This is a genomic window from Collinsella sp. CLA-ER-H2 (assembly GCF_040092405.1).
GTDB lineage: Bacteria > Actinomycetota > Coriobacteriia > Coriobacteriales > Coriobacteriaceae > Collinsella.
Window position 1 is genome coordinate 1 of record NZ_JBBNLO010000012.1, and the last position, 57,671, is coordinate 57,671.

46 protein-coding genes and 1 tRNA gene (1 of these 47 running past the window's edge) are annotated in these 57,671 nt (G+C 62.6%); 18 read left to right on the plus strand and 29 right to left on the minus strand.

The genetic code is table 11. The features are described from left to right. Positions 1–130: 130 nt before the first annotated feature. From AAAX59_RS04800 to AAAX59_RS04820, 5 genes are all read right to left on the minus strand, one after another. Positions 131–949, minus strand: a complete 819-nt coding sequence (locus tag AAAX59_RS04800; RefSeq protein ID WP_349070898.1) for a sugar transferase — start codon at positions 947–949, stop codon at positions 131–133. Positions 950–1,015: 66 nt separating this feature from the next. After that, positions 1,016–1,561, minus strand: a complete 546-nt coding sequence (gene loaP, locus AAAX59_RS04805; RefSeq protein ID WP_349070901.1) for an antiterminator LoaP — start codon at positions 1,559–1,561, stop codon at positions 1,016–1,018. A gap of 783 nt (positions 1,562–2,344) precedes the next feature. Continuing rightward, positions 2,345–2,420, minus strand: a tRNA-Ala gene (locus tag AAAX59_RS04810). A 129-nt stretch (positions 2,421–2,549) separates the two neighbouring features. Beyond that, complete coding sequence (locus AAAX59_RS04815) at positions 2,550–3,215, minus strand: thiamine diphosphokinase (protein WP_349070903.1); 666 nt, start codon at positions 3,213–3,215, stop codon at positions 2,550–2,552. Between the two features lie 9 nt (positions 3,216–3,224). After that, on the minus strand, positions 3,225–3,914 hold the full coding sequence (locus tag AAAX59_RS04820) for an HAD family phosphatase (RefSeq protein ID WP_349070904.1): 690 nt from the start codon (positions 3,912–3,914) through the stop codon (positions 3,225–3,227). 331 nt (positions 3,915–4,245) lie between these two features. On the opposite strand from AAAX59_RS04820, the gene glgB reads away from it, so the two are divergent. The 7 genes from glgB (at position 4,246) to AAAX59_RS04855 (ending at position 17,594) form a co-directional block, all read left to right on the plus strand. Then, on the plus strand, positions 4,246–6,516 hold the full coding sequence (gene glgB, locus AAAX59_RS04825; protein WP_349070962.1) for a 1,4-alpha-glucan branching protein GlgB: 2,271 nt from the start codon (positions 4,246–4,248) through the stop codon (positions 6,514–6,516). 94 nt (positions 6,517–6,610) lie between these two features. Continuing rightward, on the plus strand, positions 6,611–9,037 hold the full coding sequence (locus AAAX59_RS04830; RefSeq protein ID WP_349070907.1) for a glycogen/starch/alpha-glucan phosphorylase: 2,427 nt from the start codon (positions 6,611–6,613) through the stop codon (positions 9,035–9,037). A 105-nt stretch (positions 9,038–9,142) separates the two neighbouring features. Then, a complete protein-coding gene (locus AAAX59_RS04835; RefSeq protein ID WP_035138263.1) occupies positions 9,143–10,291 on the plus strand; it encodes a glucose-1-phosphate adenylyltransferase in 1,149 nt (382 codons plus the stop codon). A gap of 4 nt (positions 10,292–10,295) precedes the next feature. Further along, the gene (gene glgD / locus AAAX59_RS04840) at positions 10,296–11,423 is read left to right on the plus strand and encodes a glucose-1-phosphate adenylyltransferase subunit GlgD (protein ID WP_349070910.1); all 1,128 of its coding nucleotides are present in this window, start codon (positions 10,296–10,298) and stop codon (positions 11,421–11,423) included. A gap of 90 nt (positions 11,424–11,513) precedes the next feature. After that, positions 11,514–13,757 (plus strand): glycogen synthase GlgA, encoded by a 2,244-nt coding sequence (gene glgA / locus AAAX59_RS04845; protein ID WP_349070913.1) that lies wholly within the window; start codon positions 11,514–11,516, stop codon positions 13,755–13,757. Positions 13,758–13,972: 215 nt separating this feature from the next. After that, complete coding sequence (locus tag AAAX59_RS04850; RefSeq protein ID WP_349070916.1) at positions 13,973–17,269, plus strand: 4-alpha-glucanotransferase; 3,297 nt, start codon at positions 13,973–13,975, stop codon at positions 17,267–17,269. A gap of 88 nt (positions 17,270–17,357) precedes the next feature. After that, a complete protein-coding gene (locus AAAX59_RS04855) occupies positions 17,358–17,594 on the plus strand; it encodes an FmdB family zinc ribbon protein (RefSeq protein ID WP_349070918.1) in 237 nt (78 codons plus the stop codon). Positions 17,595–17,755: 161 nt separating this feature from the next. Here AAAX59_RS04855 and AAAX59_RS04860 read toward each other — a convergent pair whose 3' ends face one another. From AAAX59_RS04860 to gltX, 5 genes are all read right to left on the minus strand, one after another. After that, positions 17,756–19,156 carry a transcription antitermination factor NusB gene (locus AAAX59_RS04860; protein ID WP_349070919.1) on the minus strand — a complete coding sequence of 467 codons (1,401 nt, stop codon included), beginning with the start codon at positions 19,154–19,156 and terminating at the stop codon, positions 17,756–17,758. Continuing rightward, positions 19,153–20,073, minus strand: a complete 921-nt coding sequence (gene fmt / locus AAAX59_RS04865; protein ID WP_349070921.1) for a methionyl-tRNA formyltransferase — start codon at positions 20,071–20,073, stop codon at positions 19,153–19,155. The genes AAAX59_RS04860 and fmt overlap by 4 nt, the downstream gene beginning before the upstream one ends. Positions 20,074–20,397: 324 nt before the next feature. Next, positions 20,398–20,934, minus strand: a complete 537-nt coding sequence (gene def, locus AAAX59_RS04870) for a peptide deformylase (protein WP_117583490.1) — start codon at positions 20,932–20,934, stop codon at positions 20,398–20,400. A gap of 18 nt (positions 20,935–20,952) precedes the next feature. Next, positions 20,953–23,346, minus strand: coding sequence for a primosomal protein N' (gene priA / locus AAAX59_RS04875; protein WP_349070963.1), 2,394 nt, complete (start codon positions 23,344–23,346; stop codon positions 20,953–20,955). 149 nt (positions 23,347–23,495) lie between these two features. Continuing rightward, complete coding sequence (gene gltX, locus AAAX59_RS04880) at positions 23,496–24,971, minus strand: glutamate--tRNA ligase (RefSeq protein WP_349070922.1); 1,476 nt, start codon at positions 24,969–24,971, stop codon at positions 23,496–23,498. A 283-nt stretch (positions 24,972–25,254) separates the two neighbouring features. On the opposite strand from gltX, the gene metK reads away from it, so the two are divergent. The 6 genes from metK (at position 25,255) to AAAX59_RS04910 (ending at position 33,922) form a co-directional block, all read left to right on the plus strand. Then, positions 25,255–26,535, plus strand: coding sequence for a methionine adenosyltransferase (metK, locus tag AAAX59_RS04885; protein ID WP_117636948.1), 1,281 nt, complete (start codon positions 25,255–25,257; stop codon positions 26,533–26,535). Between the two features lie 343 nt (positions 26,536–26,878). After that, positions 26,879–28,486 (plus strand): L-serine ammonia-lyase, iron-sulfur-dependent, subunit alpha, encoded by a 1,608-nt coding sequence (gene sdaAA, locus AAAX59_RS04890; protein ID WP_343000813.1) that lies wholly within the window; start codon positions 26,879–26,881, stop codon positions 28,484–28,486. 149 nt (positions 28,487–28,635) lie between these two features. Continuing rightward, positions 28,636–30,369, plus strand: coding sequence for a L,D-transpeptidase (locus AAAX59_RS04895; protein ID WP_349070924.1), 1,734 nt, complete (start codon positions 28,636–28,638; stop codon positions 30,367–30,369). A gap of 132 nt (positions 30,370–30,501) precedes the next feature. Further along, complete coding sequence (locus AAAX59_RS04900) at positions 30,502–31,938, plus strand: efflux RND transporter periplasmic adaptor subunit (RefSeq protein WP_349070925.1); 1,437 nt, start codon at positions 30,502–30,504, stop codon at positions 31,936–31,938. Further along, positions 31,938–32,711 carry an ABC transporter ATP-binding protein gene (locus tag AAAX59_RS04905; RefSeq protein WP_138340805.1) on the plus strand — a complete coding sequence of 258 codons (774 nt, stop codon included), beginning with the start codon at positions 31,938–31,940 and terminating at the stop codon, positions 32,709–32,711. The genes AAAX59_RS04900 and AAAX59_RS04905 overlap by 1 nt, the downstream gene beginning before the upstream one ends. After that, positions 32,708–33,922: an ABC transporter permease gene (locus AAAX59_RS04910; protein WP_035138239.1), complete on the plus strand. Its 1,215-nt coding sequence runs from the start codon at positions 32,708–32,710 to the stop codon at positions 33,920–33,922. Before AAAX59_RS04905 ends, AAAX59_RS04910 begins: the two co-directional genes overlap by 4 nt. Before the next feature lie 211 nt (positions 33,923–34,133). On the opposite strand, the gene cobK is transcribed toward AAAX59_RS04910, so the two are convergent. From cobK to cobM, 17 genes are read right to left on the minus strand one after another with little or no spacing between them, the layout of a single operon-like run. Further along, a complete protein-coding gene (gene cobK, locus AAAX59_RS04915; protein ID WP_349070926.1) occupies positions 34,134–34,907 on the minus strand; it encodes a precorrin-6A reductase in 774 nt (257 codons plus the stop codon). Next, positions 34,904–35,545: a precorrin-8X methylmutase gene (locus tag AAAX59_RS04920; protein ID WP_195233206.1), complete on the minus strand. Its 642-nt coding sequence runs from the start codon at positions 35,543–35,545 to the stop codon at positions 34,904–34,906. Before AAAX59_RS04920 ends, cobK begins: the two co-directional genes overlap by 4 nt. Beyond that, complete coding sequence (locus tag AAAX59_RS04925) at positions 35,546–36,061, minus strand: cob(I)yrinic acid a,c-diamide adenosyltransferase (RefSeq protein ID WP_195233204.1); 516 nt, start codon at positions 36,059–36,061, stop codon at positions 35,546–35,548. After that, the gene (locus AAAX59_RS04930) at positions 36,058–37,557 is read right to left on the minus strand and encodes a cobyric acid synthase (protein WP_349070928.1); all 1,500 of its coding nucleotides are present in this window, start codon (positions 37,555–37,557) and stop codon (positions 36,058–36,060) included. Before AAAX59_RS04930 ends, AAAX59_RS04925 begins: the two co-directional genes overlap by 4 nt. Next, positions 37,550–38,773 carry an aminotransferase class I/II-fold pyridoxal phosphate-dependent enzyme gene (locus tag AAAX59_RS04935; RefSeq protein WP_349070929.1) on the minus strand — a complete coding sequence of 408 codons (1,224 nt, stop codon included), beginning with the start codon at positions 38,771–38,773 and terminating at the stop codon, positions 37,550–37,552. Before AAAX59_RS04935 ends, AAAX59_RS04930 begins: the two co-directional genes overlap by 8 nt. Next, positions 38,770–39,744, minus strand: coding sequence for an adenosylcobinamide-phosphate synthase CbiB (cbiB, locus tag AAAX59_RS04940; RefSeq protein WP_349070964.1), 975 nt, complete (start codon positions 39,742–39,744; stop codon positions 38,770–38,772). The genes AAAX59_RS04935 and cbiB overlap by 4 nt, the downstream gene beginning before the upstream one ends. Beyond that, positions 39,744–40,745, minus strand: coding sequence for a histidine phosphatase family protein (locus tag AAAX59_RS04945; protein WP_349070931.1), 1,002 nt, complete (start codon positions 40,743–40,745; stop codon positions 39,744–39,746). The genes cbiB and AAAX59_RS04945 overlap by 1 nt, the downstream gene beginning before the upstream one ends. Next, positions 40,742–41,503, minus strand: a complete 762-nt coding sequence (locus tag AAAX59_RS04950; protein ID WP_349070933.1) for an adenosylcobinamide-GDP ribazoletransferase — start codon at positions 41,501–41,503, stop codon at positions 40,742–40,744. Before AAAX59_RS04950 ends, AAAX59_RS04945 begins: the two co-directional genes overlap by 4 nt. A gap of 2 nt (positions 41,504–41,505) precedes the next feature. Next, positions 41,506–42,054, minus strand: coding sequence for a bifunctional adenosylcobinamide kinase/adenosylcobinamide-phosphate guanylyltransferase (locus AAAX59_RS04955; protein WP_055250409.1), 549 nt, complete (start codon positions 42,052–42,054; stop codon positions 41,506–41,508). Next, complete coding sequence (cobT, locus tag AAAX59_RS04960; RefSeq protein WP_349070935.1) at positions 42,051–43,193, minus strand: nicotinate-nucleotide--dimethylbenzimidazole phosphoribosyltransferase; 1,143 nt, start codon at positions 43,191–43,193, stop codon at positions 42,051–42,053. The genes AAAX59_RS04955 and cobT overlap by 4 nt, the downstream gene beginning before the upstream one ends. Next, the gene (locus tag AAAX59_RS04965) at positions 43,186–44,568 is read right to left on the minus strand and encodes a cobyrinate a,c-diamide synthase (RefSeq protein WP_349070938.1); all 1,383 of its coding nucleotides are present in this window, start codon (positions 44,566–44,568) and stop codon (positions 43,186–43,188) included. Before AAAX59_RS04965 ends, cobT begins: the two co-directional genes overlap by 8 nt. Further along, positions 44,565–45,821 (minus strand): precorrin-6y C5,15-methyltransferase (decarboxylating) subunit CbiE, encoded by a 1,257-nt coding sequence (gene cbiE, locus AAAX59_RS04970; protein WP_349070941.1) that lies wholly within the window; start codon positions 45,819–45,821, stop codon positions 44,565–44,567. Before cbiE ends, AAAX59_RS04965 begins: the two co-directional genes overlap by 4 nt. Continuing rightward, positions 45,809–46,552: a precorrin-3B C(17)-methyltransferase gene (gene cobJ, locus AAAX59_RS04975; protein ID WP_349070944.1), complete on the minus strand. Its 744-nt coding sequence runs from the start codon at positions 46,550–46,552 to the stop codon at positions 45,809–45,811. The genes cbiE and cobJ overlap by 13 nt, the downstream gene beginning before the upstream one ends. Beyond that, positions 46,552–47,637 carry a cobalamin biosynthesis protein gene (locus AAAX59_RS04980; protein ID WP_349070966.1) on the minus strand — a complete coding sequence of 362 codons (1,086 nt, stop codon included), beginning with the start codon at positions 47,635–47,637 and terminating at the stop codon, positions 46,552–46,554. The genes cobJ and AAAX59_RS04980 overlap by 1 nt, the downstream gene beginning before the upstream one ends. 48 nt (positions 47,638–47,685) lie before the next feature. Beyond that, positions 47,686–47,919, minus strand: a complete 234-nt coding sequence (locus tag AAAX59_RS04985) for a hypothetical protein (RefSeq protein WP_187359579.1) — start codon at positions 47,917–47,919, stop codon at positions 47,686–47,688. Further along, positions 47,912–49,096, minus strand: a complete 1,185-nt coding sequence (gene cbiD / locus AAAX59_RS04990; protein WP_349070946.1) for a cobalt-precorrin-5B (C(1))-methyltransferase CbiD — start codon at positions 49,094–49,096, stop codon at positions 47,912–47,914. Before cbiD ends, AAAX59_RS04985 begins: the two co-directional genes overlap by 8 nt. 1 nt (position 49,097) lies before the next feature. Beyond that, positions 49,098–49,889: a precorrin-4 C(11)-methyltransferase gene (cobM, locus tag AAAX59_RS04995; protein WP_347479093.1), complete on the minus strand. Its 792-nt coding sequence runs from the start codon at positions 49,887–49,889 to the stop codon at positions 49,098–49,100. 458 nt (positions 49,890–50,347) lie between these two features. Between cobM and AAAX59_RS05000 the strand changes: the two genes are divergently transcribed. The 5 genes from AAAX59_RS05000 (at position 50,348) to AAAX59_RS05020 (ending at position 55,795) form a co-directional block, all read left to right on the plus strand. Beyond that, the gene (locus AAAX59_RS05000) at positions 50,348–51,274 is read left to right on the plus strand and encodes a sirohydrochlorin cobaltochelatase (RefSeq protein WP_349070948.1); all 927 of its coding nucleotides are present in this window, start codon (positions 50,348–50,350) and stop codon (positions 51,272–51,274) included. A gap of 145 nt (positions 51,275–51,419) precedes the next feature. Then, positions 51,420–51,953, plus strand: coding sequence for a hypothetical protein (locus tag AAAX59_RS05005; protein ID WP_349070949.1), 534 nt, complete (start codon positions 51,420–51,422; stop codon positions 51,951–51,953). Positions 51,954–51,957: 4 nt separating this feature from the next. Continuing rightward, the gene (locus tag AAAX59_RS05010; RefSeq protein WP_349070950.1) at positions 51,958–53,529 is read left to right on the plus strand and encodes an ABC transporter substrate-binding protein; all 1,572 of its coding nucleotides are present in this window, start codon (positions 51,958–51,960) and stop codon (positions 53,527–53,529) included. 4 nt (positions 53,530–53,533) lie between these two features. Then, the gene (locus tag AAAX59_RS05015; protein ID WP_349070952.1) at positions 53,534–54,574 is read left to right on the plus strand and encodes an iron ABC transporter permease; all 1,041 of its coding nucleotides are present in this window, start codon (positions 53,534–53,536) and stop codon (positions 54,572–54,574) included. Next, a complete protein-coding gene (locus AAAX59_RS05020; RefSeq protein WP_349070953.1) occupies positions 54,575–55,795 on the plus strand; it encodes an ABC transporter ATP-binding protein in 1,221 nt (406 codons plus the stop codon). A 111-nt stretch (positions 55,796–55,906) separates the two neighbouring features. Here the strand turns inward: AAAX59_RS05020 and AAAX59_RS05025 are convergent, their stop codons facing one another. Beyond that, the gene (locus AAAX59_RS05025) at positions 55,907–56,518 is read right to left on the minus strand and encodes a TetR/AcrR family transcriptional regulator (protein ID WP_349070955.1); all 612 of its coding nucleotides are present in this window, start codon (positions 56,516–56,518) and stop codon (positions 55,907–55,909) included. A 116-nt stretch (positions 56,519–56,634) separates the two neighbouring features. Beyond that, positions 56,635–57,671: the 3' portion of a lysylphosphatidylglycerol synthase transmembrane domain-containing protein gene (locus AAAX59_RS05030; protein WP_349070956.1), read on the minus strand. The gene runs 271 nt beyond the window's last position; 1,037 of the gene's 1,308 nt are visible here — the last part of the coding sequence; the start codon falls outside the window, past its right edge; the stop codon is at positions 56,635–56,637.

Consider the following 57,671-nt stretch of genomic DNA (forward strand, 5'->3'; position numbering starts at 1 on the left):
TTATCAGTTTTGACCGCATTCAAACCTCCAAAATAGACTAATGCCCGGGAGCAAATTCAAATTGCCCCCGGGCATTATCGTCCCAAATCGGAAAAATGCTATATGTCAATTTTGGTCTAACAGAGCCTTATTATTTTCCCCTCCTCATCGCCTTGAACGTTTTGACGAACACGCGGGCGTCAAGTCCAAGCGACTGATGACGAACGTAGAAGAGTTCACGGGCCTGTCGCTGACCACTCCCCCAAGTCGAATCATTACGATCCGTTGCGGCCCACCAGCCAGTAATGCCCGGCTTACAAGCAAGAACTTCGTCGCGAGCGTCACCGTACTCGTAGGTTTCTTCGAGCGTCACAGGCCTTGGTCCAATAACGGATAAATCCCCTATAAGAACGTTGATGAACTGCGGCAATTCGTCGAGTGAGGTGTGACGTAGAAAACGACCAACGCGCGTAATGCGTGGGTCATCGTCAACCTTTTGTTCGCGCTGCCATTGCGCCAACTGCTCGGGAGTCATGTACTTCTCAGGGTGCTCGTGAGCGTCAGAGACCATGGTTCGGAGTTTGAAGATATAGATAGGCTTGCCGCCCTTACCGACTCGCTTTTGGCGAAAAAACGGCTTGCCGGGAGAGTCAATCTCTATGGCGATGCATGCGGCTATGACGGGGATAGCCAATACCACACAGACGCCAGCAGAGAACACGATGTCAAAGGCTCGCTTGAAGGCAAAGTAGCCTGGCCCACCTTTCTTGGGAGCAGCAGCATTGGGATCGGCAGCGGGTGCCTTATAGCTTCCTGTCGCTACGAAACCTTGCGCCGGAGCAGGGTTCTCGACGGGAGGCGGAAATTCCGTCGCCACAGGAGCATGAGAGCCATTCTGCCGATCAATGACTTGACCGATCATTGACGTATCACAAGGAACATCAGTTATATATTCAGTTTTATCCGACATGTCCTCTTCCAACACTTCGTCCCCGGGTCGGGGATCCTTCCTATTCTGTGTGGCGACCATCTGCAGCTAGGCGATCGCCTTTTTAAGGTTGCGCATGACGCGCTGCTCGTTTGAAAGAACGGCAAGGCCAACGCGGGTGGTTACGCGCCGGCCGCACAGATCGAGCTCCAGATAAGCAGTGCTTTTGCGTCTGTTAATGGTTTTGATAAGGCCTTCGTGACCCAGCAGCGGGCCTGCCGTAACTACGACCTGGTCTCCGTCTTTAAGGGCTTCGCTCATGGGCACTACGCGGTCTCCCCTATGCGTAAAGCTGCCAATAAGCTGGACCTCTTCTTTTGCCAGCGGCACAAACTGACCGTCTTGGGAAAGCACCCGGGCAAAGTCGTCCATGCGCAGCAGATACTGTTGCACGGTGCGGGGATCTGCCGTATCGCAGATAAGATAACCGGGAAAGAGCGGCTTGGTCGTATTGACCCATTCGCCGTGTACTTTGATCTCGGTTTGAAATTGGGGATAAAAGAGCTCCTGCATGGCACCAGCCGGCACCATACGCTCAATGCGCTCGCGCAATACGTCTTCGCGACCGTTAATGACCTGGATCACATACCACACGAGCACCACCCCCTTGCTGTCTTACGTGTGGCTCACGGGGTTTGGGTATGGCTTCGCCAGGGCGCTTGTGCGCGAAGGCGCTCCATATTCAAACCCTGAGCCCAGTTAGACAAGCACGTGGCTCTGCCCCACCGTGAACGGTATGTATAAGTGCAGTTGCTAGAGACGCGGACGTGTATCGCAAAATAACCGCGTCCCCAGCTGGCTGCGTGCGAGCCAGCCAAGCGGGTACAAAACTGGACCGCACGCAAACAGCTGTAGGACTGCTGTGGTTTGCCATAACAAATTATACCTTCTAATGCGAACTTATAAATAGCCGCAAAAGCAAGTGCAAAACGTGCATGGCAATCGATATTGGAGCTCGTGGTTTTTCTAACACCGCCGTTACGGCCGGATGCTGATCGACCCTGCGCTTTGTGACTTGCTGGAGCCGTGAACACAGTTGAACTCATGTAACGTTAGGTATCCTAGCACAAGCTGGTAGCGAAACTGATTTGGGCTGCGTTGGACAACATTTCGTTCATTTGACGTGCTTAAGGGGGTTGTTTTGGGATGTTGTTCACGTTGGCGCAGGTTATTTGTGGTGCTGGCAATAATTGGGAGCATTCCTGAAGCCCAACTGAAGCAGCGAGCTGCACTGGTAATTGCGTTTGGATAACAAACTATGTACAGACATGGGAAATAAATTGTGCAACTATTTGTTGATGTGGGTATGGGTTTGTGGCGCGAGGTATTTTGGCATAAAAAAGGCCTTCGGAATTCCGAAGGCCTTTACATTCACTATGGTGGAGACGAGGGGGATCGAACCCCTGACCTCTTGACTGCCAGTCAAGCGCTCTCCCAGCTGAGCTACGCCCCCGTGACGAGGAGATACTATAGGGGAAGTTGGCGCGACGTGCAAGAACTTTTTTGAGTTGATTATCTTACTTACGGGTTTTCCTGGGACGGGGCTGAATTGACTAATTTTGACTTCGGCAAAATTAGTCAATTAACCCACCGTCCCGATAAAACCCTCACGCAGCAAAAACGCTATCGCGGTTCCTTGGTGAACGTCTATTTTAGCTGTTCCTTTTACGACGTTGCTAATGCCCGTGTCGGCCAACAAGCCCAGGGGGCTGTGATCTAGTTCCCACTCTAGGCCGTGCTCGCTTACAACCGTCCCAGGGGCTATGGCGATGATGGAGAACGTCTTGTCCTCGGCACCTTCGATGGTCCATGATTCGCCGGCGCGAAGGATGCGGGCCGTGGTCTCGTCTTCAGCAATCCAGACCGGGGCATCCTCATAGCCAGCGAGCAGCCCCAGTACGGAAAGCGCCATATCCGGACGGCCGCCGGTGGCGCAGGTTGCTATCACTTCGGCACCTGGCCAGCGACGTCGGACGGAATCGAGCGCCAACGCCAGATCGGTATAGTCCTTGTACGGGTCGTGGCGCTCTACCTCAAAGGCTTCGGCGGCATCGACCAACGCACGGCCTGCGTCGCTCACCGTATCGGCATCCCCCACATACACGTCGCAGCCCAGGCCGGCGCCCAGCAGCGCGTCGAGCCCGCGATCCACGGCGACAACGTGGTCGCACTCCCCCGCTAGCCTACGCAACAGATCCGCGCTTGCAACCACGGGCGAGCCGCAGACCACTAATACCTTGCAAGTCACAGCCCTCGCCTATCCCTCAAATGCAAGCACGCGAGCCAGATCAAGCTCCTCGTAGCTGTCGATAAAGATATCGCAGTTGGCGTGCACGTCGTCGCGCTTCATGCGGCCGTGTGGGTCATAAATACCTACACGCTTAAAGCCGGCGACTCCAGAGCTCTTAAGGCCAAAGACCGCGTCCTCAAACACCCAAGCGCGCTCAAACTTGCACCCGTGGCGCTCCTCCAGGCGGCGCAGCGCCAGCTCGTACGCATCGGGGAACTGCTTGGAGCGTCCTGCCTCACCCGTCGTGGTAACAAACTCCATGTACGCGTCAAGCCCGGCACCAGCGAGCGCGGACTGCACCAGCTCGGCCGGCGTGGACGTAGCCACGCACATGGCAACGCCCGCCGTTTTCGCCTGCTCCAAAAATGCAAGGAGTCCCTCGCGCGGCGGCACCTTGGAGTAGCCATCGATCAGGATGTCGCCCAGCTCGCGATACAGCTCCTCACCATTCGCACCAATACCCCACGTATCGTGGTAGGCCTGGCACTCGTCCTCCAGCGAAAGATGCTCAAACTGGGCAAAATCATCGACCGTCACGTCAACTCCGTGGCGGTGCAATAACTCGGGCTGGGCATAAGCCCAAACGGGGGTGCTATTAACCAGTGTGCCGTCGCAATCGAAAATAAAAGCAACGTTGGAGGCGGCGGTCTGGAACATAAACGAACCTTTCAATGTCAAATGGTAAACATCCTGCTAAAAACGTTTTACCAAACGTCAGACTAACAATCTTGAAACCCTAATTGGTAAAACTGTCAAGAGTTTTACCACGGCAATTCTGCCAGTGGTCTAAACATGGCGCTTACCGATTAAACGCCGCCCTAAAACCACTTTCCTTCATAAAAGTAACGTACAGGTGTTATCGTAGTTTCTGCCGAAAGTTCCACCGAGCACGCGAGGTGGAACGAATCATAGAACTATCGCCGTCCCTTCGATTCGTGCAGCCTTGGACCTTTCGCATCTAGTCACCAAGGCAACACGCTGCCGCGTCATGATGGGATCAAACGTGAGCGATACAAAGCTAAAGCCAGCAACCAAAAAGCCCGCTACCCGTAAAGCCGCCCCGCACGCGCCGGAACTCTCTAAGGACGATGTCTATCTGTTTGGCATTGGCATGTGGGAGCGCAGCTGGGAAAAGATGGGCGCGCACCCCGACACGCAGAACCGCACGCGCGGCTGGCGCTTTTGCGTTTGGGCGCCCGACGTAAAGAGCGTCCATGTCATTGGCGAATTTAACGATTGGAATGAGGAAGCCAACCCGCTGGTGCCCGTGCATACGAGCGCTATTTGGGAAGGCTTTATTCCTGGCGCCGAGCAGGGCCAGCTCTATAAGTATCTCATCGAGACAAACGAGGGAGAAAAGCTCTATAAGGCCGATCCGTATGCCTTTAAGGCCGAGTGCCCTCCGGGTACCGCCAGCGTGCTGTGGACCCTCGACGGCTATAAGTGGAACGACGCCGCGTGGCTCAAGCGCCGCGCCGGTCACAACCACATGTCGCAGCCGCTCAACATCTACGAGGTGCATATTGGCTCGTGGAAGCGCCACGGCGACGCGCCGCAGGGCGAGCCGGACGAGTTCGGCAACTACCCCGGTCCCATGGACCCCTTCCCCGCGCAGCGCGGCGAGTTCTACACCTACGACGACCTGTCGGTGGAGCTCGTGGACTACGTGCGCGACATGGGTTACACGCATATCGAGGTCATGCCGCTCATGGAGCATCCCTTCGATGGCTCCTGGGGCTACCAGACGACCGGCTACTACGCCGCCACGTCGCGCTACGGCAGCCCGCAGCAGCTCATGCACTTTATCGATGCGTGCCACGAGGCAGGCATTGGCGTGATCATGGACTGGGTGCCCGGCGGGTTTTGCGCCGACTCCCACGGCCTTGCCACTTTTAACGGCCACATGCTGTTTGAGCACGAGATTCACCCCAACTGGGGCACGCACAAGTTCGACTTCGCCCGTGGCGAGGTCCGCTCCTTCCTGGTCTCCAATGTGCTGTATTGGCTCGAGAACTTCCACGTTGACGGCATTCGCATGGACGGCGTGTCCAGCATGCTGTATCTCAACTTTGGCATTGACGATCCGGGGCAAAAGAAGTTCAACAAGTACGGAACTGAGGAGGACCTGGACGCCAGTGCGTTTATCCGTCAGGTCAACTGCGCCGTGGAGGCCCACTTCCCCGACGTGATGATGATGGCCGAGGAATCCACTGCGTGGCCGCTCGTGACCTATCCGCCGCAGGACGGCGGCCTGGGCTTCCACTACAAGTGGGACATGGGCTGGATGAACGACACCCTGCACTACATGCAGACCGATTTTCCGTGGCGCCCCGGCAACCACGGGCTGCTCACGTTCTCCATCATGTACGCCTTTACCGAGAACTTCATCTGCCCGCTGAGCCACGACGAGGTCGTACACGGTAAGTGCTCGCTGATCGGCCGCATGCCGGGCGACTGGTGGCGCCAGTTTGCCGGCCTGCGCACGCTGGCTTTCTACCAGATGACGCACCCCGGTGCCAAGCTCAACTTTATGGGCAACGAGATCGGCCAGTTTATTGAGTGGCGCTACTACGAGTCCATCCAGTGGTTCCTGACCGAGGAGTACGAGACCCACCGTCATCATCAGGCGTTTATCAAGGCGCTCAACCACCTGTACACCGCCGAGCCTGCCCTGTACGAGCGCGGCTACACCGACGACGGCTTTACCTGGATCGACGCGGACAACTCCAAGCAGTCCATCGTGAGCTTTGTGCGCCAGGGCGAGGACGTCGATGACGACCTGGTGATCCTGATCAACTTTGATCCGGCGAGCTACGAGAGCTTCCGCGTGGGCGTGCCGCGCGAGGGTGACTGGGAGGTCATCTTTGATTCTGACCGCCCCGAGTTCGGTGGCAGCGGATACGCCGGTGAGGAGCCCTACACCTGTTCGAGCGAGCCCTATCCCTGGAATGGACAGATGGACTCCATTGAGATTAAGGTGCCCGGTCTGGCAGGCGTGGTGCTTAAGCGCCGCGGTCCCAGCAGCTATAAGCCGCCCGTGGTCGAGGAGCCCAAGGCTGCGCCCAAAAAGCGTATGTCTTCGGTGAAGCCCAAGCCTGCGGCTGCTAAGAAGGCTCCGGCTAAGGCCAAGGCTACGACGACCAAGGCCAAGGCTGCCGCAAAGCCCGCTGCTAAGGCCGCAGCCAAGAAACCGGCTGCCAAAAAGGCCGCTACCAAGGCCAAGTCTGCTTCTGTTAAGCCGTCTGCCAAGAAAGCGTAACAAAGCCGTTACAGCTGTAATTACCCGCCCCGCGGGGGCGTAGGATGTAAGTCATAACCGTTCCGGGAGAAACATCCCCGGCGGAAAGGAACGTATGAATAAGATCTTCGACAACAAGCAGGAGTTTACCGAGCTCTATCGCGATGCCGTCATGAGCATCAGCGGCAAGAGCGTCGAGGCCGCCAGTGACCTCGACCGCTTTAACGCCCTGGCCAAACTCGTGGCCGAGAAGGCGCGCACCGTTGCCACCAAGAGCGACGCCCGCGTCACCGCCGAGGGCAAGAAGCGCGTGTACTACTTCTCGATCGAGTTTTTGATCGGCCGCCTGCTCGACAACTACCTGCTCAACTTTGGCGTGCGCGACATGGTCGCCGAGGCGCTCGAAGACATGGGCTTCGACCTGTCCGTCATCGAGAACCAGGAGCCCGATCCGGCTCTGGGCAACGGTGGCCTGGGCCGTCTGGCCGCATGCTTCCTGGATTCCATGGCAGCCGAGGGCATTGCCGGCTACGGCAACGGCATGCGCTACCGCTACGGCCTGTTTAAGCAGGAGATTGTCAACGGCAGCCAGGTCGAGGCCACCGACGAGTGGCTCACCCACGGCTATCCCTGGGAGGTCCGTCGTCAGGACAAGGCCGTGACCATCAAGTTCGGTGGCCGCGTCGAGGGCTTTGAGGAGAACGGCCGCACGTTCTACCGCACGGTGGACACGCAGGACATCCTGGCCGTCCCATATGACATCCCCGTTGTGGGCTATGCCGGCGAGACCGTCAACAAGCTGCGCGTCTGGGCCGCAGAGCCGGTCGAGGAGCACTTTGACCTGGAGGCCTTCAACCGCGGCGACTATGCCCTGGCCGATGCCGAGCGCGCCGAGGCCGAGGCCATCAGCGCCATCCTCTACCCCAACGACGCCGGCGAGCACGGTCGTCTGCTGCGCCTGAAGCAGGAGTACCTGTTTGTTTCGGCCGGCATCTACAGCCTGCTCGACACCTTTGAGAAGGAGCACGGCGCGAACTGGGAGCTGCTGCCGCAGTTTGTGGCCATCCACACCAACGATACTCACCCCGCCATGTGCGGCCCCGAGCTCATGCGCATCCTCATCGACGAGAAGAAGCTCGAGTGGGATGACGCCTGGAACATCGTGACGCAGGTCGTGAGCTACACCAACCACACCATCCTGCCCGAGGCCCTGGAGAAGTGGCCCATCGGCACGTTCTCCAAGCTCCTCCCCCGCGTGTACCAGATCATCGACGAGATCAGTCGTCGTTGGCACGAGTCTTTCGACACCACGCAGGAGGGCTGGCAGGAGCGTCTGCGCCAGACCGCCATCCTGTGGGACGGCGAGATTCGCATGGCCAACCTGTCTGTGATCTGCAGCCACAGCGTCAACGGCGTGGCCAAGATCCACTCCGACATCATCAAGAACATCGTGCTCAAGGACTTCTATGCCCTGACGCCCGAGAAGTTCAACAACAAGACCAACGGCATCTCGCACCGTCGCTTCTTTGCCGAGGCCAACCCCACCTACGCCAGGCTCGTGACCGAGGCCATTGGCGATGGCTGGCTCAAAGACGCCTTTGAGCTTGAGAAACTCAAGGAGTTTAAGGACGACACCGAGTTCCTGAAGGCCGTGGGTGCCTCCAAGCGCGCCAACAAGGAGCGTCTGGCCGCCTACGTCAAGGCCGAGACCGGTCTGGTTATCGACCCCAACACCGTCTTCGATGTCCAGGTAAAGCGCTTCCACGCCTATAAGCGCCAGCTCATGAACATCATGAAGGTGATGGACATCTACAACCGTCGCATCGCCGATCCTAACTTCCACGTGACGCCGACGACCTTCATCTTTAGCGGCAAGGCCGCCTCGAGCTACACCTTTGCCAAGGAGACCATCCGCCTCATTAACTCCGTGGCCGACGTCATCAACAACGATGCCCGCGTCAATGAGGTCATGAAGGTCTGCTTTATCCCCAACTTCCGCGTGAGCAACGCCCAGCTCATCTACCCCGCCGCCGAGATCTCGGAGCAGATCTCCACGGCCGGCAAGGAGGCCTCGGGCACGTCCAACATGAAGCTCATGATGAACGGCGCCATTACGCTGGGCACCCTCGACGGCGCCAACATCGAGATCGCCGACCTGGCCGGCCGCGAGAACGAGGCCATCTTTGGCCTGACCGCTCCCGAGGTCGAGCAGCTCTGGGCATCCAACAGCTACTTTGCGTGGGATACCCTCAACGGCGACCGCGAGCGTCTGGGCCGCGTTATGGACGAGCTCAAGGACAACACCTTTGCGGGTCTTTCGGGCAACTTCGAGAGCATCTACAACGAGCTCATGAACAACAACGACCCCGATCTGGTCATGGCAGACTTCCGCAGCTACGTCGACGCCTGGGAGAAGCTCACGAACAGCTACGGCGACCAGGAGACCTGGAACCGCAAGGCCCTGCTCAACACCGCCTCCTCGGGCTGGTTCTCGAGCGACCGCACCATTCGCGAGTACCGCGACGAGATCTGGCACGCGTAAAGGCGCGCGAACTCCCTTTGCCGCACGGCATTACTCGACGGGCGTGACAGTGCGCCGCGCCCGTCGCTAATGGGTTAGGAACATCGATGACAGAAGGAGAAATCGATGAGTAAGAAAGAATGCATCGCGATGCTCCTCGCAGGAGGACAGGGCAGCCGATTGGGGGCACTCACCCAAAAGATCGCTAAGCCGGCGGTTAGCTTTGGTGGCAAGTTCCGCATTATCGACTTTTCGCTGTCCAACTGCTCCAACTCGGGCATCGACACGGTGGGCGTTCTGACGCAGTACCGTCCCTACCTGCTGCATGCCTACGTGGGATCCGGCGAGGCGTGGGATCTGGACAGCCGCGACGGCGGCGTATCGATCCTGCCGCCGTACGAGACACAGACCGGCGGCGCCTGGTACGCGGGCACGGCAGACGCCATTACGCAGAACCTCGACTACATCAAGGCCAACGACCCCAAGTACGTCCTGATTCTTTCGGGCGATCACCTGTATCGCATGGACTACCGCAAGATGCTCAAGACGCACATTGAGAACAACGCCGACCTCACGGTGAGCGTTATGCCCGTGCCGTGGGAGGAGGCCAGCCGCTTTGGCATCCTGACCACCGACCCCGAGGACGGCCGCATCACCAAGTTCACCGAGAAGCCCGAGAAGCCCGATTCGAACCTCGCTTCCATGGGCATTTACATCTTCTCGGCCGACGTGCTGATCGAGGCGCTCGAGGAGGACGCTCTGGACCAGCGCTCGAGCCACGACTTTGGCAAGGACATCATCCCCAAGCTGCTCGGTGAGAACAAGCGCCTGTACAGCTACGAGTTCCACGGCTTCTGGAAGGACGTCGGCACCATCGCCAGCTTCCATGAGACCTCGATGGACCTGCTGGGTAACAACCCCGAGTTCGATCTGTTCGACAAGAACTTCCCCATCATGTCCAACATCACCACGCGTCCGCCGCACTACATTGGCCCGGACGGCCGCCTAGACGACTGCCTGGTCTCCAATGGCTGCAAGATCTACGGCACCGCTCGCCACTCGATCCTTTCGACCGATGTCATCATCGAGGAGCGCGCCGTGGTCGAGGACTCCGTGCTGCTGCCGGGTGCGCACGTTAAGAGCGGCGCGCACATCTGCCGCGCTATTTTGGGCGAGAACTCCACGGTCGAAGAGGGCGTGAAGCTCGGCTCTGTCGATACCACCAAGGATACGGCCGTCGTTGGAAATGACGTCGTTATCGGGAAGGGGGAATGATCCGATGATCAATCGCAAGGCCATCGGTTATATCACCGCTAACTACTCTTCGACCTACGGCAGCGTGCTGCTCAAGGACCGCCCCATCGCATCCGTTCCGTTTTTGGGCCGCTACCGCCTGATCGACTTTCCGCTGTCCAACATGATGAACGCCGGCATCAAGACCGTCGGCGTCGTCATGCCGGGCAACTACCGCTCGCTGATCGACCACGTGGGCTCGGGCAAGGACTGGGGCCTGGACCGCAAGAAGGGCGGCCTGTTCATGGTGCCCGGCAACGCGTATGGCACCACCAAGGGCGGCATGCGCTTCTTGCTGCGCGACATCATCTCCAACAAGACGCTGTTCCAGCGCTCGGAGAAGCCCTATGTCGTGATGATGGGCACCAACATCATCTTTAACATGGACCTCAACACCATCATCGAGGCGCACGAGAACTCCGGTGCCCAGATGACCGTGGTGTACTGCAAGGCCACGCGCAACGTCGATGACGAGACCAAGCTCGAGATTAACGAGAACGGCCGCCTGACGGGCGTGAGCGCCGGCGTCGTGTACGGCGACAACGCCTCTATGGACTGCTGCATCGTCAACCGCGATACGCTGCTCGAGATTATCGACCACTACCAGGCCGCCGACTATCTGGACCTGCTCGAGGCACTCCAGGGCGACTTTGGCAACATCGACGTGTGCAGCTACGAGTACAAGGGCGAGGTCGTGGGCGTGTTTAGCGAGAAGTCGCTGTATCGCCGCAGCATGGACCTGCTCGACCAGACCGTGGCCGACCAGCTCTTTGACCCCGAGCGCCCGATCCTGACCAAGGCTCACGACGTGCCGCCTTCGCGCTATGCGACCGGCAGCCACGCCTGCAACTCGATCATCTCGGCCGGCTGCATCATCAAGGGCACCGTGCGCAACTCGATCCTGTCGCGCGGCGTCGTGGTCGAGGAAGGCGCTTCGGTGACCAACTCGATTATCAACCAGAGCTGCATCATCAAGAGCGGCGCCCGCGTCGAGAACGCCATTCTGGACAAGAACAACGTGGTCCCCACCAACACCGAGCTTCGCGGCACGCCCGAGAACATCCTGGTGCTGGGCAAGGCTCCGTTAACTTCCGACACCACCATCGTACGTTAACGTTGGCACCGCAACATCGCTCGTAACATGTAGAATAGCCGCCCGGTTCGCGCCTGGCGGCTATTCTCGAATAACAACATGGGAGACAATATGGCAGATTCCAGCAAAAAGATGCAGATCGTGTTTGCCTCGGCCGAGTGCGCACCGTTTGTAAAGACCGGTGGCCTGGGCGACGTGGCGGGCTCGCTGCCTGCGGCGCTCGTGCGCGCCGGCGCCGAGGTCATCGTGATGGTGCCCAAGTACGCCACCATCAAGGACGAGTACAAGTCCCAGATGGAGCACTTCTCCGACTTTTACGTGAGCCTGGGCTGGCGCAACGAGTACTGCGGGCTCGAGAAGCTCGAGCACGACGGCGTCACCTATATGTTCATCGACAACGAGCGCTACTTTGCGCGCGACTATCCGTACGGCTTCTTTGATGACGGCGAGCGCTTCGCGTTCTTCTCCAAGGCTATCACCGAGAGTCTGCAGCACCTGCCGGCCGGTTTTGAGTGCGACATCCTGCACTGCAACGACTGGCAGACCGCACTGGCGCCCGTGTTCTTGCGCGAGTTCTACCAGGGCCTGCCGCTGTACGACCGCGTCAAGACCGTGTTCTCGATCCACAACGTGGCGTTCCAGGGCCAGTTTAGCGACACCGTGATGGAGGACATCCTGGGCGTGGCGCATATTCCGGCGGCCGCCTCGCAGCTGCGTTGCGACGCCTGCAGCATCAACTACATGCTGGGCGCGCTGCGCTATGCCGATGCCATCACCACGGTGAGCCCCACCTATGCCAACGAGATCCAGACGCCCGAGTTTGGCGAGGGCCTGGACGGCGTGCTGCGCGAGCGCTCCTATGCGCTGCAAGGTATTTTGAACGGCATTGACGTGGCAGGCTTTGACCCGGCGACCGACAAGCGCATTGCCGCTAACTACACGGTTGATGACCGTTCCGGTAAGGCAGTGTGCAAGGCCAAGCTGCAGGAAGAGCTGGGACTCGAGGTTCGCGACGACCGTCCACTTATGGTGATGGTCACGCGCCTGACGCGCCAGAAGGGCTTGGATCTGGTCATGTACGCGCTCGACCGCATTTTGGCCGGAGGCGTGCAGGTGGCGGTGCTGGGCACCGGCGACCGCGACTACGAGGACGGCCTGCGCTACTTCCAGGACAAGTACCCCGGCACCATGGCCGCGCGCATCGAGTTCGATCCGGCGCTGTCGCAGCGCATGTATGCTGCCGCCGACATGTTCCTGATGCCGTCGAAGTTTGAGCCCTGCGGCCTGTCGCAGATCATCGCCATGCGCTACGGCACCCTGCCCATCGTGCGCGAGACCGGTGGCCTGAAGGACACTGTGATCCCGTACAACGAGTTTACCGGCGAGGGCACGGGCTTCTCGTTTAGTAACTTTAACGGCGACGAGATGGGCGACGCCGTGTTCCGTGCGGCACGCCTGTTCTGGGACAACCGCGATGCCTGGAACCAGCTGGTCACGCAGGCCATGAGCCAGGACTTTAGCTGGACGCGCTCGGCCGACAAGTATCTGGACCTGTACTTCTTTATGCATCCGGAGATTGAGAGGCCTGCGGCTGTTGTCGACGAGACTGAAGCTGTTGCTGAGCCGGTGGCCGCTGAAGAGCCCAAGGCCAAAGAGAAGCCGGTTGAGGCTGAGCCCGCAAAGGCCGAGCCTAAGGTGAAGGCTGAGGTTGCTCTTGAGGCAGAGGACGAGGTCAAGCCCGCTGCAAAGCCCACAGCTAAGAAGACCACGACCCGCAAGACGACCACTAAGAAGGCTACGACGACCAAAGCTGCCGCGACTAAAACAACGGCTGCCAAGACAACGACCACGCGCAAGCGCACGACCGCCGCTGTCAAGAAGACCGCCGAGGCCGAGGCTGCTCCCGAGGTAAAGGCCGAGGTCGCTGAGGCCAAACCGGCCGCCAAGGCTCCGGCAAAGACCGCTGCCAAAAAGACGACCACGACTGCCAAGAAGGCAACAGCTGCCAAGAAGACCACGGCAACGAAGTCGACGGCCGCCAAGGCTACTGCGACCAAGGTCGCTCCGAAGGCTGCCGCAAAGCCCGCCGTCAAGTTCGAGGAGACGCCTGCCGAGCCCAAGGCCGAAGCAGCTGTCGAGGCCAAGCCGACCGCCAAGACCACCACGCGCAAGCGCAAGACGACGGCCAAGAAGACCACGGCAAAGGCTGCCGCTCCGAAGGCTACGGCAAAGGCCGAGCCTAAGGTCGAGCCCGCCAAGAAGGCCCCGGTCTCCCCCGTCGCCGCGACCGAGGAAAAGGCTCCGACCAAGAAGACTTCCGTCCGCAAGGCAACGGCCACCCGCAAGCGCCGCTAATCCAGACGATCCAAAACCTCATCAAACCCTAAGCAAGGGGCGCTCCAACCGGGCGCCCCTTCTCTGTAGGTAGTGGTAAAACGATTTTCTAGGACAACCGTTCGCCGATGGTAAACGGATGTTGTTTATACACCCTGTGTACTACAGATATACTTACATCTTAGGCGTAAAACCCATGGCCCGCAGGCCATGATTCTATTGAACTGGACCGTACTATGAGATTGATACACAACAGCCGTCTACCGCAGTTTCGCACTCCGTTTGGCGCTGTGACCACTGGAACTTCCGTTGCACTCTCGGTGATTTTGGAGGATGCCGATCCCAACCAGGCAACGCTTACGCTGCGCACCTGGGTCGATGAAGTCGGCGAGACCCTGATCCCAATGGAGCACGAAGGCGATGGCATTTTTACCGGCGAGCTCAAATGCACTGAACCGTGTCTTGTGTGGTACAGCTTTATATGCAATATCGAGGGCCAGCCCGAGGTCCGCTTGGGCGCACCGCAGGGTCGCACCGGCGGCGAGGGCGTAACCTACGACTACGCCGAGGTTCCGTCCTTCCAGATTACCGTCTATAAGCACCGCGAAGTGCGTTCCGAGTGGTACGAGCGTGGCATGGTCTACCAGATCTTCCCCGATCGCTACGCCCGAGATGAAAACTGGCGCGAGCGCACGCTGGCCGAGGTCGAAAAACCACGCAACGGAATCCAGCGCCGCATGGTCGAGGACTGGAACGAGCCGCCCGTGTACGAGCGCGCCGAAGACGGCTCCATCAAAACCTGGGACTTCTACGGCGGGTCGCTCAAGGGCATCCAGGAAGACCTGCCTCGCATCGCCGAGCTGGGCTTTACGGCCATCTACCTCAACCCCATTTTTGAAGCCGCGAGCAACCACCGCTACGACACGGCCGACTACACCAAGATCGACCCGATCCTGGGCACCGAGCAGGACTTTACCGAACTGTGCCAGGCGGCCGAGAAGCTGGGCATCTCCATCATTCTGGACGGCGTCTTCAACCACACGGGCGATGACTCGATCTATTTCAACCGCTACGGCAACTACCCCGGCGTGGGCGCGTGGCAGAGCGAGGATTCGCCGTGGCGCGACGCGTTCTATTTCCACGAGGACGGCTCATACGACTGTTGGTGGGGCGTGGGCAATATGCCCGCCATCAATGAGAGCTCCGAATTGGTGCGCGAGAAGCTTCTGGGCAAGGACGGCGTGATTCGTAAATGGCTGCGCGCCGGTGCCCATGGCTGGCGCTTGGATGTGGCCGACGAGCTTTCGGACGATTTCCTGGCCGAGATCAAAAAGGCCGTGATCGCCGAGAAGCCCGACGCACTGCTACTCGGAGAGGTCTGGGAAGACGCCTCTAACAAGATAAGCTATGGCCATTTGCGTCGTTACCTGCAAGGATCCGAGCTTGACTCGGCTATGGATTACCCCTTCCGCGACATGGTCATCGGCTTTTTGATGGGCTACAAGAACGCCTACGAGGCCGCTGAGGATATCGAGACCCTGCGCGAGAACTACCCGAGCGAGGCATTGTCCTGCGCGCTCAACCTGCTGTCGAGCCACGACCGCCCGCGTATCATCTCGGTGCTCGGCGGCGGCCCCGACGAGTCGCAGCTGCCCGAGTGCGAGCGCAGCAAATGGCGCCTGGACGAGAACTCGATGGGCCTGGCCAAGAGCCGTTTTTGGCTCGCCACGCTCATGCAGATGACCTTCCCCGGCGTGCCTTCGATCTACTACGGCGACGAATACGGCCTGGAGGGTCTAACCGATCCGGGCAACCGCCGCACCCTGCCGACCAAGGACCAACTGCACGACTTCGACACGCTGGCTATTGTCAAAAACGCCTCCGCCGTACGCCGCGCACTGCCGTTTATGATCGACGGCGAGATCAAGGCCTTCGCGCTCAACGACGAGGTGCTGGCATACAACCGCACGGGCAAGGATGGCGAGTCCGCGACGGTTATCATCAACCGTAGTCTGCGCAATTCGCACCGCGTGACGATTCCGGCGCTCGATGAATGCGCGAGTGACGTGATCAGCGGTCACGAGTGCGAGATCCACAACGGCACGGTCACGCTCGATTTGTATCCGCTGGGCTCGTCGATCATCTATCATCATGCCGAGCAGCGCTTGCAGGAGCCGCTCGATCACGGCGCGGGCGTTGTGTGCCATATCACCTCGGTACCGACCGATGACGGCAAGCCCGGCACGATCGGTGCACCCACGCGTCGCTTTATCGACCATCTGTCCGCTATGGGCATGCGCTACTGGCAGGTCCTGCCTGTCAACCCAACGGACTTCTTCCGCTCCCCTTACGCCGGGCCTTCGGCCTTTGCGGGCAATATTGACCTGCTGCCCGAGAGCCAAGAGGAGCTGGCGGCCGACTTTGAGACTTGGAAGGCCCGTGGCGGCGAAGATGCCGATCCGCTCTACACCGCGTTTAAACATCGCAACGCCGATTGGCTCGAGAAATACTGCGTCTACATGGCCGTAAAGAAGTACTTTGAGGGCGAGTCGCGCCACGATTGGCCGGCGGATGTCGCGCGCTACAACGAGCACCTGATTGACGACAAGCGTTTCCACGACGAGGCAGAGCTGCAGGCGTACATGCAGTACCGCTTTGACCTAGCCTGGTGCGAGCTCATGAACTACGCGCACAAGAAGGGCATCGAGGTCATCGGCGATATCCCGATGTATGTCTCGGACGATTCGGCCGATGCGTGGAGCGAGCCCGAGAACTTCTGGCTGTCCGATACCGGTAAGGCAATCGAGATCTCCGGTGCGCCGCCCGACAACTTTGCGCCCGAGGGCCAGGTGTGGGGCAACCCGACGTTCCGCTGGGACCACATGAAGCAGAACGGCTACCGCTGGTGGATGGATCGCCTACGTCGTGCGTTCTCGCTCTACGACCGCGTGCGCCTGGATCACTTCTTGGGCTTCCACAGCTACTTTAGCATTCCCGCAGGTAAGTCCTGCGCCGACGGGCGTTGGCTGGCAGGCCCGGGCAAGGACCTTTTCCAGACCGCCTATGACGAGTTGGGGCCGCTCAACTTTATTGCCGAGGACCTGGGCTACCTGACGCCCGGCGTTCGCGCCATGGCTTCGACCTGCGGCTTTCCCGGCATGGACGTGCTGGAGTTTAGCGACTACGACGTCTGCAACGGCGTGCACCCCACGCCGGGCAAGATCCTGTACACCTCGACGCACGATACGTCGACATTGGCCGGTTGGAGCACGCGTTCCTTTGCGGGCGGCGATGAACCAAGCGGTGTTGAGGTGGCGGCCAAGCTGATGAGCGATGCGCTGGCAAGCGACGCTCCCCTGGTGATGATGCCGCTGCAGGATGTCCTGGGGCTTGGCGACGACGCGCGCATGAACGTACCGGGCGTGGCCACGGGCAACTGGACCTGGCAGGCTGACGAGGCCGACGTTGCGGCCGCCGAGGGCAAAACCGCACAGCTCCTGCGCAACACGCATAGATTCTGGGGCGAAGCGTGATAAAACGCCCGATATAGGGTACAGTTACAGACGTTTGAATTTTTGCGGGCAGAGTAATCTGCCCGCTTTGTGCTGAAAAGGAAGTATTATGGCGCGCTACGATTACAAGTGCTCGAGCTGCGGCAACGTGTTTGAGGTTGAGCATCCTATGTCCGAGACTCCCGAGGTCGTGTGCCCCAGCTGCGGTGCTCCGGCCGTCAAGACGTTCTCGGCCAGCGGTATTAAATTTGAGGGCAGCGGCTTCTACAACACCGACCAGCGAAGCGGCGGCTCCAGCACCAGCGCCACCAGCGGCTGCTGCGCTAACTGCCCACACAACCACTAGAAACTAAGCCGCCCCGCGACCGACACACCGATCGCGGGGCTATTTCTTTGCGCTATGGGTAGCTAATTATCTGCCAGGTTTCCTTATGAGTTGCGGTGAAATAAGGACTGTTTGGCGGTTAGAAGCCGATATTCAATCCCTATTTCACCGCAACTTAGTAATTATTTGCGAACCAATCTGGCGCAGAAGTGACCGTCGTAGGAGTCGGCGTTTACCGGCACGCTTTGGAAAAGGCCTCGAGAGTTTTGGCGTACGGAAACGAGCTTCTTGGCCTGATCGAACTCGGGGAGTTGCAGAATCTGCGCCTCGGAAAGCGGTGCCACGTTAAAGCCGGCACCCTCGGGAGAGCTCAGGAAAGCGTCCACCACCTGCGTGTTCTCCTCGTCGAAGACCGAGCATGTCGCATAGATGAGCTCGCCGCCGGCAGTCACGCGCTCAGCAGCCTCTTTGAGCATCGTCAACTGCAGCTTGGGCAGCTCAACCGTCACATCTTTTTCGGTCAGGCGCCACGGTATCTCAGGATGACGGCGCATGGTTCCGGTGCCAGAGCACGGCGCATCGATAAAGATCGTGTCGAACTTAACCGGCTCGCCAAGCATGGCATCAAACGATGTGAGCACCTCATTAAGCTCGCAGGCATCACCCGAAACCGTGCGAACGCCCTGAATACCGGCCTTATGCAGACGAGCGAGATTCAGATCGCACTTGCGATCATGCAGATCGAGCGCCGTATGCTGACGCTCATAGCCCGCACGCTTGGCCTGGCACATCATCACATAGGTCTTGGTGCCACGGCCGGCACCAATCTCAAGGCAGCTACCAGGGCGCGTGGCAGCTGTGGCGATAAGCTGGGCGTTAAGGTCCGAGGCCACGGCAGCAGCACGCTCAAATACGCCCGACGCAACCGTAACCTGAGCATCGACCGGAGCATGACAGCCAGGGAACACAGGCGCCACAAGCTGCGATAGGTACGGATCAGGTTTGGTTGCAAAGGCGTTCTCGTGCAAAGCGAGCGGCGCGGGCGCCAGATTGCCGGCGAAGCCGAGCGCACGCTCTGGAGTGTCAAACGAAGCCATAATGCGAGCGCACAGCCAGCGAGGAAGACCCATCAGGCGCGACAGACGAACCAAACGACGCTCGGACTCATCGGCATCCGCCGCAGCGGCAAAGTCCTCAACGTTGTCCGCAACCTTATGCAGTACGGCATTCGCCAAACCGGCGGCCGATTTAGCGCCGCTACGCACCAGCTCAACACCCTGACTCACGGCAACGCGGCCAGGGGTATGCAGGTAGAGCATCTCAAAGGCCGAGATACGAAGCGCCATGCGAACACGCGCCGCAACCTTTTTAGGCTTATCGAGAAACTGGTCGAGCAGCTCGTCCAAAATACCCTGCGTGGCGGCAACACCCAGCGCCAAGCGGGCGGCAAAAGCGGAATCGCGCTGGTCAATAGCCTTGGCCGATGCGCGAGAGGACAGCACGTCGCGTGCATACATGCCGCGGCGATCGGCCTCCGTCAGCACATCGAGCGCAAGCTTGCGCGCGGGAGACAGCTTGCTCATGACAAAACACCCCACGAAAGATCGGCACCCTGCAGGCCAGCAGCCCAAGCAGAAGCGGCCATAGCACGCTTACCATCAGGCTTAAGCTCGAGCAGCTCAACCGAGCCATCGGAAAGGCCAAGGTAAACGCGCTTGGCCTTAACGAGAACCTGACCCTCGCCAAGCGACACATCAGCCGCCGCAGCATCGAGCACACGCACGGTCTTGCCGGCAATCACGCAACGAGCAGGCGCGGTATCGGACGAAGCCAGCACATGACGCACGCAATCAAGCGCCGCCATGTGCGGATCCAGACGCATCTCTTGCTTGGAGATCTTGGCAGCATGGGTAACGAGCGCCTCATCCTGTTCAGTCCACACGGCGGTGCCATCGGCAAGAGAAGGAAGCGTATCGGCAAGCAGTTTGCCGCCCAGCTCGCCAAGCTCCGTAGTCAGTGCCTCGGCATGCTTGCCTGCAACCGACGTAGACGCCTGGGCGCAATAAGCGCCGGTATCCACGCCATGCCCAATGCGCATAATGGAAACGCCAGCAACCTCATCACCAGCGAGAATCGCACGCTGAATAGGAGCAGCCCCACGCCAACGAGGCAGCAAGGACGCATGGACATTCACAATACCAAGCGGCGCCATATGCAGCACGTCATCCGGCAAAATGCAACCATAGGCAGCCACACAGAAAATATCGGCTTGCGCAGCTTGGAGCGCCTCAACAACCTCGGCCGTCATACGATTAGCCTCAATAACCGGCAACCCAAGCTCAAGTGCCTTAGCCTTAACAGGGGACGGCTCCAGCTTCTTACCACGCCCACGAACAGCATCAGGACGAGTAACAACAAGCGCAATCTCGTTGCCAGCCGCAACAAGCGAAGTTAAAGAAGGCACAGCAAAATCGGGCGTACCCATAAACACAATACGCATAAAAGTTAGTCTCCTCTCAATAACGAGCCGAGACGGCTACAAAACAAAAGCGTTCCGGGTCGCAAACGCACCCAGTCGCAAGAACAGTTCAACAAGAACAAATATACCCAAAACCAAAGAAAGAGCCGCAATAAAAGCAGCTCTTCCAACAAAGCAATTATCAGCGAAGACGCCCCTCCCTGGCCCACGGCACCCGGGCGAGACAAGCAGCGTTAACGTAGTCCCCGGGGCACCCGCCTATATCGTCCCGCGCGCAGTTTCGCAGCGCAGCGAGAATGTTTGAGCACGGGATGATATAGGCGGGTGCCCCGGGGACGGACAAACCTACTCCGTCTCGCCCGGTCGAGCGCCGCGGGCCAGGGCGTCCTGGTACTCCTTGACGGCCTTGAGCCTCTGCATGGGCTTCAGTCGCTCGAACATGGTGTTGCCGTGCAGGTGATCGATCTCGTGCTGCAGGCACACGCAGAACAGATCGCCCGTGGCCTCGTAGCGAATCAGGTTGGCGTCCAAGTCGTACGCCTCGACGACGACATGGTCCGGACGCTCGATCTCGCAGCTAATGCCAGGGATGGAAAGGCAACCCTCGCTAAAGGGCACCAGATGGTCACTCTGCTCAACAATGACGGGATTGATAAGCACGTACGGGTCGTAGTCGTTCTTGTCGCTGTAGTCGCAGTCGATGGTAACGAGCTGAATGAGCTCACCGATCTGCGGAGCAGCCAGGCCGCAGCCGCCGTTATCGAACATCATCTTCTTCATCTTCTCGGCAAGCGCCTCGATCGCCGGGGTGATCTCCTCGATGACGGCGCACTCCTGGCGCAGGCGAGGGTCGGGCGACAGTACGATTCCGTTGGCTTCCATGGCCATCCTTTCGAGTTGTTACATCAAATCATAGGCGTCGACGTCAACGCTCAAGCTCACGCCACGCACGGAGCCAACCTCTTTGAGGCAGGCGTCGATATCATCAGAGACATGGTACCCCACGGGCGACTTCACAAGCAGATGGAAGCGGTAACGGTCCTTGGCTCTCTCGATTACACACGAAGCCGGGCCCAACACCTGCGGCACGGCACTTCCCGCCCGTAAAAAGTCGGGCGCGGCGGCATGCCAGCGTCGCTTAAGAAGCTTTGCAATGCGCCCGATGTAGTCCTGCGCGTCGTCTCGGTTCGCCGACCACACCAAGATGTTGACCAGGCGAACAAACGGCGGGTACAGCGCGTCGCGGCGCTGGTCCAGGTCGTAGTCGGTAAAGACCGAACGGTCATGCTCAGCGACGGCGCGAATGACCGGGTCCTCGGGCAGGTAGGTCTGGATGATGACCTCACCGGGGCGATCGCCGCGTCCGGCACGGCCCGCGACCTGCTCCAGCAAATCGTAGGCGCGCTCCCCTGCGCGGAAGTCCGGCAGCTTGAGGGCAAAATCGGCATTGACCACGCCCACCAGCGTGACCTCGGGAAAATCGAGACCTTTTGCGATCATTTGGGTGCCCAGCAACACGGCGCAATCCGCCGCATCGAACTGCTCGAGCAGCTTTTTGTGTGCATCCTTGCCGCGCGTGGAATCGGCATCCATGCGAATAATGGCGACGTCGTCGGGCAGCATCTGGTGCAGTGCGTCCTCGATCTGCTGAGTGCCCAGGCCCATTTTTGCCAGGTAGCGACTGCCACATTTGGGGCAACGGCTCGTGGCCGCCGGATAGGGCTGCACGCGCCAAGACGAACCGCATGTGTGACACTGCAGTGTATGGGTGCGCTCGTGATACGTAAGCGCGGTGGAGCAGTGGTTGCAGGTGGGGACGCAGCCGCACTCGCGGCACATCAGGAATGGCGCAAAGCCACGGCGGTTGTGCAACAGCACGGCTTTTTCGCGGCGCTCGACCACACGCTCCAAGCCCTCCATCAAGGGTTTTGAGAACATGGAGCGGCTGCCGTGAGAAAACTCACGGCGCAGGTCTGCGATTCGAACCGTAGGCAGCACAGCGAGTCCCGGGCGCTCGGGCATCTCGACGCGCGTCCAGGTGGCACCGTTATACGTGCCACGGCGGCAGCGGTCGAGGGCCTCGGCCGAGGGCGTGGCGGAGCCCAACACGAGTGGGCAACGATAACGCCGCACCATCTCGGCCGCCACCTCGCGCGCGTGGTAGCGCGGGCTGGAGCCCTGCTTGTAGCTGGTCTCGTGCTCCTCGTCGATGATGATGAGGCCCAAGTCGCTGAGCGGGCAAAAGAGCGCCGAGCGGGCGCCGACGACCACGCGGGCCGCACCGCTGGCGACCATATCCCACTGGTCCAGGCGCTCGCCAGCCGAGAGGCGCGAATGGAACACGGCGACCGTCTCGCCAAAACGCGAGCGGAAGCGGCCGACGGTCTGGGCCGTCAGCGAGATCTCGGGCACGAGCACGCAGGCCGAACGGCCGGCCGCCAGCACGCGCTCAATCGCCGAAAGGTAAACCTCGGTTTTGCCGGAGCCGGTGACGCCGTCGACCAGCACCACGTCTCCATGAGCGTCCAGACGGGCGCGCTCAATCTGCGCGAGTGCCTGCTGCTGGCCGTTGGTAAGTGCGACCGGCGTCTTGCCGCTTGCCGAGGACAGCGTGGTCTGCTCGCTGCAGCCACGCCACGCACGGCGCTCCTCCACCACGACGACGCCGCGTTTTTCGAGCGCCTTAATGGTCGCCGACATGCTGTTGTAAAGCAGGTTGAGGTCGCGCGTCGTGACCGGGCCGCACTGGAGCGCCTCGATGAGCTGACGCTGGCGGACCGCGGTCTTGGGCGGCGTATAGTCGAAGCCCTCGGGCGTAAGCATGACCCAGCGGTTTTGGATAGGCTTGACGGCGGGGCGCTCGACAGTCCACACGCCGTCGTCGCCCTTGACCACGCGCGGGCTTCCGCCCGGTGGCAAGAACAGGCGCAGGCACTCGGAAAGCGTCGCGACATACTCGTAACTCATCCAGCGTGCGATACGGGCAGCCTCTGCGGTAAAGAGCGGTTTGCTGAGGATAGCCTCGATGGCTTTAATGCGCGCGGGGTCGAGGGCGTCGTTACCTTGCAGGTCGGCCAGCTCGGGCGCGATGTTGACGATGTAGCCCGCGGCCGCACGGTTGCCAAAATGAACTAGGACGGTGGAGCCGATCTGGACATCGTTGGCGAGTGACTGCGGAACGCCATAAGCAAACGGCTCGGACAGCGCACGCGTCGGGATGTCGAGGACCACGCTCGCATAGGCGGCGATGGGCTCAGGTGCAGGCTTAGGCCGAGCCGAGGCAGCGGCAGGCACTGGCTTCACCGGAACCTCCTCCGGTTCCGGCGAACCAAACAGCGACAGTTGCTCGGCCACGGCTCCAGCACCTCCTATCCCATTCGTCTACAGAAACAAGAGCCCCGCTCGAGGTGAACGGGGCTCGGATACATACGTTTGCGCAGCGATTACAGCGCCATCGTGCGGGCGCGGTCGATGCGCGCCAGGCAGTCGTCGCGGCCGACGAGCGCCATTGTCTCGCCCAGCGGAGGGCTCACCATGTTGCCGCAGACGGCGACACGCACAGCCTGGAACACCACGCGCTTCTTGAGGTCCAGCTGCTCGGGCAGAGGCTCAAGGGCGGCGTCAACGTTGGCGGCGGTCCACTCGGACACACCCTCGAGTGCGGCCTTGGCGGCGTCCAGAATGGCACCCATGCCCTCCTTGGCCAGGCCCTTGTTGACGGACTTCTCGTCATACTCAAGCGTCTCGGCCGTAGCGAAGATGGGGGCGGCGACGGTAGCGGCGTCGGCCGGCATCTTGGTGCGAGGCTTGACGATGGCAGCGAGTGCGTCGATCCAGTCCTCACCGTACTCAACATTGCCCTCTATGAGACCAGCCTCGTGCAGCTCGGGGACCATGATCTCGTCGGCAAACTGCGCGTCGGACATGCTGTTGATGTACTCGGCGTTGACCCAATCGAGCTTCTTGGGGTCGAAGGTCGCCGGGTTCTTGGAGATGCGGTCGAGCGAGAACTTGCTGGCCAGGACATCACGCGGGATGATCGTGGTCTCGCCGTCGAGTGACCAGCCCAGCAGAGCCAGATAGTTGACGAAGGCATCGGACAGGTAACCGGCGTCGCGGTACTCCTCCACCGAGGTGGCGCCGTGGCGCTTGGAGAGCTTCTTGCCGTCGGCGCCCAAGATCATGGAGATGTGGGCGAACGTGGGCACGGGCGCGCCGAGGGCCTCGTAGACCATGACCTGACGCGGGGTGTTGGACAGATGGTCGTCGCCGCGGATGACATGGGTGATCTTCATCATGGCGTCGTCGACGACGGTCGCGAAGTTGTACGTGGGCGTGCCATCGGAGCGGAAGATGACAAAGTCGTCGAGCTCCTTGGCGTCGAAGGTCACCTCGCCGTGGACGGCGTCGTGGATGACGACGTCGCCGCGGTCCTCGGGCACCTTGATGCGCAGGACGTAGGACTCGCCGGCCTCGATGCGGCGGCGGGCCTCCTCGGGATCAAGATCGCGGCAGCGGCGCTGATAGCCCTGGAAGGGGTCCTTGCGCACCTGCGCGGCCTTGCGATCGGCGTCGAGCTGCTCCTTGGTGCAGAAGCAGGGATAGGCCTTGCCCTCGTCCCAAAGCTTCTGGGCGGCCTGCTTGTACAGGTCCAGGCGCTCGGTCTGGGCGTAGGGGCCAAAGTCGCCGCCCACCTCGGGACCCTCGTCCCAGTCCAGGCCCAGCCAACGCATGGCGCGCAGGATGATCTGCGTGTTCTCGTCGGTGGAGCGGGTGGGGTCGGTGTCGTCGATGCGCAGGATGAACGTGCCGCCGTTTGCGCGGGCGAAAGCCCAGTTATAGATAGCGGTGCGGGCGCCGCCGATGTGCAGCTTGCCCGTCGGTGAGGGTGCAAAGCGGACGCGAACGTCTGATGCCATGGAAATCTCCTCGATTGCAGGATGGATGTCTAACCGCACCAGTATAAAGCATCAAAGCAACCTCCGCACAAAGGGCACCGACCTACTCATTGGGGACAGACTTAAATGACCATTCTTTGGACAACCTGTCGGCACTTAGGCAAGGCTGGTCATTTATGTCTGTCCCCAATGAGTAGGTGCGGAAAGGGTGTGAATGTTTGATTTACGCGCTATGATGTGCCCTTGCATAGAGAGCCCGGCGGAATGGTAACGGTCGCCGGGACACGTTTTTGAAAGGACAATCATGTCAGAAGAACTTCGTTCCATCCCACCCCAACACGGGTCCTTTGTTTTTACGTCGGAGTCGGTGACCGAAGGTCATCCCGATAAGATCGCTGACCAGATCAGTGACGCCGTCCTCGACGCAATCCTCGCCAAAGAAATAGAGCTCCAGGAGCAGGGCTACATCGCCCCCAACGGCGTGCCTGCCAACGTGGAGAACGTCCGCTGCGCCTGCGAGACCCTCGTGACCACCGGCACCGTCATCGTCGCCGGCGAGATTCGCACCCAGGCCTACGTAGACGTTCAGGAAATCGCCCGTGGCGTTATCCGCCGCATTGGCTACAACCGTGCCAAGTTCGGTTTTGACTGCGACACCTGCGGCGTCATGAGCCTCATCCACGAGCAGTCGCCCGATATCGCCCAAGGCGTTGACGAGTCCTTCGAGACCCAGACCGGCGCTACCACCGACCCGATCGACCTGATCGGTGCCGGCGACCAGGGCATGATGTTCGGATATGCCTCCAACGAGACCAAGACCCTCATGCCCATGCCGCACTACCTGGCAAGCCGCCTGGCCGAGCGCCTGGCCGCCGTGCGCCACGACGGTACCCTGCCCTATCTGCGTCCCGACGGCAAGACCCAGGTCACCGTGCGCTACGAGGAAGGCAAGCCCGTCGAGGTCACGACCATCGTCATCTCCACGCAGCACGCTGCCGAGATCGAGGACATGGGCAAGATCAAGGCCGACCTCATCGAGCACGTCATCACCCCGGTCATGGCCGCTGAGAACATGCCGTGGGATAACGCGGACATCTACGTGAACCCCACCGGTCGCTTTGTCGTGGGCGGCCCCATGGGCGACACGGGCCTCACCGGCCGCAAGATCATCGTCGACACCTACGGCGGCTACGGTCGTCACGGCGGCGGTGCCTTTAGCGGAAAGGACTGCACCAAGGTTGACCGCTCCGCCGCGTATGCCGCGCGCTGGGTCGCCAAGAACGTGGTCGCCGCCGGTCTGGCCGACCGCTGCGAAGTCGAGCTTGCCTACGCCATCGGCGTTTCCAAGCCCCTCTCAATCATGGTCGACACCTTCGGTACCGCGCATGTTGCCGAGGACAAGATCGTCGAGGCCGTAGAGAAGACCTTCGACCTGCGCCCAGGTGCCATCATCCGCGACCTAGACCTGCGTCGCCCCATCTACGAAAAGACGGCAGCCTACGGTCACTTCGGCCGCGAAGACGCCGACTTCACCTGGGAGAAAACCGACCGAGTCGAAGAACTCAAAGCAGCCTGCGGCCTGTAAGCTAACTCGAAAAGCTACAGCCAAATAACAACGCGCCAAAAGAAGTACCGGCCCCAACCGGTACTTCTTTTTTATTTAAAGGTGGTGAAGATGAGCCTACCTGGGACATGGAATAAATCACAGGCCTATAAATTTTGCAGCAGAGCGACTCCAACCATGTATCCTAAGTTCCGAGGGCTTTAGTATTTGGTCGATCGCGAGTTCCGCACGAGCCGGAGGCCACTTAATGTGGCCTCCGTGCGAGCAGGACTGTCCGAGCAGGCGACCAAATACTAAAGCCCTCGGAACGGCGGGACAGAGTATGCCCCGCCCCTCGGGACGACGGGATAGATAAGGAGCATCCATGGCAGGCAAGCCGCAAACACTAGCTACGACCTCGGCATTCGAGATCTTGGGCCCCGTCATGGTCGGCCCCAGCTCATCGCACACCGCCGGCGCCCTCCGCTGCGCCCAAGTTGCCGCCAGCCTGTTGGAAGGTCGCATCACCAAGGTCACCTTTGGCCTGTGGAACTCCTTCGCCCACACCTACCGCGGCCACGGCACCGACCGTGCGCTCGTCGCGGGCATACTGGGCCTCGACACCGATGACGAGAACATCAAGCAGGCCTTCGACCTCGCACGCGAGCAGGGCCTCGAATATCACTTTGACATCAAGGGCGACGACGCGTCCATCCACCCCAACACCGTCGACATTGACATGGTCGACGACACGGGCGCCACGGCACAGGTCCGCGGCGAGAGCCTGGGCGGCGGCAAGATGCGCATCAGCCGCATTAACGGCGTCGGCGTCGACATCTCGGGCATGTATTCCACGCTCTTCGTGGCGCACAAGGACGTCCCCGGTGTACTCGCCGCGCTCACCAACCTGCTCGCCTACGCCCATGTAAACATCGCCTTCTGCCGCACCTACCGCACCGAAGTGGGCGGCCAGGCCTACTCCGTCTTTGAGACCGACGGCGCGCCCGACGACACCGTCGTCCCCATGCTGCGCAAGCTCGACAATGTCGATTACGCAACGTTTATCGAACTCCCCGGTTCTGCCTCGTCGCTCTCCCCCGGCGTCTCGGCCAAGGAAATCTTCGACGACGGCGAGCAGTTGCTCGATGCGTGTGAGGAACTGGGGCTCAGCATCGGCGCCGTCATGGCCGTTCGCGAGGCGCGTCTGACCGGCGAGGCCCACGCCGTCGCTGCCATGCGCCGCGTGCTCGACGTCATGCGCGAGGAGACCACGGCCCCCATCGCCAATCCGCAGCGTTCGCTCGGCGGGCTTATCGGCGGCGAGGCCAAGCTTGTCGAAGCCACCGGCCGCAACGATTTGAGCGCAAGCCTGATGGGCCCCGTTCAGACCGATGCCGTGGCCCGCGCGATGGCCGTGCTCGAACGCTCCGCCACCATGGGCGTGATCGTCGCAGCTCCGACGGCAGGATCCGCGGGTGTCGTGCCCGGCTGCGTGCTTGCACTCGCCGATCGCCTGCAGCTCGACGACGAGCAGGTCATGGACGCGCTCTACTGCGCAGCCGCCATCGGCCTCAACCTCACCACGAGCGCCTGCGTCGCCGGCGCCGAGGGCGGATGCCAGGCCGAGGTGGGAAGCGCCGCCGCCATGGCAGCCGCCGCGCTGGTGCAGATGCTCGGCGGCACGCCCGAGCAGGCGCTCGACGCCAGTTCCATCGCGCTGAGTAACCTGCTGGGCCTCGTTTGTGACCCCGTCGGTGGCCTCGTGGAGGTGCCCTGCCAAAACCGCAACGCCATCGGCGTAGCAGCGGCCTTTAGCTCGGCACAACTCGCCCTCGCAGGCATTAAGAGCTTGGTGCCGTTTGACCAGATGGCACATGTAATGCTCTCGGTGGGCCACGCGTTGCCAGCCACGCTGCGCGAGACGGCAAAGGGCGGCATCGCGCAGGCTCCGGCCGCACTTTCGGCCTGTGCAAAATGCGGTGTGTGCGGATAGCGACTAAGAACGACTCAAAGGTGGGACATTTGTCCCAGCTCTTTCGAATGCCACCGTTTCCGTACCACAAACAGCAGGGCAATCGCTATAATGCAAGCCCAGTAAAAACACGATGAACCGCAAGGCGAAAATCGAAGGATATGCATACGATGTCGCAAAACGATCGAACTCAACTGATTCCCGATCCGCAGCAGCCGAGCAGGCACACCGGCGGCGTTCAGTCGCCGCGTCCTATCGCGCCGAGCCACGGTCAGCAGCGTAGTGCAGCAAACGCTTCCCAACGCCCGAACCAACAGCGACAGCAGCGTCAACAACGTCAGCAGCGCCAGGCAAACGGCAATGCGCCCAAGCAGCCCCACACGCGCGCTCGAGGCGATCGTGGCCCCGCGCGCAAACCCGCCGAGAACAATAAGTCGGGCAAAAAGACGACGCTCTTTGTCGTCCTGGGTCTAATCGTCATTGTCTATATCGTAGGCGTCGTAGCATTTTCGCAGGTAGCCTACCCCAACACCACCATCGCCGGCGTCGACGTCTCGTTCTCCAACGCTTCGTCTGCCGCCACCAAGGTCAATTCGGCATGGAAGCACTATAAGCTCGCCGTGACAGGCGATGACTTTAGCTGGACCTATCAGCCCGAGTCCGATGAACCCATCGTCGATGGCGAAGCTGCCGCAAAAGAGATCATCAACCACAACGAAGCCTTTATTTGGCCGGTCCGCCTTGTGGAATCCTTAAGCGGCAAGACCAAAACAACCGCTACCTCCAACGAAGTCGATCTTGATCAAGACGTCGACCTGTCCATGCTCTCCGACACCTTTGACCAAAAGAAGTTTGAGAAGGATCTGGGCGCCGCCATCAACGAGTTTAACGAGGGCCGTTCGGGCACGTTCGAGGCCAATAGCTCCTATGACGAGCAGGCCGGCAAGTTTACCGTCGAGAAGGCGCGCTCCAACGAAAAACTCAACCGCGAGCATGTCATTAAGTATGCCGAGCTCGAGCTTGCCTCGCTGGCCGAGTCCGTAGATCTTTCCAAGCTCGGCAACGATGCCTATGAGCCGCTCAATGGAACGCTGACCGATGATCAGATTCAGGCCGCATGCGATGCCGCCAACAACTTTCTGGGCGTCAACGTGACCCTCAAGCTCAACGGCGAGGATGCCGGCAAGGTTGATGGCAGCTCCGTATTGCAGTGGATCAGCTTTGCCGATCCCGCCAACCCAACGCTCGATACGTCGCAGATCAGCAACTGGGCAGCCGAACTCGCTAACGGCTTTAATACCGTGGGCTCCACTCGCTGGTGGACGCGCGCCGATGGCAAGCAGTGCGCCGTCGAAGGCGGTGACTTTGGTTGGTCCATCGACAGCAGCTCGCTCGCCAAGCAGGTCGAGGACGCCATTAACAACAAGCAGACCGGCGAGATCGAGATCAAGTACTCCCAGAAGGCCGACACCTTTACCGCAAAGGGAGAGCCCGACTGGAAGGCATACATCGATGTCGATCTGTCCGAGCAGCACGCGCGCTACTACGACGAGAACGGAAATATCGTTTGGGAGGCCAACTTTATCTCGGGCAAGCCGGGCGAGGACGCCACGCCCGAGGGCGTCTGGCAGATCAACAGCAACGACGGCGGCAGCACCCTGATCGGAGCCAAGGACCCCGAGACCGGCAAGCCCAAATACGAGAGTCCGGTGAGCTACTGGATGCCGTTTGAGGGCAACATGATCGGCTTCCATGATGCCACCTGGCAAAACGACAAGAGCTTCGATAACGCCGAGTCGTACAAATGGTGCGGCAGCCACGGCTGCATCAACCTGCGCCTGGCAGACGCCAAGGCACTTCACGACTGCATCAAAGTCGGCCTATGCGTGGTTGTCCACTCGTAGTGCAACGCGCGCATTCCTACAACGTGGAACCGCTGCGACCAATCTAACAGTTCCGAAAGAAACCGTTCTATGCGCCCACCCCAACCGGTGGGCGCATATACTTATCGAGGTACTTTCTATAAAGGAGACGCTATGCCGAATGTCCCCACGACCACCCCGGGCCCGGATGATACCGAGCACACGCTCGAAGATGTCACCGAAACGATTCCTCTGATTACAAACGTACATGCCGATAAGCAGAGCGGACGCGCGAACGATGCGACCGAGATTTCCGATGAAGAGGCATATGCCAAGCTCAAGGCAAAACGTGCCGAACGTCGACGCAAAAAGCTCATCCGACGCGGCATTGCGGCCGGCGTCGTGGCCGCCATTGTGCTCATCGCCGTTGTCGTGACCTTAGCCATCAACGCACGGCCCGCAGGCAACAACGGGCCGGTGACCGACATGGTGACCGAGGGCACGTTTACCACAACGGTCGAGGCGAAAGGCCAGCTCAAACCCATTTCGTCCTCAGTGGTCCCCCCTTCTGTCGACGGTACGGTCGATTCGATCAACGTGCAGGCGGGCCAATCCGTCAACGAGGGCGACGTGCTTATGACCATTAAAAACGACGAGCTCGATCGCAACGTTGCCGAGGCGCAGCGTGCAGTTGCTGCCGCTCAAGAAGACCTCGCTAATGCGAAGAAAGCCGCAGCTGCCGCTCAGGCCACCCCAACGACGGACGTCGATGGAGCTTCCGCAGCGGCTGGCGTCTCCGCCGCATCGGCGGACACGAACGCCGTATCGGCCGCGCAGCGCAGCCTCGCATCGGCCCAGGCAAACCTCGATCAGGCGAACGCCAAGGCGGCCAGTCGTACGGTCACGGCCCCGAGCTCGGGCAGTATCGTGGAGCTCAACGCCAAGGTGGGCGCCACGGTAACAGGCGGCATGATCATGGGCGAAAGCGATACGAGCGGCGGCAAGCAGTGCATGCAGATCGCCGACCTATCTAAGATGAAGGTGACCGTGCAGGTGGGCGAAAAGGACATCGCCAAGATCGCCGTTGGGCAGAGTGCCAACGTCACGTATCCCGCGTTTCCCGATATCGTAAGCCAGGGAACGGTCACGGCCATCGCCTCGGTGGCAAACTCCGACGCCGCCAACGGTGGCGGCGGCAGCGTAACCTTTAACGTCGACATTCTCATAGAGGCGCCCGACGCGCGCCTGAAGCCGGGCATGACGGCCGAGGTATCGGTGGTGACCGAGCAGCTCGACGACGTGGTGATGGTGCCGACGATGGCGCTCATGACCGAAGACGGCGAACACTATTACGTCAACGTGGCAACCGATGACGAGGGCAAGCATACCCGTCGCGTGAAGGTGACCGTCGTGACGCAAAACGACAACGAAGCCGTAGTCGGCAAGACACAGGTAAAGCGCGACGACCAGGGCAACGAGATCAACCCCAACGTGCCGGTTACCAAGCTGCGCGATGACGACACCCTCGTCATGGACACCGGAGCGGACGCAACGGCTGAAGGCGGCTACAGCACGGATTCGGGCAGCATGTCTGACGACGAGGGCATGTAATGCGTCCCGTTATCGACATCCGCAACGTGCACCGCATTTTTGAGAGCGAGGCGGGTTGCGCCCACATCCTGCACAACGTGAGCCTGGCGGTAGAACCCGGCGAGTTCGTCGCCATTACCGGCCCTTCGGGCTCGGGCAAGTCAACGCTCATGAATATCCTGGGCTGCCTGGACAAACCGACGGCGGGCGACTATTACCTGCAAGGGCTCAACGTGGCCGAGCTCGATGATGACGAGCTCACCGAAGTCCGCGCCCTGAGCATTGGCTTTGTCTTTCAGAGCTTCAACCTGCTGCCGCGCCTGTCGGTTATCGAAAACGTCATGCTGCCGCTGGCCTACACCAATGTGCCCCGTAGCCAGCGCGAAATGCGCGCCGTTCACGCGCTGCAGGCTGTCACGCTGCCCGTCGACCACTGGGACCACCGCATATCCGAGCTCTCGGGCGGCCAGATGCAGCGCGTTGCAATCGCGCGCGCCCTCGTCAATGACCCGCCCATCATCCTGGCCGATGAGCCGACGGGAAACCTGGACTCCGCTACCGGAGCGCTTGTGATGGAGACCTTCCATAAGCTCCAGAAGCGCGGCAAAACCATCGTGCTTATCACACACGACCCCGGCATCGCCGCCGAGGCCGACCGTGCCGTGACCATCCGCGACGGTCGCATTCACGATGGCGCGTATATTCCACATGCACCGCGGACCCTGCGCAGCGCCGTGGATAGCCTGCCCATGATTTCCGCCTCCGCCAACCCGCCGAAAGGAGAGATGGCATGAGCGCCCGCGATCTCATCCAGGAAGCCCTTCACTCGCTCGAGGCCAACAAGGGGCGCAGCCTGCTCACCATCCTGGGCATTGTCATCGGCATCGCCTCGGTTATCGCCATGACTTCGCTCATCGGCGGCATCCAAAACAGCCTGGTCAACAGCCTGGGCCTCAATGCGGCACGCATGGTGCAAATCTATTCGTCGCAAGAACTCACAGAGTCGGACATCGAGAAGCTTCAAAAACTGGTGCCGCAGATAGAGCAGATCGGCATTGTCGACAGCGCGTACACCGAGTACAAGACCGGCGATAAAAGCTATACCGTCATGGCACAGGGTGTCGATAGCGACATGCTCGACGCCGTGGGGGCCAGCAAGCTCGTTGCGGGGCGCACCTATTCCCAGGCCGAGTCCCAATCAGGCTCGCGCGTGGCGCTCATCAGCCGCGGCGGCGCCGATCAGCTTTACGGCAACGAACAGGATGCGCTGGGGAAAACCATCAAGGTGTCCAACGGCGAGGTGCAGATTGTAGGTGTGATTGATGGCGGCAACGACTCCATGGGCTCGCTCACGCTGTATATGCCGCGCGAAACCATCTCAGGCCTGTTTGGCGACGAAAATCCTTCATTCCCCAGCGTGACGGCTCTTGCCGCCGAGGGCACAGACATGGACGAGCTTTGTAAGACCATCGAGTCCAAGGTGCGCGCAATGAAGGGCATCGCGGAGGATGATGAGTACGACAGTGTATCGGCGACCTCCATGAAAAGCGCCATCGATGCACTCAACTCCTTTATGGGCGCGTTCTCGCTCATCATGGGCGCTGTCGCCAGCATCTCGCTGCTTGTCGGCGGTATCGGCATTATGAATATGATGCTCACCAACGTGACTGAGCGCATCCGTGAGATCGGCATTCGCCGTGCCCTGGGCGCAAGTCGTCGCGATATCACCGCGCAGTTTTTGGCCGAGTCCTCGGCGCTGTGCGTCACCGGCGGACTGTTGGGTGTCCTGATTGGCTATCTGCTGGCATGGGGACTCACGTTCTTTGCCGCAAGCTCGGGCATCATGAGCGAGTTTGGAGCTACCGGGACGATCACGCCAAGCTTCTCCATTACAACAGTGTTGATCGCGTTTGCCGTATCGGTCGGCATCGGCGTAATCTTTGGCTTCTACCCCGCTCGCCGTGCAGCAAAGCTCGACCCGGTGGAATGCCTACGCTACCAGTAAGCCACCACCAACAAGTTGCGGTGAATTAGGGACTGAATATGCTATTTAGCAGCAAAAACAGACGCTATTTCACCGCAACTTATTGAAGGGCTGCTTGCGCCAGTTCCGTGCGTCGTCCTCGAGCGATTGGCGGATGACAGGCTTGTACGGGTCGAGCTTGCTCGGGGCGCTCCTCCTCGCAGGCGGGAGGGCACGCATGCGCGGCGAGCGCCTAGCGCGCGAACTCCCGTAAGAGCGCGTCTTCCACTTCCCTAAGCGAAAGGGCCCCGCCTCCCTCGGCGGGACGGGCGACCACGATACAGCGCGCTCCCACGTCGCGCGCGGAGGCGATCTTCTCGGCCGTGCCGCCTACGGTTCCCGAGTCCTTGGTCACAAGCCACTGGGCGCCCACCTGCCGAAGCATCGCCTCGTTGAGCTCGCGGGTGAAGGGCCCCTGCATGCCGATGACGTGCGACGGCGAAAACCCCGCGTCGATGCACTTCGTTATAGCACCGGGCAGAGGGAGCACACGCACGAAGAAGCGCTCCGCGAAATCGGCGACGCGCGTGTAGGGAGCAAGCTCCTTGCTCCCCGTCGTGAGAAGCGCGCGACCCGGGTTCTCGGAGAGAAAGCGCGCCGCGCAGGCGATCGACGCGACCGACACGACGCCTTTGGGCAGCGCCTCGACCGGGCGCGTAAGGCGCAGGCATCGTGCACACACGGCGAGCGAAGCGGCCCGGATGTTGCCGCTTGCGAGCGTAGCGAAGGGGTGCGTGGCGTCGACGACGATGCGCGCGCCGGAAAGCTCACGCTCCATGTCGGCCTCGTCGAGCCTACCCGCATGCACCTCGATGCCCGGAAGCTCGCCCAAAAGCTCGCCTCCGTACTCGGTTGCCGCGTAGGCACGGGCGGGGATTCCCGCCCCCCTCGCCCATTCGCACAGGAGGCGGCCCTCGGTGGTGCCGGCGAAGATGCGCAGCGCCGGCGCGGATGCGGGCGCCGTCACTTCGGGCCGCCTGGGCGCGTGATCTGGTAGAGCAGCGCGTTCATAATGGCGGCCGCCACGGTCGAGCCGCCCTTGCGACCCCTCGCGACGATGGCCGGCACGCGTCGCGCGAGTAGCTCCTCTTTCGCCTCGACCACGTTCACAAACCCAACCGGTACCCCAACGACGAGCGCGGGCGCGATCTTCCCCGCGTCCATGAGCTCGGCGAGGCGCAGAAGTGCTGTGGGAGCGTTGCCGACGGCCACGATGAGCGGACCCTCGATGCCGCAAGCTTTGTCCATGCTCGCAACGGCGCGAGTCGTGCCCGCGGCGCGCGCCGTTGCGGCGACATCCGGGTCGGCCATATAGCACACGGCCTGGCAGCCGATCTTCGCGAGCGCGGGCTTGCTTATGCCTGCGAGCGCCATGTTCGTGTCGGTGAGCACCGTGGCCCCTGCGCGCAGTGCGTCGAGCGCACAGTGCGCGGCGTCATGGGTGAACACGAGGGAATCGGCGTACGAGAAGTCGGCAGTGGTGTGGATGACGCGCTTCACGACGGGCTCTTCGAGCGGCGGGAACGTGCGGCCGCCGAGCTCTTCGGTGATGATTTCAAAGCTGCGCCGCTCGATGTCGCCGGGCGCCATCTCCTTGGAATCCATCTAGTACTCCACTCCTTCCCTTGCACATATCCCCTGCTCGTAGGGATGTTTCTCGCACTGCATCTCGGTTATGTAGTCGGCCTTCTCCACGATCTTGCGGGAAGGCGCGCGCCCGGTGAGCGCTACTTCGACGCCGCGCGCGGACATATCGAGCGCGCGGTCCACGAGCGCCTCGTCGACAAGACCCTTCGAAAGCGCGTCGAGCGCCTCGTCGAGCACGAGCAGCCCCTCCTGCGCGCCCTCGAACTCGGCGAGCGCGGAAGCAAGGTTCCCATCGTGCAGCTCGCACGTCGCGGCAAGTTCTTCCGACGTCATGGACCAGGTAAACTTTTCCGACACCTTCCCCGCGAACACGGGCACGCCGAAATGCTCGGCGAGCAGTCGCGCCTCCCCGCTTTCGCCGTCTTTCAGGAACTGCACGACGACGACGCGGCGGCCTGCGGCGAGCATGCGAAGGGCGAGGCCCATCGCCGCCGTGGTCTTGCCTTTGCCGTCGCCATGATACACGTGGATCATACGCCCTCCTCGATAATGCGGTAGACATACTCCATGTCGAGCGCCTCGCGCACGACGTCGGCCAGGCGGTCAAACTCGCGCGCACGGTGATCGGCCGCGGACGCCGCGCCCGCAGCACCCACGACGCTCTCGGGCAGGCCGCGCATGCGCGCGAGCGAGCGTGCGAGGGCGAGCGCCACCCCCGGTTCGTCGAACAGGCCGTGGAGATAGGTTCCGAACACGTTTCCGCAGGCCGCGCCTTCTGGTTTGCCGCCAATCGTGCCCGCAGGGGCGCAAGAGACGGTCGTTTCGCCGTCGTGAATCTCGTACCCGCGCGCCGTCATGCCGTTCCACACCGAGAACGCGCCTTGGGCGCCCGTGATGCGCAGCTCCGACTGGGCGAGGCGCTTTTCCTCCTTGAACACCGTACTTGCAGGGATGAGCCCGAGCCCGCGCGCGGTGCCAGCGCCTTCCCTGCCGTGCGGGTCGGAAAGCTCGTCTCCCAAAAGCTGGTAGCCTCCACATATGCCGAGCACCGGCGTGCCCGCGCCCGAAAGCGCGCGTACACAGGCTCCGATGCCGCTAGCCGCAAGCCAGCGCGCGTCGTCGAGCGTGGTCTTCGAGCCGGGGAGCACCACCAGGTCGGGCCGGCCCAGATCGGTCGTCGAGGAAACGTAGCGCACGCCCACGCCGGGCACGCGCGAAAGCGGGTCGAAGTCGGTGAAGTTCGACAGATGCGGAAGGCGCACGACGGCGACGTCGATGACGCCGCGCGCCTCGCGGGCAGATAGGCGCGGCGCGAGCGAGTCCTCGTCGTCCAGGTCGAGCGTAAGATACGGCACGACCCCCACGACGGGAACCCCGCACATCTTCTCGAGCGGGGCCAAACCCGGGCGCAGGATTTCCACATCGCCGCGGAACTTGTTCACCACAAGCCCCCGCAAAAGCGTGCGGTCCTCGGGCGCAAGGAGCGCGACCGTGCCGTAGAGCTGGGCAAACACCCCACCTGGGTCGATGTCGCCCGCGAGCAGCACGGGGGAGGACACGGCGCGCGCGAGCCCCATGTTGACGATGTCGTTTTCGGCAAGGTTGATTTCGACGGGGCTGCCGGCGCCCTCGATGACGATGACGTCGTTTTCCTCCGCGAGCGAATCGAACGCCTCCAAAATCTGCGGCATGAGCGCCTTCTTTCGCGCGAAGTAGTCCCTCGCAGCGAAGGCTCCCTGCGCCTTGCCGGCCACGATGAGCTGGCTTCGGTGGTCGCTTTCGGGCTTGAGCAGGATGGGGTTCATGCGCACGTCGGGCGCGATGCCGCACGCCTCGGCCTGCATGATCTGGGCGCGCCCCATCTCGAGCCCATCGGCCGTGACACCGCTGTTGAGCGCCATGTTCTGGCTCTTGAAGGGAGCCACGCGCAGGCCGTCCTGCGAAAGCACACGGCACAGCCCCGCCGCAAGCAGGCTCTTCCCCGCGTTCGACATGGTGCCCTGGATCATGATGGGCTTCGCCCTACCCACGGGTATCGACCTCCTTCGCCGAGCCTCGGCCATCCGCGCCCGCCATAGCGTCGCTGCAAGAAGCGCCGCCCCGTTCGTCGGGTTCGCCTTCGCCCGATGCGCCTTCCGCCCGAAGCGCGCGACTGAACGCCATCGCAAGCCGGGCATTCTCCTTGCGCGTGCGCACCGCGACGCGGCACCAGAAACGGGACAGTACCGAAAACGAGTCGCACGTGCGGACCAAAACCCCCTGTTTATACAGGCGCTCGGGGATGTCTTTCGCCGGCGTGCGGACTAAAAGGAAGTTCGCATCCGACGGCACGACGGAAAGCCCGAGCGAGGAGAGCTCGTGGGAAAGCCACGCTCGCTCGCCCGCCAATACATCGCGCGTGCGCGAGACGTATTCGACGTCTTCCAGGGCGGCGATGCCCGCGGCCTCGGCGACCGAGGAGACGGGCCACGCCTGCCCCGCCCGGCGAATCCCCTCGATGAGTTGGGTGTTTCCGCTGATCAGATATCCCAACCGCAACCCCGCCATTCCGTAGAGCTTGGTGAACGCGGAGAGCACGGCCACATGGCGCGAACACGCGGCGCGTGCGGCCACGCTCCTTTCGCGGGCGTCGGGCGCAAATCCGAGGAAGCACTCGTCCACGACGAGTAGCGCGCCCACCTGCTCGCAGCGGCAAGCCGCGGCATCGATCACGCTGGGGTCGACGAGGCGCCCCGTCGGGTTGTTCGGATTGCAGAGGTACGCCACGTCTCCCGGCCCCTCGATCGCGCGGGCAAAGGAGGCGGGCACGTCGAAGTCGTCCGCTTCGGAGAGCAGGAACTCCTGCACGCATGCGCCGTAGTACGATGCCGCCTCCGCATATTCAGAGAACGTCGGCGCGCACACGACGATGCGTTTCGGGCGCACCGCCGCAGCGAGCCGCCAGATGATGTCGGACGCGCCCGCGCCGCAGACGATAGTATCTTCGGGAATGCCCTGGGCGCGCGCTAGGGCGCGAACGAGGGCGAGGCTTTCCCTATCGGGGTAGGCGTCGATTCGAGAAAGTGCCTTGCAAGCTGCGGCGAGGGCGCGCGGCGAGGGGCCTGCCGGATTCACGTTCACCGAGAAGTCAATGAGGTCGGAGGCGCCCCCTTCGCAAGCGATGCCGAGCGATTGCGTGCTACCCCCATGCGCACGGGCGCGCAGGATTCCCCCGGCAGCCCGGGACGCGGCGTGGTCTTCCCTCATGACATCGCCCCCACGGCGAGCACGACCGCTGCGCGTGCGGCACCGAAGACGACGAGCGCGCATACGGACGCGGCGAGCATGAGCCTAGTCGCCCGGGCGATGTCGCCCCACTCGATTTCGCGGGACGCGTCGCCTATCGTCGGTTTCTCAACGAGCTTGCCGAAATACACCGCTGGTCCTGCCAGGCGCAGCCCGAGCGCGCCTGCACACGCCGACTCGGTCTGCGCCGCGTTCGGGCTCGCATGGCGACGCCTGTCGCGGCGCCAGATGCGCGCCGCCCCGCGCGCGTCGAGCCCGACGATCGGGCACACGGCGATCATGAGCAGGGCCGATAAGCGCGAGGGAATCCAGTTCACCGCATCGTCGAGGCGCGCCGAGGCGCAGCCGAAGTCGATGTAGCGCCCGTTTTTGTAGCCCACCATGCTGTCGAGCGTGTTCACCGCCTTGTACGCCATGCCCAAGGGCGCACCCCCGATCATAAGGTAGAAAAGCGGCGCGATGACGCCGTCGCTCGCGTTCTCCGCCACCGTTTCCACGGCGGCGCGCGCAACGCCCTGCTCGTCGAGAACAGACGTGTCGCGTCCTACGATGAGCCCGACGGCTTCGCGCGCCGCGACAAGGCCGCCCTTCGAGAACGCGCGGGCCACGGCTAGGCTCTGGCGGCGCAGCTCGCATGCCGCGAGAATCTGATAGCTCGCCCATGCCTCGGCCACGAAGCGCAAGGCGGGGTGAACCATGCCGCAAAGATGCAGGATTCCCAGGGTCAAAAGTCCACACGCAAGCGGAAGCACCACGGCGAGCACAAGCCCTGCGGCGCGCGTGCCCGCGGACGTTTGCGGGAATGCGCGCCGCAGGCGGCCTTCGGCCCACGTGATCGCGCGTCCCATGGCGACGACGGGATGGGGAAGCCAGCGCGGGTCGCCGAAGACAAGGTCGGCCGCGAACCCGGCGGCGACGGCAAGAATCGTCATCACCGGGCATCGCCCCCCGAAGCGGGGCGAACGTCGCGAAGGCAGCGCCCATCCCAGGTGGCGGCCCATGCGCCGCCCGGTTCGGTATGCACGTCGAAATATCCCATTTTCGGGACAGCTAGCTCGGAGAGCAGCGCTTTCACGGTACCCGCGTGAACGACGAAAACGGCGCGCCCACTCCCCTGGGCGCGCTCCGATTCGCACGCCTCCTTAAACGCCGCGACGACGCGACGGGTGAAATCGCTCTTGCCCTCGCCATGCGGGCAGCGCGTCTCGCACCAGGAGTCTACCCAGGCGCGGTAGCGCGCATCCTCTTTAAGCTCGGCGGCGCTTCGCCCCTCGAAGTCGCCGAAATCCATCTCGCGCAGACCGGGGCACGCTATAAGCTCAGCGTTCGGGAAGAGGATGCGCGCCGTCTGGTCGGTGCGGGCCATGCCGCTCGTGATAACACAGAACACGTCACGATCGCACGCGAGATCGCGCAAAGCGCGCTCGCCCGCGCTCGACAGGGGCTCGTCGGTGCCCGCCCCGCTGTAGCGATGGTCTTCCGTGCCCGCCGTGGCACCATGGCGCACGAAGACGACTTCCAAAGACGCGCCCGCGCCCTGCGTCCCTCGAGGCGCATCGGCAAGGTTTCCTTTGATGACTTGGGGCATCCCACACGTCATGCGCACGACGACGTCGGCGCGCGCAGCGAGCGCGCATCCCAGGCGCCCCGCGCGCTCGCGCCATTGGGCGTCTTCCGCACGCATGGGAACGACCCCCGAACCGACCAAGGGCAGAATCACTACGTCGAAGCCGATCAGCCGCTCGAGCGCCCGGTCAGCGTCGAGCGCTCGTACGAGTTCCTCTGCACGGTACGCGACGCGACCGGCAAATGCCGCGGGCACGCCGCCCTCCGCAAACTGCGCCGCGTCGACGAAATCGTCTGCCGCGAACCCGAGCTTTTCGCGCACGAAGGTCCTCTTCCCCGAATGTGCGCCACCTACCACGAGCATCATAGGAGCATGCCCCCCGCCACTAGCATGGCAAGCATCGCGAGCTCGGCCCATTGCAGAAACCATCCGGCCAAATCCCCCGTCACCCCACCGAAGCGGGACAGGGCAACATGGCGGTACCACGCGAGCACCAAAAGCCCCGCCACCGCCATAAGGGCGCCGACGGCCTGAGCGCACGCGACCATCCCTGCAGCCGAAGCCGCAGCGAAAGCGCAAAGCGGCACGACGATCGCCGCGCGCTTCTTAGCAGGCGAGAGCCCCGCGGCCATGCCGTCAGCCCGCGCGGCAGGCCAGCATTCAACGGCAAGCCCCGAAAGCGCGCGGGAGAACACGAGCGAGCACAGAAGCGCGAGGAACACCCCCGCCGTAAGCGGCAGCGCGGTGAACAGGGAAAACTGCAGAATAAGGTACACAACAACACCGATGACCCCGAAGGCGCCCGCCCGCGGGTCGTGCATGATCTCAAGCTTTCGCTCAAGCGGGGCCCAACTTGCAAGCGCATCGGAGGTGTCGCAGAGCCCGTCTAGGTGGATGCCTCCCGTCACCGCCACAGGCAGCGCCACGAACACGGCCGCGACGATGGTCGCGGGCACGCCGAGCAGGTTCGCCACGTGCCCCCACGCCGTCATGAGTAAGCCTTCCGCAAGGCCCACCAGGGGAAACGCGGCAAGCGCATGGGTTGATCCGAAATCGGTCCAGGCCGATTTCGGGACGGGGATGCGCGAGAACGTTCCGAACGCCGCGCCGATTGCCTCTGCCATCTTCACCTTGTAGGTCCTTCGCCTTTCATCCACACGGGAATCCCGCATACCACTTCGACTGCGCGGTCGGCCAGCGCCGCCACGCCCGCGTTCACACGAGCGAGCGCGCGCCTCCATGCCTCGGTCCCCTCATCGTAGCGCATCCCATCGGCGAACACGTCGACGGTGACCACCACCGTATACGCAGCGGCCTGAGCGAGCCGTTCGATGCCTCCGAGCACCTCGCGCGCCGCAGCGTCGGGGTCACGTGGGGACAAGCCGCCTTCCGCGAAGAGCTCGTTCGCAACCAGGTTGCCCACGTCCTCCAAAAGAAGCGTGCAGCCGCGCGGAAGCCCGGGCACTGCGGCGCCCACGTCACGCGTGCGCTCGAGGGTGGAAAACCCCTTGCCCTCGCGCAGCGCCCGATGGCGCGCGATGCGGCGGGCGCCCTCTTCCCCGAAGGGCTCCATCGTTGCCAGGTACACGCGAGGGCCGTCGTGCCCAAGGCACAGGGATTCGGCGTAGGCGCTCTTGCCGCTCGCGGCGGCGCCGATGACGAGCGTCACCGTCATTTCCCGGCCTCGAAATGCTCGTAAGCAGCCATGCCAGTCGCCGTGAACGTCTTCCCATCCCGGTACACGCGCAGCGCAGAATCCAGAAGGGGCAGATACGCCATGGCGCCCGCGCCCTCGCCCAAATGCATGCCTGCGTCGAGGGGTGCCTTTATGCCGAGCTCGCGAAGGAGCTCCTGGCTTGCGGGTTCACTTGATGCGTGGGTGCCCACGAGGTAGCCCAAGGCGTTGGGGCACAGGCGCGCCGCGCACAGGGCCGCCGTGCAGGATATGACCCCGTCGAGGAGCGCCGGCGCCTTCGAGGCGGCGGCCCCCAGGTAGAAGCCGCACATCGCCGCGATGTCGAAGCCGCCCACCTTCGAGAGCACGTCGATCGGGTCGACGGGATCGGGCGAGTTCGTGTCGATAGCACGTTCGACCACGTCGCGCTTGCGCGCGAGCGAGGCGTCCGAGAGCCCCGCGCCGCGCCCGACGAGGCTCCGCGCGTCCGCCCGGATGAGCACTGCGGCCACCGCCGCCGAGGTGGTCGTATTGCCGATGCCCATCTCGCCCGCGGCGAGAAGGCGCACGCCGGCGCGGGCAAGCCCGCACGCGACGGCGATTCCGACCTCGATCGCGCGCACGGCCCCATCACGAGACATAGCGGGGCCATGCGCGATGTTGCCGCTCCCCCGCCGCACGTTCGCGCGCACCATGCGCGCGTCTTCTATGCCCCGGGCCATACCCACGTCGATGGGCACGACCTCGGCACCCGCGAACGCCGCCATGCGGCAGGCGCTCGTGGCCCCCTCGCACATGTTGCGCGCGACGGCTCGCGTCACGTCTTGCCCGCTTTGCGACACGCCTTCGGCAACGACCCCGTTGTCGGAGAAGAATACCGCGAGCGCACGGGGGAACTCGGCCACCTCGGCGCTCCCCTGAGCTGCGGCGATACACGCGACGGCGTCTTCAAAGTCGCCCAATCCCCCCAAGGGGTGCGCGATGGAGTCCCACGCGGCGTACGCGGCGGCGCGGGCGCACTCGTCTGCGGGCGCGATCCGGGAGAGCGCGGCTTCGAGCACGGCACCCGGCGCCGACGAGAACGCGCGCTCGACTTCCTCGCGGATGCAGGCAAGCGCGGTTTCGGTTGCTTCAGCCATGCCGTCTCCTCTCTGCGAACGACGCTGCGGCAGACGCGAACGCGCGCGCAACGTCGGGGTTCGTAGGATAGTACACATGCGGGAAGCCCGCCACCAGGGACGGGGTGGTCGTCATGCACGGCCAGCCCTTGTCGCGCCGAGGCTTCTGCGCCCAGAAGTCGCCGCCCGGGCAGGTGGACTGCCAGTAGTGGAACTCGTGCGCGCGGATGCGTGTGCCGCGCGGCCCGTAGAGACCGTCGCGTTGGGAAGCGAGCTCCACGTACCCGAAACGGGACAGCCTTCCCCCGTTCTCGCTTGCGCCCTCAAGGGCGCCCGCAACAGGCCAGCGCTGCCCCTCGTTATCGGCGATTTCGCGCTGCAGGTACAGAAACCCACCGCATTCGGCGACCGTCGGCATGCCGGATTCCACCGCGCGCCGCACCGCCTCGCGCATCGGCGCGTTCTCGGAGAGCTGCCGCACATGGAGCTCCGGGTAGCCGCCCCCCAGATAGAGGGCGCTTGTCCCCCGGGGCAACTCGCTATCAAACAGGGGGCTGAAAAAGGCCAGCTCGCAACCTAGGTCCTCGAGCGCGCGCAGGTTCTCCTCGTAGTAGAACGAGAACGCCTCGTCACGCGCGACGGCGACGATGGGCCGCGCGCCCGCGATCGGCCCCAACCGGTAAGGTTCCTCGCGGATATCGGGTGCCGTCGCCGCTATTTCAAGCAAGCGGTCGACGTCGACGCTCTTTTCCACCAGCTCGGCCATCTTGTCGATGCGCGCTGAGAGCTGCTCGACCTCGTCGGCGGTCACAAGCCCCAGATGCCGGCTTTCGAGCGAGAACGCCTCGTCGGCGGGGATATTCCCCAAAACCGCGACGCCCGTGTGCTTCTCGATCGCAGGGGCCGCGTAGGCGCAGGCAGCGGCGCTTGTCTTGTTCAGCACGACGCCGCGCACGTTCGCACAAGGCAGGAACTCGGCGATGCCGCGGATTACGGCGGCGAGCGATAAAGACGCCCCGCGCCCGTTCACCACTAAAACGACCGGCGTTTCCGTGTCGCGCGCAACCTGGTAGCTGCTCGCGTCGGCCACGCCGGGCGCCAAGCCGTCGTAGAAGCCCATGACCCCCTCGAGCACCGCGACATCCGCGCCCGCGGCGCCGCGTGCGAGCAGGGCGCGCAGCGTCGGGGCGTCAGTGAAGAAGCCGTCTAAGTTCCCCGAGCGCGCGCCCACGACGCGGCGATGGAAGAGCGGGTCAATGTAGTCGGGGCCGCATTTGAAGGCCGCGCATGCAAGGCCGCGGCGCGCGAGCGCGCGCAGGAGCGCACACGTTACGACCGTCTTGCCGCTCCCGCTCGAGGGCGCAGCGACCATGAAGCGCGGGATGGACGTGCTCACCGGGCGCCGCCTTCCCCACCTGCACCACGCGCGCTGACGAGGAACACGGGGTTTTGCGCCTTCATAAGATGGTGCGAGCCTACAGCCTCGGCGCGGGCGGCCGACACCTGGCACGCCTCGAACCCCTTAAAGCGCGAACCCGAGAGGAGCGCGCACGCCTCGGTGAGCGTCTCAACGGTGACGCATGGCACGCACAGGCGAACCTGCGAGTTCTTCTCAAGCGCCGCCTCCACGATGGAGGGAAGCTCGCCCGCGCTCCCGCCGACGAACACGGCGTCGGGGACGGGCAATTTCGCGAGCGCTTCGGGGGCGACGCCGGGGACCGCATGCACGTTGCCGCACCCGAATGCATCCGCGTTCTCTCGGATGAGCCGCACGCCGGTCGCGTTGCGCTCGACCGCCCATACCGACCCCGCTCGCGCGATGAGCGCCGCCTCGATCGACACGCTCCCCGTGCCGGCGCCGACGTCCCACACGGTGTCGGTCGCAGTAAGGCGCAGCTTCGCGAGCGCGACGGCGCGCACCTCCTGCTTGGTCATGGGAACGTCGCCGCGGATGAAGAGCTCGTCGGGAATGCCCGAGGAAGCGTACGGCCAGCGGGAGTTCGCAGGCGACCCGGCGCCGCCTGCGAACTCGATAAGCATCACGTTCAAGTCGTCGAACGTCTGACCTGCGATTTCACTTGCGGTTGCGCAGGTGATGCGCTCGTCGGGGTACGACAGGCGCTCGGCCACCGTCACGCGCGCGTCCCCGAAGCCCGCCTGCACAAGCTCGCACGAAAGCCGCGAGGGATCTTCCCCGCCCGACGTGACGAGGAAGAGCTCACCTGCGCGCTCGGCCTCGGCCACGATGTCGCACGCCACGCCGTGAGCGCTCGCGAAGCGCCAATCCTGCCATGGACGCCCGAGGCGCGCGGCGAGATACGACGCTGAGCTTATGCCGGGAATGACGCGCACGTCCACCTGCGCGTCGCCGGAGAGCGCCTCCACCAGGCGGCGCGCGCCGCTGAACAGCCCCACATCGCCCGTCATCACGACCACGGCGCGCTGCCACGACGCCGCATCGGTGAGCGCGGCGACGATGTCCGCCGTCTTCACGAGCTCGCATCTCACCACGTCGGGCGGCACGTCGATGCCGGCAAGCGCGCGATGAGCGCCGATGACCACGTCGGCGATGTCGATCGCGTCGAGCGCCGCGCGCGAGAGCAAGTCGGGGTTTCCGGGCCCCGCCCCGATGATCGTTACCTTTCGCATGGAATCTCCCGATACCCGCGCGGCGTGACCATACGGCCGCCTACGAGCTTCGTATCCGCGTTGCCGACGAACACGGTGGTGAACATGTCGGCGTCGATCTCCCCCAGCTCGGAGAGCCTGCACATGCCCGACTGCTGCCCCTCGCGCCCGATGTTGCGCACCCAGCCGCAGAGCGTGTCGGGGGCCTTCCATTCGAGCATAATCTTCGCCGCGCGTGAGAGCCTGTCGGCGCGCTTTCTGCTGCGCGGGTTGTACAAACAGATGCAGAAGTCGGCGTTCGCCACGGCGGCGAGCCTGCGCTCGATGACCTCCCATGGCGTGAGCAGGTCGGAGAGCGACACGACCGCGAAGTCGTGGGCAAGCGGGGCGCCGAGCACCGCCGACCCGCTCTGAGCCGCGGTGGCCCCGGCGATAACTTCCACGTCTACATCGGGGTAGTCCTCCGCAAGCTCCAGCACGGGGCTCGCCATGCCGTACACGCCCGCGTCGCCGCTGCACACGAGCGCCACGGCTTCTCCACTCTGCGTGCGCGAAAGCGCAAGGCGGCACCGTTCGACCTCGTGCATCATCGGCGTCGCGAGATGCGCCGCGTCGGGCACGGCGGCGAGCGCGAGCTCCACGTATTTCGTGTAACCCACAACGACGTCGGACGCCTCGAGCGCACGCCGAGCCGCAATCGTCATGCCGTCGGGGCCGCCCGGGCCGATTCCCACCACGAAGAGCTTTCCCATCACCGCTCCTTAAACGAAAGTTTAATAGTTACCTTGGAAAACGCGACGGTCACGCCGCCGTGAGCGAGCTTCGGGAAGATAAGTTTGCCCCCCTCCGCGAGCGCTGCCCGCTCGCACACGTTGTCGACCCCCACCGTCGCGCGCACGAAATCAGATGGCGAAACGCTGCCTTCGACCTGCGACAACTCCTCTGCGGAATACGTCGCAAGCGGGATATTGCGCGCGCGGCAGAAGGCGAGCAGACCCTCCTCGTGCGCCTTCACGTCGATCGTCGCCGCCTCGCGCACGGCCGAAGGCGAGATACCCACCTGCCCGCACGCGAGAAGAAACGCCTCCTCGATCGCTTCGGCGCACGCACCGCGACGGCATCCTATGCCCGCAACGATGCAGGGCACGACAAGGCGAAGCGGCTCGGGCGCAGGCGCCTGCGCCCGCACGCCCGCCGGCTTCCCCGTCTCACCGGCGGGCACGACCTCACCCGTTGTCTCCGCCGCACGAACGGACGCACCTGCATTCGCGCCAGCGAACGGCGACACGACGATATCGGCCCGAGCGCGGTCGGACGCAATGTCAACCCCCTCAGGCGGCTGTCCCGAAATCGGCATGTCGGAATAGAGCGCCACGCGCCCGCCCGAAAGCAGCCGCGCCGACACTCGCTTGATGGCCTCGGGATTCGAAACGGCGAGCCCCGCACAGCGCGCCCACGTATCCACCGCCCACACGCCGCGGACGTCGGTCGCCGTGGTGATGACGGGGATGGCCCCTGCCGCGCGTGCCACAGTTTGCGCAAGCTCGTTCGCACCGCCCAAATGCCCCGACAAAAGCGGGACGGCAAAGCGCCCCGCCTCGTCGATCGCCACAACCGCGGGATCGTTTGCCTTCGAGGCGACATGCGGCGCGATCGCCCGCACGGCGATGCCCGCCGCGCCCACGAACAGAAGCGCGTCCGACGCTTCCCACGCGAGCGCCGTCCATGCGCGCAGGTCGGCCTTCCCCTCGCCGAACCCGCGCGAAACGGAAACGTCCCAGCCAGGGTCGTCTTCACCTGTCTGCGCGCAATCGGAAAGCGCGTGTGCGGTGCGCACCGCCAACGCATACCCCCTCTCAGTGAACGCTATGCAGGAAACCCTCATCTAGCGCACCACCATCGTCGAGAAGTAGCTGCCCCGATCGGGCACATCGTCGAGCGAGCGGTACACGCGCTCGCCCGGAAGCCCACAGTCCTCTACAAGCTCGGCACCGTCGAAGGCACCCTCCTCGCAAAGGAAGCGCTTCGTGTCCGCAAGCGAGCGGCGCGCCTTCATGACCACCTTCGTCCCCGGCCAGCCGATTGCACGGCGCACCCCGTACAGAACGCCTTTACTCATACGTCGCCCCCAATTTCCCGATAACTGCATCGGCGCCCGACGTGCGGAAAAGCTCGCGGCGCTCGGCGTCGAACACGACCGCGGCGATGTCGCATGCGCCCGCCGCGCGGCGGCGCAACCTGTCCTCAATTGCCGCAGCGAGCGAGGCGCGCGCAGCGTCCCCAACGCCGGCGGTCTCGATTACCTCGAGCGCCGCCGTGGTCGTGACGGACGACATGATCTCGCGCACGGTCTTCGCGCCCGCGCCGGCCATGGCCGCGTGGGCGGCCAGAATCTCCGCGCGGCAGTCGGCGGTACGCGAATGGGTGTCCATGATGCCGCCCGCGACCTTCACCAACTTGCCGATGTGTCCCACAAAAAGGACATTGGTAAATCCCTCGCGAACGCAGCAGTCAATCGCATCGCCCACAAAGTTGGAGATGAAGACCACCGGCGCACCGTTTAGGTGGAAATGCCCCGAGATGAACTGCCCGCCGTAGTTGCCGGGCGTGAGCACGACTCCGCGCCGCCCCATAGCCGCATGCTGCCGGATCTCGAGCACGATGCTGTCGCGCAAGGCAGCGAGGCTGCGCGGCTCGACGATGCCCGTCGTGCCCAGGATGGAGATGCCGCCCTCTATCCCCAGATGCGGGTTGAAGGTCTTTTTGGCAAGGGCAACACCCTCGGGTACCGAAATCGTCACAGCAATATTTCCAGAAAAGCCGTGCGCGGCGCACACCTCGCGCACCGCCGAAGTGATCATCGCGCGCGGCGTCGCGTTGATGGCGGCCGCCCCCACCGGCTGCTCGAGCCCGGGCAATGTCACGCGCCCCACGCCCACGCCGCCATCGACGGAAACTTCCGATTCGCGCGCGGGCACGTCCTTGCTGCCCGCAGCACCCGTGCCCGACCCCGCATGTTCCACGTGCGCGTACACGAGTACGCCGTCAGTCACATCGGCATCGTCGCCTGCGTCCTTTCGCACGGCGCACTGGACGCACCCCTCGCCGATGCATGCGTCGACCACGTTCGCCTCGACGGGCAGCCCGCCGGGGGTGACGATCGACACGAGGCCGACGGGCTTTCGTGACAAGAGCATCTCGCAGGCCGCCTTCGCCGCGAGCGCGGCGCAGCTCCCCGTGGTGTAGCCGCAGCGCAGGCGGGTCGTCCCGGTATATATGTAGTGCTCGAAGGCCACGCTAGCTGCTCGCCTTCCGATACCCCGTGGAAAACGAAGGGTCGTAAAGCTTGCTGCGCTCGTACGACTCCGCTTGCGCGCCGTTGTGTGCAAGCCTGCCGCGAGCTCCGAGCACGCGGCCCACCACCACGAGCGCCGTGCGGTCGATGCCCTCTCGCGCGCCCGCATCGGCGAGCGTGCCCACTGTGCATCGCACCACGCGCTCCTCAGGCCAGGTCGCCTTGTACACGAGCGCCGCCGGCTCGTCGGAGCTGCGGCCCGCAGCCAAAAGCTCGGCGGAAAGCTCGGCGAGCATACCCGAGCTCAGGAAGATGACCATAGTCGAGCCGCTTTCCGCCATGGTGCGCATGCCCTCGCCCGCGGGCATGGGGGTGCGCCCGGAAAGCCGCGTGATCACGACCGACTGGCTGATTCCCGGCAGCGTGTATTCCTGGCGAAGCGCCGCCGCGGCACCGCAAAAGCTCGACACGCCGGGCACCACCTCGTAGTCCACGCCGCGCGCGTCGAGTGCGTCCATCTGCTCCTGGATGGCGCCGTACAGGCACGGGTCGCCCGTGTGCAGGCGCACCACTTCCTCGCCCCGCGCATCCGCCGCGCACATCACGTCGAGCACTTCCTCCAAGGTCATGTGCGCGCTGTCGTAGACGACGCAGGATTCCTTGCACTCGGCGAGCAGCTCGGGGTTCACAAGGCTCCCCGCCCAAACGACCACGTCGGCCGCGCGCAGAAGACGCGCCCCGCGAAGCGTGATAAGGTCGGCGGCGCCCGAACCTGCGCCAACGATATGAATCATCCGAGCCTTCCCTTCCCGTTTCTCATCGCAACCGTTTACGCCGCCATTCGCGCAGCGGGCAAAACACGGCGCCTGCGGCGACAATCGGCGCAAATACGCAGGCAGAAGGCGCAATGCCGCCCGCCCTGGCTTTGACACGTTCACAAGTGCCCACTATCATAGTAAAAGATTCGGCAACGAGCATATGACAATCGGATAAAAGGAAATGACCGGCGCGGCGCCCGCACAGCCCGCGCTGGCTTGCGGAGGGAACCAGGTGGGAATCCTGGGCAAGGGACATTACTGTATAGGACGCGCGGGCGAACCGCCTCACGCCCCAAGCCAGACTGCTTCGCCTTTTCCTCACGGCATCGCCGTGGCGTTAGCTCCTTGTGAACCCCGAGGGGTGCGCTTTTCTTTCGCTTGTGCCGACAAGCAACTGTCGCCGGGGGACCGGCAAACCGAGGAAAGGAAAAACCATGTCCGAACAGATGTCACGCCGCGGCTTCATGAGCGCCGCGTCAACCGGAGCCGTCGCGCTCGCCGGAGTCGCGCTCGCGGGCTGCTCCAACACCTCCGCGAGTTCCGAGAAATCGAGCGAAAAGGAGAAGGCCGTGAAGCCGGTCATCCTCGTCACGAGCTTCGGCACGAGCTACAACGACTCGCGCCACATCACCATCGGCGCCATCGAAGACGCTATCCGTGAGAAGTACTGGCAGGACTACGACATCCGCCGCGCCTTCACCGCGCAGATCATCATCGACAAGCTGAAGAAGCGCGACGGCATCACGATCGACAACATGACCGAGGCGCTCGACCGCTGCGTGGAAGACGGCGTGAAGGAAATCGTCGTGCAGCCGACGCATCTCATGGCTGGCCTGGAATACGCCGACGTGAAAGACGAGCTCGACAAGTACGCTGACAAGTTCGACAAGATCTCGCTCGGCGACCCGCTGCTCACCTCCGACGACGACTACAAGAAGGTGGCCGCAGCCATTAAGGAGAACATGGCGTCCTTCGACGACGGCAAGACGGCGCTGTGCCTCATGGGCCACGGCACCGAAGCCGATTCCAACGCCGACTATGCCAAGATGCAGGAAGTGTTTAAGAACGAGGGCTTGACGCAGTTCTTCGTCGGCACCGTCGAGGCTGAACCGACCTGCGAGGATGTTATCGCCGCCGCGAGCGCCGCAGGCTACAAGAAGGCCGTGCTCGCGCCGTTCATGGTGGTCGCGGGCGACCACGCGAACAACGACATGGCAGACGAGACCGACCCCGACAGCTGGGCTGCGAAGTTCGTGGCCGCCGGCTTCGAAGTGACGTGCCTGCTTCAGGGTCTGGGACAGAACGTCGCGGTCGACGACATCTACGTCGCGCACGTGGACGACGCCATCGCCAAGCTGTAAACTCGCCGCGCACGGGGGCGCCGGTCGCGTCCCCGTGCAACGGGCATGCGCCTTCCCCGACTGACGGCGCATGCCCGTTGCATTCGCATCCCGCCCGCCCACCGCACGGCGCGGGCGGTCGAAGCGATTGAAAGGATCCCCCTCCATGTTGAAGAAAACCCTCGCCTTCGCCCTGTCAGCGGCGCTTTTCGCGTTCTCGCTCGCCGGCTGCGGCGGAAATTCAATCGACATCGCAAAGGCAAGCGATGCCGATTCCCAGGAAAAGACCGAACAGGCGGCCGATGCGCCCGAGGGCGCAAGCGCTGCCCCCATCACCGCCGACAAGGTGGCCGACGGCACCTATCCGATCACCGTAGATTCCAGCTCGAACATGTTCAGGATTGTGGACGCCCAGCTCATCGTGGAAAACGGCTCCATGCACTGCGTGATGACGCTTTCCGGCACGGGCTACGGCAAGCTCTTCATGGGCACGGGCGACGAGGCTGCCGCCGCGAGCGAGGCCGACTTCATCCCCTATGTGGAAAACGCGGAAGGCAAGTACACCTACGACGTGCCCGTTGAAGCGCTCGACGAGGACACCGCCTGCGCCGCGTGGAGTATTAGAAAAGAGCAGTGGTACGACCGCACGCTCGTGTTCGAATCCGCCGGCGTCGATCTGCGCGCCGACGCACTGAAGTAACGCCATGCGGTCGATTCTTCCCAAGGGGGAAAGCAGGAAGCGTCGCAGCATCGCGGTGCGCGCGATCGCCTGCGTTCTCGTCGCCCTGTTCGCGCTTCCCTTCGCGGGGTGCAGTGCGAGCCCGAACGCGACCGGTGGCACGGCAGGCTCTCAGGAATACACTGTGAGCGTCTCGCTCTCCGGCGGGTCAGGGCGCGCAAGCATCGCCTCACCCACCACAATTGTGAAGGATGGCGACACCTACACCGCGACCATCACCTGGTCGAGTTCGAACTACGACAAGATGACCGTCAACGGCGTGGACTACGCGCCCGTAAACGACGGCGGCAACTCCACGTTCGAGATACCCGTCACGCTCGACGAGGACATCGCCGTGTCGGCCGAGACCGTCGCCATGTCAACGCCGCACACCATCGACTACACGCTCCACTTCGATTCATCCACCATGAAGGAGAAATCGGGCGACGAAGCAAGCGGCGGCTCCCCTGCGGGAACGGCTTCAAACGCCGCGGCCGACTTCCACAACGCCGATTTGGGCTGCGGCTGGAAGCCGACGGGGACGCTTCAGCTTGAATACGCCGAGCACTTCACTGTCGACGAGTACGAAGGCGGCCTGCGGCTTATCTGCATTTCGAACGGGGAGCGCTTCCTCGTGGTGCCGCAAAATGCAAAGGTACCTGATGGGTTGAGCTCCGACATCGCGGTCATAAGGCGCCCCGCCGACAAGGTGTACCTCGTGTCGTCGGCGACGATGTGCCTGGTCGACGCGCTCGATGCGAACGACAATATCATTATGTCGGGCACGAAGGCCGACGATTGCTCGGTCGCGGGCTTCAAAAGCGCACTCGAAAGTGGGGCGATCGCCTACGGCGGCAAGTACAGCGCGCCCGACTACGAGCGAATATCGGCCTCGGGCTGCACGCTCGCCATCGAGAACACCATGATCAACCACACACCGGATGTGAAGGAAAAGCTGCAGAAACTCGGGCTCGTCGTGCTCACCGAACAGTCGTCGAGCGAGCCCGAAGCACTCGGGCGCGTCGAGTGGATTAAGCTTTTCGGCGTCCTGTTCGACAAGGAAGACGAGGCCGCGCACCTGTTCAACGAGCAGAAGGCCCGCGTCGAGCAAACGTCGGGGCTCGCGTCGTCAGGTAAAACCGTGGCGTATTTCTACATTAACTCGAACGGGGCCGCCGTCACGCGGCGGGCGGGCGACTACGTGGCGCAGATGATCGAGCTTGCAGGCGGCAGTTACGCGCTCGATGACGCGCAGACGGCGTCGACGTCAGGTTCGTCAGTAACGCTCGAAATGGAGCGCTTCTACGCGACGGCGAAGGATGCCGACATCATCGTCTACAACGGCACCATCGACGAATCGGTTGCCACCTTGAACGACTTCGTAGGCAAGAACGCGCTATTGTCGCAGTTCAAAGCCGTGAAGAACGGCAACGTCTGGGTCACAAGCGCCGACATGTACCAGCAGATGACTTCTACCGCCGACATTATCGACGAGCTGCACGGGGCGTTCACCGGCGATGACTCGAGCGGCTTCCATTATCTGAGGAAGCTCGGGTAGCGCCATGAGAAGCCGGCTTTCCATAGCATACGACGAATCGGGGCGCGCCGCGCGGTGTCGCGTCGTGACGGCGCTGCTCGCTGTTGCCCTCATCGTGCTCGTCGGGGCCAACCTGTGCATCGGGAGCGTGCTCGTGCCCGCAGACCACATCCCCGGCATCCTTTCGGGCGGCGCGGCCAATTCCATGGAAAGCCAGATCATCTGGGAGATTCGCCTGCCGCGCGTGCTTTCAGCCGTGCTTCTCGGCGGGGCACTTTCGCTCTCCGGGTTCCTGCTGCAGACGTTTTTCAACAACCCCATAGCTGACCCGTTCATCTTGGGCGTCTCCTCGGGCGCAAAGTTCGTCGTCGCGCTTACGATGATCGTACTTCTGGGCGCGAACCAGGCCATGTCCTCGCCGGCCATGGTGGCCGCAGCGTTTCTGGGCTCGCTTATCACCATCGGCTTCGTGCTCCTCATCGCACGGCGCATAAGTTCCATGGCCATGCTCATCGTGGCGGGCGTCATGGTGGGATACATCTGCTCGGCGGCGACGAACTTTCTCATCGCCTTCGCCGACGACCAGTCCATCGTGAACCTGCACAACTGGTCTTTGGGTAGCTTCTCGGGTTCGAGCTGGGACGACATCGCGGTCATCGCGGTCGTGGTGATCACCGTGAGCGCATGCGTATTCGCGATATCGAAGCCCCTTTCCGCCTTCCAGCTGGGAGAAGCCTACGCGAAAAGCGTCGGCGTGAACGTCGCACGCTTCCGCGTGGTGCTCGTCCTTCTAGCGAGCATGCTCTCCGCCTGCGTGACCGCGTTCGCTGGTCCAGTGTCGTTCGTAGGCATCGCGGTTCCGCATCTCGTTAAGTCGGCGCTGAAGTCGTCGAAGCCCATCCGCGTGATTCCTGCATGCTTCTTGGGAGGCGCCATCTTCTGCGCGGGCTGCGATTTGATCGCGCGCACGCTGTTCTCCCCCGTCGAGCTTTCCATCAGCGCCGTCACCGCCATCTTCGGCGCGCCGGTGATTATCGCACTCATGTTGAAGAAGCGGGTGAGGTAGATGGGGGAATTCGTGCCACGGCCCAAAACGCTCCGCGCGGAGTCGAACCTCGAAACCCCGGTCGCAACGAAGGCTGACGGAGCGCCGCTTTTCCGCATAAGCGACCTGTCGGCGGGCTACGACAAGAAGGTCGTAGTCGAAGGCGTCGAGCTGGAGGTTCGCGCGGGCGACGTCGTGGCGCTCATCGGGCCGAACGGCTCGGGCAAGTCGACCATCTTGAAAACCATCACACGCCATCTGGCACCGCTTGCCGGCGCGGTCGAGCTCGACGGGCGGGAGATTTCCCGATGGAAGACGGCGGAGTTCGCAAGGAACCTTGCCGTTATGCTGACAGATCGACCCCGGACCGAGCTCCTCACCTGCCGCGATATCGTAGAGGCGGGAAGGCATCCCTACACCGGGCGAATGGGCACACTCTCGCCCGACGACCATAGTCGGGTCGACGAGGCCATGAAAACCGCACATGTGGAAGAGCTCGCCGAGCGCGACTTCATGCAGATAAGCGACGGGCAACGCCAGCGCGTCATGCTCGCACGCGCCATCGCGCAGGATCCGCGCGTGCTCGTGCTCGACGAGCCCACGTCGTATCTCGATATCCGCTACCAGATCAACCTGCTGCGAATACTTCGCCACCTTGCGAAATCGCGGAATGTTGCTGTCATCATGTCCATCCACGAACTCGAGCTCGCGCAGAAAAGCGCCGACAAGGTGATTTGCGTGAAGGACGGCCGGGTCTTCCGCGCCGGCGCACCCGAGGACATATTCACGCGCGAGACGATTGACGAGCTCTACGGCCTTCAACATGGCACCTTCAACGAGCGCTTCGGCAGCGTGGAAATTGGGCGCCCGCACGGCGATGCGCACACGTTCGTCATCGCCGGCGCGGGTACGGGGTCGGCTGTGTTTCGCCAGCTCATCCGGCAGGGCAAGGCGTTCTACGCGGGCGTTCTGCACGAAGGGGACATCGACTGTGAACTCGCGCGCGACCTGGCGGCGGAATGCGTGGCCGAGCGCGCCTTCGAGCCTATCGGGGATAAAACCATAGCCCACGCCAAAGAGCTCCTCGTCCACTGTGCGCGCCTTATCGTGTGCCCCGCCGCCTTCGGCACCATAAACGCCCGCAACGCAGAACTCGTCGAGTTCGCACGCTCACATGGTATCGAGGTCATGCGAGCGTGCGGAGGCGCATTGGAGGATTCCAAATTGGAGTGGGAAGGATAAACTGGACTTTCTTTTAAGGATCCTCAGGCTACAGCTCCTACACGGCGAGGTCTACAAGGCGCCAGAGAACCTCGTGAACAGGAATTTCCACGCCGACGAGCCCAACTAAGCCTAATCCAAGCGAGATTCCAGACTCGACAGACCATTGAGAGTCAGATCGTTGGCGACCCCAGAGACGCGCTCGATAGGAACCGAGCCGTCAGACAGCGCCCACGTGCGATAGATACCGATAATACCCGACAGCAAAAACGCCAGATAGTAGTCGAACATCTCGTCCTTGAGACCTTGGGGCAGCAGATCGCGTTCGGCAATCTCGTGCTCGAGCGGCGCACGAAGACGAGCCATAAAATCATCGAGCGGAATGTTCTCGATCAGCTGACGATTGAGCACCAAGTTGTTGCACAGTGCCTCGTTAACGGTTTTAAAGAAGGTCGCCGCCGCGCCAAGAGCGCGCTCATTGGTGTCGCCGTCCATGGAAGCAAGCGTTTTCTCGACCGAGTCGACAATCATCTCCACCACATCGGCGGCAATGGCATCAAGCAGGCCGTCAACCGTACCAAAGTGAACGTAAAAGGTCTTGCGGTCGACATTGGCCTCGCGCGCGATGGCACTCACCGTAATGTCTGCCAGCGGCTTTTCCATGAGCAGGTGCTCGAAAGCCGAAAGGATGGCATTACGGCTGCGAACGATGCGACGATCAAGACGCGGTTTGTTGGTTGCCATGGGCGTGTCCCTTCGATATGCGAGCGTTCATCAACAGATGAGAGATAATCTACGTAAGAGGATTATCCCCCATACAGCACAAATATGCCTCGCATCATGAAGAACGCACGACTGCCCTATTGCGACTTAGGGTGCTTCTTCTTATTGAGTGCCGACGGAGATACGCGAATACCATCGCCTGTCTGGCGAACATAGGCTTTATGAGCCGGCTTAGCGGTCCCAGAAGCCTTCTGAGCCTGCTTCTTGGGATCAACAGTAACAGCATTCGCGGGGTGCGGCTTAGTGGGCGTAGAGGGCGTCTGAGGCGTGCGGCCGAGCTTGCGCATCACGCGATCCCAGCGCGCATGGATGCTCTCGTTGTGGGCGCTCTTAAGGCCCAGCAGGGGCGCAGCCAAAATGGTCGGCGCAATAAACGTAATGAGGCGCCACAGCAGATAGCCAGCGGTCGAAGCCGACCCAAAGAAATGACCCAAGAACAATGCAAAGCCGCCCTCAGCGCCACCAGTTCCACCGGGCAGGGGGACCGCAGAGCTCAGCAGCTGGACAAAGGCGCTCGCGGCCATGACCGAGAAAAAGTCGACCTCGTGGTGGCCAAAGGCAAGCATCAGGAAATACGGCACGAGGTAGAAAAACGCGAGTTGCAGCATGGTGATGACCACCGTGAGCAGCATGGAAGAAAAATGTCCGGCCGAAAGCTTGAACTTCTCGGAGAAGGAGTAGATCTCGCCATCGACAAACGTGCGCCATCCCTCGATCTTAGTGGCCGAGACACCAATGCGCTCAAGCCAATTGATGATGCAATGGGCGACGCGCGTGACGGTCTTAGGCATGAGCGCGACGGCGAAGATGCCAAGCAAGATGCAGCAGTGTCCACCAAAGCTAAAGACGCACAGCAGCGTCATGTCGCCATAGCGCTCGGCAAAAAAGGGCATGCGAGCAAGCAGTAGGATAGCGCCCCAGGCAACGAGGCCAAACTGGTACACGATAAAACGCGTGAATTGCGTGGCGCCGGCCTCGCCCACGTTTTGGCCGGCCTTGGTCAGGCGATAGATCTGAGCCGGGGTGGAGCCCATCATCATGGGCGTCAGGTTGCCAAAGAAGATGCCACTCGCCTCGACCGAGATCAGGTCGCGGATGCCGACGGGCGAATTGG

Bases quoted from the DNA above. Each gene is read 5' to 3' on its own strand.
- AAAX59_RS04800 (WP_349070898.1), bottom strand. From the start codon at position 949: ATGTCGGATAAAACTGAATATATAACTGATGTTCCTTGTGATACGTCA.
- AAAX59_RS04820 (WP_349070904.1), bottom strand. From the start codon at position 3,914: ATGTTCCAGACCGCCGCCTCCAACGTTGCTTTTATTTTCGATTGCGAC.
- glgB (WP_349070962.1), top strand. From the start codon at position 4,246: ATGATGGGATCAAACGTGAGCGATACAAAGCTAAAGCCAGCAACCAAA.
- AAAX59_RS04830 (WP_349070907.1), top strand. From the start codon at position 6,611: ATGAATAAGATCTTCGACAACAAGCAGGAGTTTACCGAGCTCTATCGC.
- AAAX59_RS04835 (WP_035138263.1), top strand. From the start codon at position 9,143: ATGAGTAAGAAAGAATGCATCGCGATGCTCCTCGCAGGAGGACAGGGC.
- glgD (WP_349070910.1), top strand. From the start codon at position 10,296: ATGATCAATCGCAAGGCCATCGGTTATATCACCGCTAACTACTCTTCG.
- glgA (WP_349070913.1), top strand. From the start codon at position 11,514: ATGGCAGATTCCAGCAAAAAGATGCAGATCGTGTTTGCCTCGGCCGAG.
- AAAX59_RS04850 (WP_349070916.1), top strand. From the start codon at position 13,973: ATGAGATTGATACACAACAGCCGTCTACCGCAGTTTCGCACTCCGTTT.
- AAAX59_RS04855 (WP_349070918.1), top strand. From the start codon at position 17,358: ATGGCGCGCTACGATTACAAGTGCTCGAGCTGCGGCAACGTGTTTGAG.
- AAAX59_RS04860 (WP_349070919.1), bottom strand. From the start codon at position 19,156: ATGAGCAAGCTGTCTCCCGCGCGCAAGCTTGCGCTCGATGTGCTGACG.
- fmt (WP_349070921.1), bottom strand. From the start codon at position 20,073: ATGCGTATTGTGTTTATGGGTACGCCCGATTTTGCTGTGCCTTCTTTA.
- def (WP_117583490.1), bottom strand. From the start codon at position 20,934: ATGGAAGCCAACGGAATCGTACTGTCGCCCGACCCTCGCCTGCGCCAG.
- gltX (WP_349070922.1), bottom strand. From the start codon at position 24,971: ATGGCATCAGACGTTCGCGTCCGCTTTGCACCCTCACCGACGGGCAAG.
- metK (WP_117636948.1), top strand. From the start codon at position 25,255: ATGTCAGAAGAACTTCGTTCCATCCCACCCCAACACGGGTCCTTTGTT.
- sdaAA (WP_343000813.1), top strand. From the start codon at position 26,879: ATGGCAGGCAAGCCGCAAACACTAGCTACGACCTCGGCATTCGAGATC.
- AAAX59_RS04895 (WP_349070924.1), top strand. From the start codon at position 28,636: ATGTCGCAAAACGATCGAACTCAACTGATTCCCGATCCGCAGCAGCCG.
- AAAX59_RS04900 (WP_349070925.1), top strand. From the start codon at position 30,502: ATGCCGAATGTCCCCACGACCACCCCGGGCCCGGATGATACCGAGCAC.
- AAAX59_RS04905 (WP_138340805.1), top strand. From the start codon at position 31,938: ATGCGTCCCGTTATCGACATCCGCAACGTGCACCGCATTTTTGAGAGC.
- AAAX59_RS04910 (WP_035138239.1), top strand. From the start codon at position 32,708: ATGAGCGCCCGCGATCTCATCCAGGAAGCCCTTCACTCGCTCGAGGCC.
- AAAX59_RS04920 (WP_195233206.1), bottom strand. From the start codon at position 35,545: ATGGATTCCAAGGAGATGGCGCCCGGCGACATCGAGCGGCGCAGCTTT.
- AAAX59_RS04925 (WP_195233204.1), bottom strand. From the start codon at position 36,061: ATGATCCACGTGTATCATGGCGACGGCAAAGGCAAGACCACGGCGGCG.
- AAAX59_RS04935 (WP_349070929.1), bottom strand. From the start codon at position 38,773: ATGAGGGAAGACCACGCCGCGTCCCGGGCTGCCGGGGGAATCCTGCGC.
- cbiB (WP_349070964.1), bottom strand. From the start codon at position 39,744: ATGACGATTCTTGCCGTCGCCGCCGGGTTCGCGGCCGACCTTGTCTTC.
- AAAX59_RS04945 (WP_349070931.1), bottom strand. From the start codon at position 40,745: ATGATGCTCGTGGTAGGTGGCGCACATTCGGGGAAGAGGACCTTCGTG.
- AAAX59_RS04950 (WP_349070933.1), bottom strand. From the start codon at position 41,503: ATGGCAGAGGCAATCGGCGCGGCGTTCGGAACGTTCTCGCGCATCCCC.
- AAAX59_RS04955 (WP_055250409.1), bottom strand. From the start codon at position 42,054: ATGACGGTGACGCTCGTCATCGGCGCCGCCGCGAGCGGCAAGAGCGCC.
- cobT (WP_349070935.1), bottom strand. From the start codon at position 43,193: ATGGCTGAAGCAACCGAAACCGCGCTTGCCTGCATCCGCGAGGAAGTC.
- cbiE (WP_349070941.1), bottom strand. From the start codon at position 45,821: ATGCGAAAGGTAACGATCATCGGGGCGGGGCCCGGAAACCCCGACTTG.
- cobJ (WP_349070944.1), bottom strand. From the start codon at position 46,552: ATGGGAAAGCTCTTCGTGGTGGGAATCGGCCCGGGCGGCCCCGACGGC.
- AAAX59_RS04985 (WP_187359579.1), bottom strand. From the start codon at position 47,919: ATGAGTAAAGGCGTTCTGTACGGGGTGCGCCGTGCAATCGGCTGGCCG.
- cobM (WP_347479093.1), bottom strand. From the start codon at position 49,889: ATGATTCATATCGTTGGCGCAGGTTCGGGCGCCGCCGACCTTATCACG.
- AAAX59_RS05000 (WP_349070948.1), top strand. From the start codon at position 50,348: ATGTCCGAACAGATGTCACGCCGCGGCTTCATGAGCGCCGCGTCAACC.
- AAAX59_RS05005 (WP_349070949.1), top strand. From the start codon at position 51,420: ATGTTGAAGAAAACCCTCGCCTTCGCCCTGTCAGCGGCGCTTTTCGCG.
- AAAX59_RS05010 (WP_349070950.1), top strand. From the start codon at position 51,958: ATGCGGTCGATTCTTCCCAAGGGGGAAAGCAGGAAGCGTCGCAGCATC.
- AAAX59_RS05015 (WP_349070952.1), top strand. From the start codon at position 53,534: ATGAGAAGCCGGCTTTCCATAGCATACGACGAATCGGGGCGCGCCGCG.
- AAAX59_RS05020 (WP_349070953.1), top strand. From the start codon at position 54,575: ATGGGGGAATTCGTGCCACGGCCCAAAACGCTCCGCGCGGAGTCGAAC.
- AAAX59_RS05025 (WP_349070955.1), bottom strand. From the start codon at position 56,518: ATGGCAACCAACAAACCGCGTCTTGATCGTCGCATCGTTCGCAGCCGT.